Raw genomic sequence first — 56,725 nt, 5'->3', positions numbered from 1 at the left:
CGACCTCGCAACGAAATCTCAGGTCGAACCAGCGGCTTTTGGCGTAAAAGGCGGCACGACGCACCTCGAGCACGGTCCCCTTCGACAGGCGATAGGATGGAAGCAGCTGTGGTTGATGGGGTGGCGAGGCATGCCTGAGCTGCGCGTAAAGCTCGGTGCTGCACAACTGTTCCACGCGCAGGTCCCGCGGCAGATCGCCCATCGCCGTCTGCGCCACCGGATCATCGGTGACGGACGGCGAGAACAACCGCGTCGCCTCCGTCATCGGCTCCGGCGCCTCGGGTTGCCCGGCGGTATCGGCCGCATCGGCCCTCGAAGCGTCTTCTGGCATAGCCGCCTTGACGCCGCGGTCCGGCTCAGCCTCTTCCGGTGCAGCCGGCAGGCCGTCCGCGGCATCACTGTCGGGCAAGTTCAGGTCCTGTGCCGGCGCTGCCGCGGAGGTCTCTGGTTCCGGTTCCTGTTCCGCGGGGACAGGCTTTGGCTCCTCGACGGGCTTCTCGACCGGCTCATTGACGGAGGGTGCGTCCGGCTGCGCGCCCTTCCTCCTCATCAGATCGGTCATCTCGGCCGGCGACGGCCCGGCGTCTTTTTCACCGAACTCCAGCACAGGCCGCAGGACTGGAATGGGCACCCCGTCAGCCGGCTGCTCGGCAGCCTGCGCTTCTTGCGGCTCGGGCGGCGGCGGCGGCTCCGGAGGCGCTGCCGACTTTTCCTCTTCTATCGGCTTTTCCTCGGGCGGCGGCTCCTCCGCGGCCTTCTCCTCAGGCGGTGGTACGAGTTCGACGCTGACGCTTTCCTCGGCCGGTGGCGTCATGTCCGGCAAGGGAAGGCGGATGAACAGGATCGCGGCGATCAGCAGGTGGAACGCGATCGAGGCGATCGCGCCCCATCCGAGGCGCTGCCGTAACCTTTCTGCCATCCGCCGCATCATCGAGAGCAATTGCCGTAAGCCGTCTTCATCGTCCGAATTCAAGCGAGGCCAGTTTTGGCTGACCGGGCCAGGTTTTCAATAGCGCCCAATGCCGTGGGCTGTCGAGGAAAGCCGGCGGTTGTAAGATGATTTCGATGGTGCACCAGAAACAAGGTAAAGATGCGCCGGCGGGCAGAAAGTCCGCCGGCGCAGCCGCAGCGCGGCACCGTTGTGGCAAGCGGCTGGCGAGCAGCCCTGCCGAATCTGTGTCCTGCGGTCAGGCCTTCCGCACCGGCGGTATCACCCATGAACCATCGAGAATCGAAGGCGGGCTGTCGTCCGGCCAGTAAAGCCGCATCATCAGGAGGAACTTGTCCTTCGGTGCCGGCAGCCAGTTCGATTCCTTGTCCGCTCCCGGCGACTCGTGCTGGATGTAGATGTCGGTAGAGCCATCGGGGTTGGACTTGAGATCCTGACGCGCGCTGATCGAATAGCGATTGATCGGGTTATCGACGAAGAAGTATTTGTCGTTGTACATCGTGATTGACCAGAACCCGCGCACCGGCGGCATCTGCCCCCTAGGGAAAGTCAGGACGTATTTGTTCGCGCCATCATAAGCGCGCCCCAAAAGGCCCTCCTTCATCTTAAGCGAGGTTGGGTAGACCGCATCCTGAGGTCGGTTGGCGCCGAGGCCGATGGCGGTGATCAAAGCCCGCTGCAGGTAGTCGGTTCCGTATACACCAGTCTTGGTCGTGTAGCCCCAGCCATTGATATCCTTGACGTCACCATCGCTGAACTTGAAATGCAGCATGGTACGGCCAAAGGCAATCTCGGGAATGCGCTTGGCAAAGCGGGTGTCAAGCTTGCTCTTGTCGAAATCCTTGCCGGGGACGATGCCGATCTGGGCCAGCTTCTCGACCATTTCGGTATCGGCTGCGGTCGGCGGGTTCGTCTTCAGCAACTCGGCAAGCAGCGTAAAATATTCCACCGCATCCATGCGGTTGACCTGCTCCCGAACGGCCGTGTTCATGTCGATGCTCGGATCGACCTTACCGGGCGGCGGTGTCCATTCCTTACCGTAGGCACTGAGCGGCACCAGCTTGCACTCGTCCTGCACCGCATGCACCGCCTTGTAGTCCTCCGGGGTGCCGGTGCAGTAGATGCGGCCGAGGATCCAGACGAGGCTCGTCGGCGACTTGTATTCGGTAACGCCATCAGGAACCTTGCCCTCCCAGCCAGGGCCGGTAATCGCATAGGTCTGCGCCCCTCCCCCGGTCGTCCGTTTCCCCGGCACCTGGAAAACGGTCGTCCATCCGTCGAGCATCGGAAACAGGAAATATCGATCCTTCATCTCCGGGATCGACAGGATCCAAGGCTCCTTGCCGACATCGACGAAGGCGGTCGTATAGAGCGTGTCTGCGTTTGGCGCCGTGACGTCGGTGAAGGAGGCGTTGGGATATTCCCTCAGCTTGATGAGATGTCCCATCGGCGCCTTGGTGCCCTCGGGCTTTTCAACGTTGGTTACGACCCGCCGAGTCACCTCCATTGTGACAAGCGGGTAGCCGTAAATATAGGCCTCGACGGCAGTCCAGAAGTCGCTTGTCCCGTCGAAGGGGTCGGCGATTGGGAGATCCATTGCCCGCGCGGGTGACAATGCGCTTGCCGCAAGCAAACCCAGTCCACCGATCGACAAGGCACGACGAGAAACATCCATGGTAACCTCCAGGTTGACTGCCAACCCCTTCGATCCGGATTGGCTTGAAGATCTGTTGAATTGCAGGGATGCGAGATGCGAAATGCGAGACGCTGTCAGCGCCACTGAGGACGCGTCATTTTCCTATGTCCGGCTGGCGGCATTAAGGCCGGTGAGCAGGTTGAGAGACTGCTCTGTTGCGCCCGCAGATGCTACCACAGGCGGTGCCGCGCGCTAACCATAGCAGAATACGGGTGGCACACAACGCTGCATGCTCTCAATTCGGCAGGCAGCGGTGCCAGCTCAAAACGGGCTAGCAAAAGCAGAAAAGCCGGACGCAAGGTTCCGGCTTTTGCAATGTGCGATATCTGTCGCTGCGCTTCGATCAGCTGTCGAGGAAGCTTCTGAGCTTGCGCGAGCGGCTCGGATGCTTGAGCTTGCGCAGCGCCTTCGCCTCGATCTGGCGGATGCGTTCGCGGGTGACCGAGAACTGCTGGCCGACCTCTTCAAGCGTGTGGTCGGTGTTCATGCCGATGCCGAAGCGCATGCGCAGGACGCGCTCCTCGCGCGGCGTCAGCGAGGCCAACACGCGGGTCGTCGTTTCGCGCAGGTTCGCCTGGATGGCGGCGTCGATCGGCAACAGCGCGTTCTTGTCCTCGATGAAATCGCCAAGGTGTGAATCTTCTTCGTCACCGACCGGCGTTTCCAGCGAGATCGGCTCCTTGGCGATTTTCAGGACCTTGCGGACCTTCTCGAGCGGCATGGCGAGCTTCTCGGCCAGTTCCTCCGGCGTCGGCTCGCGGCCGATTTCGTGCAGCATCTGCCGCGAGGTGCGGACGATCTTGTTGATCGTCTCGATCATGTGCACCGGAATACGGATCGTGCGGGCCTGGTCGGCGATCGAACGGGTGATCGCCTGCCGGATCCACCAGGTGGCATAGGTCGAGAACTTGTAACCGCGGCGGTACTCGAACTTGTCGACGGCCTTCATCAGGCCGATGTTGCCTTCCTGAATCAGGTCCAGGAACTGCAGGCCGCGGTTGGTGTACTTCTTGGCGATCGAGATCACCAGACGGAGGTTGGCTTCCACCATCTCCTTCTTGGCGATACGCGCCTCGCGCTCGCCCTTCTGCACCATCGAAACGATGCGGCGGAACTCGGCGATCGAGATGCCGGTTTCGGTCGCGAGATTCTGGATCTCCTGGCGAATGTCGCGGATCGTCGCGTTCTCGGCCTTGGCGAACTCCTTCCAGCCCTTGGCGGCAAGGTTGCCGATCGACTTCATCCAGTTCGGATCGAGTTCGGCGCCGGAATACTGCTCCAGGAACGAGTCGCGCTTGACGCCGTAGCTTTCAGCAAGACGCAGCAGGCGCCCTTCGTTCTGCATCAGCCGCTTGGAGATGTCGTAAAGCTGCTCGACGAGGCTGTCGACGCGGTTCTGGTTGAGCGACAGCGACTTCACCGCCGTGATCAGTTCGTCCTTCAGCTCCTTGTAGCGGCGCTCCTGGGCCGGCGACAGCGTGCCGGTGGCAGCAAGGCGGGCTTCCACCTGCTGGTCCTGCAGCTTGCGCAGCTTCTTGTAGGTCTCGGCAATCGTGTCGAGCGTCTCCATCACCTGCGGACGGAGCTCGGCTTCCATGGCGGCGAGCGAGAGGTTCGACTCGTCGTCGTCCTCTTCCTCTTCCTCCGGCGCCGGCATGTCGCCACCGACATTGGTGATGTCATCGTCGCTGCCGGCGCGGCTCTTCTTGGCCTTTTCCTTCTCTTCCGCCGCCTTGCGGTCGGCTTCGATCTTTTCCGGGCTCTGGAACTGCGGCGCGGCCTTGGCTTCCGGTCCGGAATAGGTCGTTTCGAGATCGATGATCTCGCGCAGCAGCGTCTGGCCCTCGTTCAGTTCGTCGCGCCAGATGATCAGCGCCTGGAAGGTCAGCGGGCTCTCGCAGAGACCGGCGATCATCGTCTCGCGGCCTGCCTCGATGCGCTTGGCGATGGCGATTTCGCCCTCGCGCGACAGAAGCTCGACCGAGCCCATTTCGCGCAGGTACATGCGAACCGGGTCGTCCGTGCGGTCGGTCGGCTCCTTCTTCTTGGCGGTCGCAAGCGCGGTGCCGCCCGAAGACGTGATTTCGCCGCCCTCGCTCTCGCTGTCGTCGTCGCTGTCGTCGTCGCCGCCCTGCGCTTCCTCGGCGTCCTCGTCCTCGATGACGTTGATGCCCATTTCGGACAGCATCGCCATGGTGTCCTCGATCTGCTCGGAGGTGACCTCCTCCGAGGGCATCACCGAGTTCAGTTCGTCCATGGTGACGTAGCCGCGCTTCTTGGCGGCCTTGATCATCTTCTTGACGGCATCATCGGAAAGATCCAGAAGCGGGCCGTCCGGAGCACCTTCGCGTTCGGTTTCGGCTTCTTCGTTTTCTTTGACCTTGGTTGCCATCTATTCTTCGCTTTCCTGGAGTATCTGGTTCGTACCGTTGGGAACTGCGCAGGCGCCAGCCCACATGCCGGCGCCGTGCCAACCAGTTTCACTGACCTAACGGAATGAAACTTAAATCCTGATTAACCACGCCTTGCCTTCGAAGGTCGCGGACATGCTGCCTCGGCAACACGATTGACATGAACTCCCGATCCGCCGTACCCATCTCACCTGTGCCAGAAATGGTGATTCCCAGAATTTTCGGTTCCGTCAAGCTCTTCCGCCAAAAAACCTTGAAAACCCTTTGATTCGGGTCTTCAAGGCCAAAGGCGTCGGTTGCGATTGCTGCACAACATGTAGGGATGGTCGCGGAAAAGACAAGGGCCCGCGCTCGACCGCTCCCGAGATCGGCGATTCGCACGCCCTCATAACGTCAGAACGACCGCCCGTCGACCTTGGTGATCGATAGTGCATCGAGGTCGATTGCCGGGATGCAGCGCAGGTTGACCGCCGCCATCTCGTTGCCCTTTCCATCCGTTCCCTCGCCATAGGGCGCGATGCCGCACACGGCACAGAAGTGATGACGGATGACATGTCGGTTGAACTGGTAGGTCGACACGTTCGCTTCGGGAACAGTCAGCACCAGCTTGTCCCGCGGCACGAAGGCGAGAAGGCCGCCCCGCCGGCGGCACATGGAGCAGTTGCAGTCCATCGCCGTGTCGAATTCGCCTTCGACCTCGAAGGCGACGTTGCCGCAGTGGCAGCTTCCTTCATACTTCATTTGCGTCATCTCCCTTTCTAGTGCCAATCCAGCACCACCTTGCCGGAGTTTCCGGAGCGCATCGCCTCGAAGCCGTCGCGGAATTCATCGATCCTGATGCGGTGGGTGATGATCGGCGACAGGTCCAGCCCACCCTGAACGAAGGCAATCATCTTGTACCAGGTCTCGAACATCTCGCGGCCGTAGATGCCCTTCAGCGTCAGCATCTTGAAGATCACCTTGTTCCAGTCGATGCCGAACCCGTCCGGCGCGATGCCGAGGATGGCGATCTTGCCGCCGTTGTTCATCGCATCGATCATCGAGCGGAAGGCGGGCGGCGCGCCCGACATTTCCAGCCCGACGTCAAAACCCTCGGTCATGCCGATCTTGGCCATCACTTCATTCAGGTCTTCTTTCGAGGCATCGACGACGTAATCGATGCCGACCTTGCGAGCGAGTTCGAGCCGCACCGGGTTGATGTCGGTGATGACGACCTTGCGCGCCCCGGAGCGCTTGGCGACCATTGCCCCCATGATGCCGATCGGCCCGGCGCCGGTGACGAGCACGTCCTCGCCGACGAGATCAAAGGAGAGTGCGGTGTGGACGGCATTGCCGAACGGATCAAAGATCGCCGCCACCTCGTCCGGAACATCGTCGGGGATCGGCACGACGTTGTGCTCGGGGATGCAGACGAACTCGGCGAAGGAGCCGGGCCGGTTGACACCGACGCCCTGCGTGTAGTGACAGAGGTGGCCGCGTCCGGCGCGGCAGTTGCGACACTTGCCGCAGACGATGTGGCCCTCGCCGGAGACCCGTTCGCCGACGTGGTACTTGGTAACGGCCGAACCGATCTCGGCAATCTCGCCGACGAACTCGTGGCCGACCACCATCGGCACCGGAATAGTCTTCTGCGCCCAGTGGTCCCAGTTCCAGATGTGCACGTCGGTGCCGCAGATGGCCGACTTCTTCACGCGGATCAGCACGTCGTTCGGGCCGGGTTCCGGCACCGGCACATTCTCCATCCACAAGCCGGCCTCGGGTTTCGATTTGACCAGCGCACGCATCATGTTCGACATGACGAAATCTCCGCAAAGGATTCAGAAGACTCTTCAAATGACGCCGAGTTCACGTCCGACTTCAGCGAAGACGGATATCGCTTTCCTGACGTCAGCCTCGCTGTGTGCCGCCGACATCTGGGTGCGGATGCGGGCCTGGCCCTTCGGCACGACGGGGAAGGAAAAGCCGATCACGTAAACGCCCTTCTCCAGCATTTTTGCCGCCATCGCCTGCGCCAGCGCCGCATCGCCCAGCATCACCGGAATGATCGGATGCCCCTCGCCGGCCAGCGTGAAGCCGAGCTTCGTCATCTCGGCGCGGAAGAGATCGGCGTTCGCATAGAGGCGGGCACGCAGGGCATCGCCGTTTTCGATGAGGTTGAAAACCTTAAGCGATGCGGCGGCGATGACCGGCGCCAGCGTGTTGGAAAACAGATAGGGGCGCGAGCGCTGGCGCAGCCACTCGACCACTTCGGCTTTTGCGGACGTGTAGCCGCCAGAGGCGCCGCCGAGCGCCTTGCCCAGCGTGCCGGTGATGATGTCGATGCGGCCCTCGACGCCGCAATGCTCGGCCGATCCGCGACCATGCTTGCCGACGAAGCCGACGGCGTGGCTGTCGTCGACCATGACCATCGCGCCGTATTTTTCGGCGAGGTCGCAGACGCCCTGCAGGTTGGCGATGATACCGTCCATGGAGAAGACGCCGTCGGTGGCGATCAGCTTGAAGCGGCTACCCTCGGCCTTCCTCAGTTCCTCCTCGAGCGCCGCCATGTCGTTGTTGGCGTAGCGGAAGCGCTTCGCCTTGGAGAGGCGCACGCCGTCGATGATCGAGGCATGGTTCAGTGCGTCCGAGATGATCGCGTCCTCTTCGGACAGCAGCGTCTCGAACAGCCCGCCGTTGGCGTCGAAGCAGGAGGAATAGAGGATCGTGTCCTCCATCCCGAGGAAAGACGAGATCTTCGCCTCAAGTTGCTTGTGCTCCTCCTGCGTGCCGCAGATGAAGCGCACCGAGGCCATGCCGTAGCCATAGCGGTCGAGCGCCTTCTTCGCGGCGTCCGCCAGTTCCTCGCTGTCGGCAAGACCGAGATAGTTGTTGGCGCAGAAGTTCAGCACGCGCGCCCCGGAGGCGACCTCGATCGTTCCCGCCTGCTTGGAGGTGATGACCCGCTCGGACTTGTAGAGGCCGCCGGCCTTTAGCCCTTCGAGTTCAGCGCGCAGGTGAGAGAGGAACGCGGTGGTCATCGGCCAAGTCTCCTAGAGAACGCAGGATCATGGCGTTCTAGCACGCCGGCCATCCGGATACAGCCCGGCAAGCGTGTAGTTTTGCCGCAAATCCCCGGGGCAGCCCCACCACGTTTCTCCCGTGGGGCGCCCGTGCGGGGCGAAGTCCGCTTTGGGCCAAAAGCGGTCGCCGCCTTTCATGCAGGTGAGCGGGCAGGCGCGACCCGAACCGAGCTCCTTAGACCCAGGTAACGTTCGGTAACGATCGCGCTACCATTCCAAGCGGCAAATTGCATATTGAAGTAGTAAAGCCTAAAGTAAGGAGCGTGGAGGCGGGCTCGAAAATGAGCGGCATCGCCAATCCCAAGCTGCAGATGATTCCACGAATGCGAGAACTGCGGCTCGCCAAGCGTAGTCAGTCACCGATAGCTGCCTCCCGTCGAGTCAACATCGAGGAGAGACTGACATGTTGCGCAACGCTCTTTTCGCACTTGTCGCTTCTGTCGCCCTAGGCGCGGGCGTCGCGCCCGGGATGGCGGCAATGCACGGCGGCAGCGGATTCCAAGGCGGAGGCCCTCGCGACTTCCACGGTGGTGGTGGCGAACGGTTCCGAGGCGGGGATTTCGGACGGTTCCACGACAGAGATTTCCATCGTCACTTCCATGATCACGACGACGAAGATTTCTTCGACTACGGCTTCGCCCCTTACGCCTACCTGCCATACGGTTCCTGCTGGCAGCCCCATCAGGTGCTGACGTATTATGGATGGCGCTGGAGAGAAGTCTGGGTCTGCGGCTAGAATGGGCCAACGTTGGTTTAGCTACATAATTCCGCAATTGTCCCCAAACATGCGGCGACCCTCGGCCCCCTCAAGGAAGCGGTGAGTCGACATAATCTTCGATCACCCGCAAAAACGCCTCCCCAAAGCGCTCGCGCTTGCTCTGACCGATGCCGGGAATGTCGAGCAGTTCGTCCCAGTCGCGCGGCCGCTCCTTGGCGAGCGCGATCAGCGTGGCGTCGGGAAAAACGACATAGGGCGGCACGTCGAGCTCCTTCGCGATCGACAGGCGCTCCGCGCGCAGCTTTTCGAACAGTTCGAGATCGGAGCCAGCGAGGTCGGCGCGTTCGCGGGCGGAGGCCGATTTCTGCCCCCTCGCCGCCTTGGCCGAAACCGGCCGGTCCTTGCGGAACCGCACCTCGCGCTCGCGGCGGAAGACGGCACGCGCGTCGGGCTCCAGCTTCATCGCGCCGAATGCCGTGTGGTCGACGCGGATCAGACCCATGGCCAGCAACTGGCGGAACACCGACTGCCAGGTGCGGGCCGGACGATCCTTGCCGGCCCCGAACACGGGAATGTCGACGTGACCGAAGCGCTCGGTCTTCTCGTTGACGGTGCCCATCAGCACGTCGATGACGTGGCCGGTGCCGAAGCGCTCGCCGGTGCGGTAGACGGCGGCGAGCGCCGTGATCGCTGCCTCCATGCCGTCCCAGGTCTCGACCGGATTGCGGCAGGTGTCGCAGTTGCCACAGCCGCCGCCATGGGCCTCGCCGAAATGGGCCAGGATCGCCTGCCTTCGGCAAGAGGCGGTCTCGCAGATGGCGAGCAGCGCGTTCAGCTTGGCGCGCTCGACGCGCTTGATCTCCTCGGCAGCGTCCCCTTCATCGATCATCCGGCGGCGCTGCATCACGTCGGCCATGCCGTAGGCCATCCAGACCTCCGACGGCTGGCCATCGCGGCCGGCGCGGCCGGTCTCCTGGTAGTAGGCTTCGACCGAGCCCGGCAGGTCGAGGTGGGCGACATAGCGCACGTCCGGCTTGTCGATGCCCATGCCGAAGGCGACCGTGGCGACGAGACAGAGGTTTTCCTCCTTCAGGAACGCATCCTGATGCGCGTCGCGAACGGCACGGTCGAGACCGGCGTGATAGGGCAGCGCCCGGATCCCCTGCTTGTCCAGCCATTCCGCCGTGTCTTCCACCTTGGCGCGCGACAGGCAGTAGACGATGCCGCTGGCATCCTTGTGGCGGGAGAGGAAGCGCAGCAGTTGCTGGCGCGGCTGGTCGCGCTCGACGATGTCATAGGAAATGTTCGGCCGGTCGAAGGAGGTGGTGAAGACCTCGGCACCCTCAAGCGACAGCCGTTCGATGATATCCTCGCGCGTGTGCGGATCGGCGGTGGCTGTCAGCGCGATGCGCGGCACACCGGGGTAGCGCTCGGCGAGGCAGTCGAGTGCACGGTACTCGGGGCGGAAATCGTGACCCCATTGCGAGACGCAATGCGCCTCGTCGATGGCGAAAAGCGCGATGCGGGTCTGGCCGATCAGATCGGTAAAGCCCTCGGTGACGATGCGCTCGGGTGTGACGTACAAAAGGTCGAGCTCGCCGGTGCGAACCGCGCGCATGACGGCGACCGCCTCCTCGCGCGACAGCGAGGAATTGAGTGCCGCGGCGCGCACGCCAAGCTGCTTCAGCGCCTCTACCTGGTCGCGCATCAGTGCGATCAGCGGCGAGACGACGATGCCGATCCCGTCGCGGCATAGCGCCGGAATCTGGAAGCACAGCGACTTGCCCGCTCCGGTCGGGAAGAGCACGACGGCATCGCCGCCGGCCGTCACATGCTCGATGACCGCCTGCTGCTTGCCGCGAAAAGCGTCGTAGCCATAGACGCGCTTGAGCACGTCGAGCGGCGTGCGGGCGGCGGCAAAGAGCCGGTCGGTGGAGAATGGCGGGTCGGGTCTGTCGTGCGGCATCGGTCTCTTTCGGGGAATCGCCCGCGCATCATCGTCAGACGGCGCAGTGGCGCAAGAGGTGATGACCGAACTCGGAAGCGTCATAGACTACCCGATCCGGTCAAAAAACCGCTCGGGCAGCAATTTAGGCTCAGGACCTAGCTCGCAAGACGCGATGGCGCGTCAACCGCGCCGCGCCGCCTCGATCGCCGCAACGTCGATTTTCCCCATCGTCATCATGGCATCAAAGGCGCGCTTTGCTTCGGCGCCGCCGATCGCCAGCGCGTCAGTCAAGACGCGCGGCGTGATCTGCCAGGAAATCCCCCACTTGTCTTTGCACCAACCGCACGCGCTCTCCTGGCCGCCGTTGCCGACGATGGCATGCCAGTAGCGGTCGGTTTCCTCCTGATCGTCGGTGGCGATCTGGAACGAGAAAGCTTCGTTGTGCGTGAATGCGGGCCCTCCGTTCAGGCCGAGACAGGGAATGCCAGCGACGGTGAATTCGACCGTCAGCGCGTCGCCCTCCTTGCCGGATGGGTAATCGCTGGGCGCGCGGAACACGGCCCCCATCCGGCTGTCAGGAAAGATCCCGCAGTAGAAGCGAGCGGCAGCCTCGGCGTCCTTATCGAACCAAAGGCAAATCGTGTTCTTCGCCATTGCCTGTTCCTTTCGGTAAACCTCGTTCTGAAACTGTTCGTCCTGTTCCCAGCACGTATGACTCAGTAATCGAAGACTTGCCTTTTCACTCGGAAACAGAAACCAGACTCTTCCCTAGCGCGAGGAATGTCGGAGGCACCATGGGCGTCCGAGTCTACACGCAACCAGCCGACGGGTCACCCTGCCCTTCCACCTCAAGGCGCGCACCTCCAGCTTGAAGGCTCAGGACCCGTCGCCGAACTCGCGCACGCCATTTGCACGGTATTGTTGTACAACCTTCTACCATGACGCGCTTACCCTTGTGCGCGGATGAGTTTAGAATTTCGTTCCCCGCGGCTGGTGCGAGGCCGATGGGAAGAGACCTAAAGCGCATCGCGATTCAGAAATTCGCTCTTTGCGCTGCAATTCTTCTATTCACGCATGTCTCTCTCCCGAATTTGGTTTCCACTTTCGGGAAACATGCTCTAGCGAGGGAGGAAGCCATGACGCAGGTCCATCCCAACACATCGCATGCGTGGCATAAACCAGTTTTCGGCGCGGCCGTGCTCACCATGAGTGTGCTGCTGACGGGAACGAGCGCCGGAGCCGGTTCCGTGGACAAGACCACATTCGGAAACACCCAGGACGGCAAGGCCGTCGAACTCTACACGCTCACCAACGACAAGGGCGCATCCGTCAAGTTCATCACCTATGGCGGCATCATCACGGAAATCAACGTGCCCGACCGGTGGGGAAGGCTTGGCAACGTCGTGCTCGGCTTCAAGGACCTGGCCGACTACGAAGCCAAGAACCCCTATTTCGGCGCCTTGATCGGGCGCTACGGCAACCGCGTCGGCAGCGCGAGATTCACGCTCGACGGCACGGAGCACCAGCTCGCCGCCAACAACGGGCCCAACAGCCTGCATGGCGGCAAGAAAGGCTTCGACAAGGTCGTCTGGACGGTCGAGCCGCAGACCGACGCGAGCGGGGCCGCGGCAAAGCTCAGCTACACGAGCAAGGATGGCGAGGAAGGCTACCCCGGCACGCTCAAGGTGCAGGTCGTCTATACCCTCACCAACGACAACGAGCTGCGGATCGACTACGAGGCGACGACGGACAAGCCGACCGTCGCCAATCTCACCAGCCACTCCTACTTCAATCTCGCCGGCGAAGGCACGGGCGGGATCGGCGACCACATCCTGACGATCAACGCCGATCGCTACACGCCGGTCGATGCGACCTTGATCCCGACGGGGGAACTTGCCTCCGTCGCCGGGACGCCGTTCGACTTCCGCCAGGGGGCACCGATCGGCGCACGCATCCGCTCAAGCGCCCCGCAGATGGTCTATGGCCGCGGATATGACCACAACTTCGTGCTGAACCGGTCGGGGGACGGGCTTTCGCTCGCCGCCCGCGTCTACGAACCACGCTCAGGCCGGATCATGGAGATTTCGACCACCGAGCCGGGCGTCCAGTTCTACAGCGGCAATTTCCTCGATTCGACGCTTGTCGGCCCGACCGGCCAGCAATACCGCCAGACCGACGGCTTCTGCCTGGAGACGCAGCACTTCCCGGATTCGCCGAACAAGCCGGACTTTCCGACGACCGTGCTGAAACCGGGCGAGACGCTGAAGTCGACGACGGTACACAAGTTCACCACCGACGCGTCCTAACGCTGCGGGCAGGCTTGCGGATCGGGCGGTGATGGACTGCGGAGGCCGTGATTGTGATGTCGGTGGTACGGACGCGTATCACCGGCTTGGAGAACCGGTAATTGTCAGGTCGTTCCCTATATCGCCCCCGGAATGTCATCCGGGGGCGGGTGGCGATGGAGATCGACAATGACGTTTTCAGCTCTTCATTGTGCTGCTGACATCTCTCGGGAAAGAGAATGAGATCCGGTCATTGCCCGTTTGAGCCACGATAGTGACATTAGCGAAGACGGTGCCTCGCAGCTTGCGTTACATCTTGGCAATCGCCTCTATCGCATCTGCCAAGGTGGTATCGGGCTTTTCCTTGCAGTAGGCGACGACCTTCTCCGCGTTGGCATGCGCCTTGTCACCGTCAATCATGGGATTGCCGGCTTTACCGTGAACATAGCCGTTCACCCACATGGCGACGCCAAGAGTCTTGGCGGGAGCCATTGCACCGACCTCCTTGCAGGTGAGCTTTGACATGTCCATTTCCGCCGCCAGCAACTGGCCAGAAAGACCGATACCTGCAACTGCGAGTGCGATTGAAAAAAGGCGTTTCATGGTCGTCCTCCATAAAAGAACTCGCCCCTGCTGGGGCAAGTGGTTGCGCTTATTGGAGTTCGCTGTGGAGAGTGCAACATAAGTGACAAGAACAGCTCTTGCCACAATTAACGCAGTTTCGAAGCCAAAATAGTAGCACGATACCGTTGCACAAGCTCGCGAAAACACTCGTGTTACGACAGATGTGATGCGTCAGGATTGAGTTGCGCCGTAGTGTGCCCATTTTTGCACGGAATGAGCGCTGTCTGGGCTCGCAGCGGTCGTTTGGATGGCGAGCGAGCAACTGAATATAGCGACAGATGGTAGTTGTACGCTGGGATCTGGCTTGCGGCAGTGGCGGCTTGCTTAGCGGCGCTGCCGGAAATTCCTTTGGCGCCACGCGGCTGCCGTCAGCCCTACCCTTTCGCCGGCCCCTTCACGCGGCCGGACATGACGCCGAAGCCGTCGATGATGGCTTCCTGGTTTTCCAGGCGCTTGGTTTCCATCTGCACCTCCTGCAGTGCGCGCAGGATCTGCGGCACGCGCTCGCCGTCCCCCTCTTCGGTGGCCTCCGCCAGTTCGCGCTCCAGCTCGCGGCGCTGCCAGAGCAGCGCGCGCGTTCGCTTGTGCAATGCCAGCGCCTGAAGGTAGCCCTCGCGGGCGTCGGTGGCCGCGGCCTCCTCCGTCGCCGTCCACAGGCGGGAATTGCGGATCTGCTGGTCGAGCGCCTTCAGCATCGAGCCGAAGTCCGAAGCCTCCAGTTCCTCGACCAGTCGGTCGCGCGTCAGGCGGTCGCCCGCCGAGGCGGCGATGCCGAGCACCTCAGACCAGCACCGCTGCAGATCGCGATTGTCGAATTCGATCGCTGCGACCTCGTCATATTCCTCGAACAGCAGTTGAGGATGGTTGACGATCGTCAGCGCCAGAACGCTTTCCCGCAAGGCAGGAAGCTCCTGGGCGCCGCGCACCAGCGTCGAGCGCGCCAGCCGGTCGGAGATCGTCGCGGGCGTGGAGGATTGCGTTCCGACCGCACCGCGTCCGCCCTCGCGGCGCTGCTGGCGGCCACCAAAGCCGCGCCGCTCGCCGCCCTGGCGCATTGCGGGCTGGAAGAAGGCATTCAGCCGGTCGCGCATGTCCTGCTGGTAGTGGCGGCGGACGTTCTCGTCGGCGATCACCGAGACGAGCTGCTTCAGTCGCGCCTCCAACTCAGCGCGGCTTTCCGGCGTCTCATAGCTTCCGCCGCCAGCCTCGCGGGTCCAGATCATCTCGGCCAGCGGCCGGGCGGAGGCCAGGACCGCGTCGAAGGGCTCGCGCCCCTCGTGACGCACGAGGTCGTCGGGATCCTTGCCTTCGGGTAGAAGGGCGAAGCGCACGGTGCGGCCAGGCTTGATGTGTGGCAATGCCAGTTCGGCGGCACGGTTGGCAGCGCGGACCCCTGCCCCGTCGCCGTCGAAACAGAGCACCGGCTGCGGCGTCATCTTCCAGAGCAATTCCAGCTGGTTCTCGGTCAGCGCGGTGCCGAGCGGCGCCACCGCATTTTCGATGCCGGCCTGATGCAGGGCGATCACGTCCATATAGCCCTCGACGGCGATGATCGTCCCTGTTCCTTGCGCCGCCCTGCGGGCGCGGGCGAAGTTGTAGAGCACGTTGCCCTTGTGGAAGAGTTCGGTCTCATTCGAGTTCAGGTACTTCGCCGGGGCATCCGGCGACATGGCGCGGCCGCCGAACGCGATCACCTTTTCGCGCGACGACAGGATCGGAAACATGATGCGGTCGCGGAAGCGGTCGTAGGAAACCGGAATCTCCGGACCGTGAACGACGAGACCACAGGCCTCGATCTGTTCCTTCGGTACGCCCCTGCCGGCCAGATGCTCCTTCAGCGCGTTGCGGCCGTCGGTCGCGTAACCGAGCCGGAAGGTCTCGATTGTCCGCCCGCTCAAGCCGCGGTCGCGCAAGTAGGCGCGGGCACGCGCGCCGGCAGCCGACTGCAACTGCTCCTGGAAATAGACCGTCGCCATCTCCATGACGTCGAGAAGCGAGGTGCGCTCCCGTTCGCGCCGCTCAGACTGCGCATCGGGCTGGGGCATCGACACGCCGGCCAGGTCGGCGATCTGCTGCACTGCTTCCGGAAAGCTCAGGCCATCTAGCTCGGAGAGGAAGCGGAAGTGATCGCCGGACACGCCGCAGCCAAAGCAGTGGTAGCGCCCCTTGCGATCCTCGCAGTGAAAGCTCGGCGACTTCTCACCGTGGAACGGGCAGCAGGCCCAGTAATCGCCGCGCGAGACATTGGTCTTCTTCCGGTCCCAGGTGACGCGCCGACCAACCACGGCCGATATCGGCACGCGATCGCGAAGCTCGTCGAGGAAGGAAGGGGAAAAGCGCATGATGAAACGTAGTCTCCGTCGCCGCCGGGTGGGAGCCAGCCTCTACAGTGGGAAGAATGCGGAGGCAACAATAGGACAAGTTCCCGGCGCGAAACAGTGCGCGACAGAAGATGTGCAGAGGCAATCTGCCGTCAGCCGAATTGACAGAGGCGCCACAACCGGGCGATGAGGAAGACAGCCTTCCAGTTCAGGACCGCTATGCCGATCCCTCCTCCGGCTCTCGTCGCCGATCCACGTTTTTTCCTTGCCGTGCAGCAAGGGGCGCAGGCACTCCTGCGGCTCCATGACGACGACCCGCGCGTCGGTGCCCTGTTCTCTTCGCAGCAGCGCTGGCTGATGTGCCACGCAGGCTACGCCCTCGCCTGCACGAGCGACGGGCACCAGCCTGCAAACAGTCTCTATGCGGCACGCTTCATCGATCTGCTCACCGAAAACAACGTAGCAAGCCGCAACACGGCGGCCGATTTCATCAAAGAGATCGTCGACATCGGCTTCGCGCGCGCCGTCGAGCCGCATGGCGATCGCCGCAAGCGGTTGCTGCAACTGACCGAGGTTACGCATCGATCGATGTCGCACTGGCTCGAGTTGCACCTGTCGCTGCTCGACGGGCTCGACGGGGGAAATCGCGCCGAAAGCTTCCGCTCCGATCCGGCTATGATCCGCCGCCTGCAGCCGAGGGTGGCTGGGCAACTGCTGCTAGCACGCGGAGTCCGCAGCCAGGGCCCCGCCTTCGACCTGTTCACCTGGACCAACGCCGGCGGGATGGTGATGGACCAGTTGATCGCATCGATCGAGACCGGCGGCAAGGTCGACGGATCCGCGGCGGAACGCCTCCCCGCCGGCACCGTCTCGCTCAACGATGTTTCGCGCCGTTTCAACATTTCCCGGACCCATGTGAAGCGACTGTTCGACAAGGCCGCCGAAATGGGCGACTTCGGCTGGAACGTGGGGCGCGGGCAAAGTGCCGTCTGGGTGTCGCGGCGACTGTTGCTGGAGTATCTGCGGTATCAAGCGGAAAAGTACGCGATCGTCGACATGGCTTTCCATGAGGTCATCGACGGAGTCGAGATCCCACCGTCGCGGGCGTGAGCGGCGCAGCCAAAAAAGCCGGCCGCCCATGGAGAGCGGCCGGCCGAAGATTAGCCTGTTCTGACAACGCCACGCAGGACTTGGCTCAGGTGGAGGGGGGAAGCTGCTACTTCAGCAGGTCCTTCACCACACCCGAAGCCTTGGCGAAATCCATCTGCCCGGGATAGCGCTCTTTCAAGACGCCCATGCACTTGCCCATGTCGCGCAAGCCCTGTGCGCCGGTCTCGCTGATGACCTGTGCGCAGAGTTCCTTCACCTTCTCCTCCGAGATCTGCTCGGGCAGGAAACCGTTGATGACGGCGATTTCTTCCCGCTCCTGAGCGGCGAGTTCCGGGCGGCCGTTGTCTTCATAGATCTTCGCAGACTCCTCGCGCTGCTTGATCATCTTCGACAGGATCTGCTTGATCCCGTCATCGTCGACCGGATCCTTGCCGGCGCCGCGGTTGGCGATGTCCCGGTCCTTGATCGCCGCCTGGATCAGGCGCACCGTCGAAACGCGGCGCGTTTCCTTGGCTTTCAGCGCATCCTTAAGGCATTCTGCGAATTGCTCGCGCATTTTTTTCTCCGCTGGACGTCCGCGCCCGCAGCCGGTCATGGCGGGTCGGAATCCGTCCTGTTGGTCTTGTCATTCGTGCGCTCTCATAGACCAGCAATGCCTAGACAATCAAACCCGTTGCCTAAGACATTGAATTTGATGGATTTATATTTCCAACCAATTCACAGGGAGCGGTTGACCCCGCCGCCCGCTTTGTCTATTTTCCGGCACCTGCACGAAATTTGCATGTGGTGGCCCTTCCGCGGAACTTCCGCGCGCCCACGCTTGCGACATTAAATGGCGGCTGACCCAACGCCTTTCAAGGCAGACCGGTCCGTCCGCCCGAAAAGGGATGACCATGACCTCAACCGCCCCCTGGACCACCGAAAAGCCGACAGCCCTGCTCGTTCTCGCCGATGGTACCGTGATCGAAGGCAAGGGCATCGGCGCGACCGGCAAGGTCCAGGCCGAGGTCTGCTTCAACACGGCGCTGACCGGCTACGAGGAGATCCTCACCGATCCCTCCTATCTCGGCCAGATAGTCACCTTCACCTTCCCCCACATCGGCAATGTCGGAACCAACGACGAGGACATCGAAGACCTGACGCCTGCGGCGCGCCACGGCGCGGTCGGCGTGATCTTCAAGGCCGACATCACCGATCCCTCGAACTACCGGGCCGTGAAGCACCTCGACGCCTGGCTGAAGGCGCGCGGCATCATCGGCCTTTGTGGCATCGACACGCGCGCGCTGACCGCCTGGATCCGTGAAAACGGCGCACCGAACGCCGTCATCGCCCACGACCCGGCCGGCGTCTTCGACATCGAGACCCTGAAGGCCGAAGCGAAGGCCTGGAGCGGACTCGTTGGCCTCGACCTCGCCAAGGTCGCCTCCTCCGGCCAGTCCTCACGCTGGAGCGAGCAGCCCTGGGTCTGGAACGAAGGCCACGACGACCTTGCAGAGGGTGATGCCAGTTACAACATCGTCGCCCTCGACTTCGGCGTGAAGCGCAACATTCTGCGCCTCTTTGCCGGCCTCGGCTGCAGGGTCACGGTGATGCCGGCGACCTCGAGCGCCGAGGCGGTGCTGGCGCAGAAGCCGGACGGCGTCTTCCTCTCCAACGGCCCGGGCGACCCGGCGGCCACCGGCGAATACGCGGTGCCGGTGATCCAGGACCTGATCAAGACCGGCATTCCGATGTTTGGCATCTGCCTCGGTCACCAGATGCTTGGCCTCGCCGTCGGCGCCAAGACCGAGAAGATGCACCAGGGCCACCACGGCGCCAATCATCCGGTCAAGGACCACACCACCGGCAAGGTCGAGATCGTGTCGATGAACCACGGCTTTGCGGTTTCCTCCGACTCGCTGCCTGAGGGCGTCGAGGAAACACACGTGTCGCTATTCGACGGCACCAACTGCGGCCTGCGGCTGAGCGGAAAGCCGGTCTTCTCGGTGCAGCATCACCCGGAAGCCTCGCCCGGCCCGCAGGACAGCCATTACCTGTTCCGCCGCTTCCTCAACCTAGTGCGCGAGAAGAAGGGTGAAGAGGCGATCCCTGAGCGGGCGTAAGCGCCAGCAACGCAGGAAATTTAAAGGCCCGGAAGCGTTTGCGCTTCCGGGCCTTTCTCGTTCTTGGCAGCAATGCGACGTGGGTAGAAGCTTGCCTTTCGACACCGGCTCTCCGCCGTCATGCGGGGCGAGCCCGTCAGCCCTGCCGCGCCAGCATGCGGAAGTAGCGCCAGTTGAGCAGGATGGCGGCGGCCGCGAGGCCACAGAGGAAGCCGAGCCAGACGCCGATGCCGCCGAGACCGAGCGGGAAGGCGAAGGTCCAGGCGCAGGCGAAGCCGATCGGCCAGTAGGCGATCAGCGCCAGAATCATCGGCACCCGTGTGTCCTTCAATCCGCGCAGCAGGCCGGAGGCGATCGCCTGCAGGCCGTCGACGAGCTGGAATATGCCGGCGATGACGACGAGCGGTCCGGCATAGGCGAGCACCTGCGCGGCCTCGGTCGAGTGGCGATCGAGGAAGATGCCGGCAAGTGCCGTCGGCGCGAGCGCGAAGAGGATCCCGCCCGACAGCGCGATCAGCGAGGCGACGACGATCACTGCCACCGAGGCCCGCTTGACGCTTTGATGGTCGCCCTTGCCGTGCGCCACGCCGACGCGAACCGTCGCCGCCTGGGCGAGGCCATAGGGGAACATGAAGGCGATCGAGGTGAGTTGCATGGCGATTCCGTGGGCGGCCAGTTCGATCGTGCCGATCGATCCCATCAGCAGCGAGGCGACGGTGAACAGGCTCACCTCGGCCAGGATGGTGAGACCGATCGGCAAGCCGAGATGCAGCACCTCGAAGAAGGCCGGCCAGTCGGGACGCCAGAACCGGACAAACAGCTCGTAACGGCGCATCTCCGGGCGGCTCTGGACGTAGACCAGGATCAGCACGAACGACAGCAGGTTCACGCCGAAGGAGACGATTGCCGCCCCCTCCATGCCCAGCGCCGGCAGACCGAAATGACCGAGCACCAGTGCATAGGCGAAGATGGCGTTGACGACGAGGACAAGGATCGTGATCCATAGGATGATCCCCGCCTTGCCGTGCGCGCTGACCAGCCCGCGCAAGGTCATGAAAAGCAACGCCGGCGGCAGGCCCCAATGGACGATCGCGAGGTACCGGTGTGCAAGGGCCGCGACCTCGGGCTTCTGGTCGGCGTAGAGCAGAATCTGTTCGGCATACGAGAAGATCGGCACCGTCACCAGTGAGTAGAGCAGCACGACCCACATGCCCATGCGCACCGATCGGCGCACCGAGACGAGGTCGCCGCGCCCATAGGCCTGCGCAACCATCGGAATCACGGCGGTCGCAAAGCCCGAACCGAAGATGAAGATGGTGAAGTAGAACTGCCCTGCGAGCACGATCGCCGCCAGGTGGGCAGCACCCAACCGCCCGAGAATGACGACGTCGGTCGTGTGGATACCGAGCTGCGCCAACTGCGCACCGATCAACGGGATACCGAGGGCGAGCGTCGCGCGAATATGGGCCGCCCAGCCATTGTCTTCGCGTTTTGCGATAGTATGCATGATTCTGCTACCTTTCGGTCGCTTCCGATCACATCGGCGGGGCCCGATCAATCGAATAGCGTTTATTCATCGATCAAAAATGTGAAAGCGGGCGCGAAAGCGCACTCCTTCGAGATCGAATTCAGTAGATTCAAGCGGAACTCACCAAGCCTGCTCCAATGTTCGGAGAAGAACAGGCTGCGCCGGAAACGGCTCAAGTGGTTACTTCAGCGGCTTTCGCCCCTTCGCTCGGCTGCCCCCGGACCTTCAGCACGAACACCGCGACGCCCGAAAGCAGAATGACCGCGGCAAGCGCATAGGGTGCTCCAGCAAAGCTGACCGGAGCGTCAGGTCCCGTGAAATAGCCGAAAGTCTGGGTGAAGATCAACGCCCCTGCGATCGTGGTGATGCTCGAGAGGCTCGAGAGCGCCCCCTGCAGTTCGCCCTGGGCCGACGGTGGAACCTTCGCCGCGGCGATCGAACGCAGTGGCGGGTCGGCCAAGTTCTCGATCGTTGTCAGCAGGATCACCGCATAAACCATCCAGCCCTGCCAAGCGGTGGCGTATCCGGCGAGCCCCAGCACCGAGAACGAAAGGCCAAGCACTGCTGTGCGCCACTCGCCGAGCACCGGCACGACGCGCGGCAGCACGAATGCCATGACGAGTGCGGCACCGATGCCGAAAATGCCGAGCGAAAGACCGATCTGCCCCTCCGACCAGCCGTAACGATAGGCCCCTACGAAGGCCCATACGGCGGGATAGACAGAATGGGCGAGCCAGTAGAGGAAGAAGACCAGCAGCACCCCGAGAATGCCGGGATAGCTGCGCATCTGCTGCAGGGCGCCGAGCGGATTGGCGCGCGCGAACTCGAAGCGGCGGCGGTGCTTCGCTTCCAGGCTTTCCGGCAGCAAAGCCCAGGCGATTGCAAAGTTGAGGAAGGCGAGCGCGGCGGCACCGTAAAAGGGCACGCGCGGGCCGAACTCGCCAAGGAAGCCACCGATGACCGGACCGAGCGCGAAGCCGGTGCCGAAGGCGATGCCGATCAGGCCGAAATTCTTGGCCCGCGTCTCGTCGGTGCTGACGTCGGCGATGTAGGCCGCGCCGGTGCCGAAGCTCGCGCCGCTGATGCCGGCCAGCACGCGGCCGACGAACAGCATCCAGAAGCTGGTGGCGAGCGCGCAGATGAGGTTGTCGATGGCGAAGGTGAATACCGATACGAGCAAGACCGGCCGTCGCCCGAATCGGTCGGAGAGGTTGCCGATCAAAGGCGCGAACAGGAACTGCATGGCCGAATAGACAAGCAGCAACCAGCCGCCGTCGACCGCCGCCGTGCCGATGTCGTCGCCGGTCAGTTGCTCCAGATAGGTCGGCAGCACCGGCACGATGATGGCAATGCCGATCACATCGAGGAACATGATCATGAAAACGAGGGCGAGGCCTCGTCGGACGGATTTTTCATCGTTCATCGGAGGTATCCCGGCGGAAAAGCGCGCGAAGAAATGGACGTCTGCGTTTTAAAACAGAAGCCTGTATGAACCAATACGTGAATATTGCGAATTGACGATGACGAGGACGGCACCTCACGTCGCCCGCTCGCCCACGCCACAAACCATCAAAGCGTCGGACTAGGGGTTTGCAGCCTGGAATGTGTCGCAGTCCTGCACGCGGCCGGTGTCGAAACCGCGTTTGAACCAGCGCTGGCGCTGCTCGGAGGTGCCGTGGTTGAAGCTTTCCGGCACCACGTAGCCCTGCGTGCGCTTCTGGATGGTGTCGTCGCCGATCTGGACGGCAGCGTTCAGAGCCTCCTCGAGATCACCGGTATCGAGCAGCCCCTTCTGTTCGGTGTATTTGCCCCAGATACCGGCATAGCAATCGGCCTGCAGTTCGACCCGGATCGACATCTGGTTGGCGTCGGCCTCGCTCATCTGCTGGCGCGCGCGGTTGAACTTCGGCAGCACGCCGGTGAGGTTCTGGACGTGATGACCGACCTCATGGGCGACGACATAGGCCTGGGCGAAGTCGCCGGCGGCATCAAAGCGTTTCGCCAGTTCATCGAAGAAGGCCATATCGAGATAGACCTTGTGATCGCCCGGGCAATAGAACGGTCCGGTCGCAGCCGATGCAAAGCCACAGGCCGACTGGATCGAATTCGAAAAGAGCACGAGTTTCGGCTCCTCGTACTGTGCGCCGCTCGCCTGGAAGATGCCGTTCCAGACATCCTCGGTCTCGGCGAGCACGGTCGCCATGAACTGCTTCGTTTCCTCCTGCGCGGGCGAGTTGGCGCGGCTGGCGCTCTCGGTCTGCTCGAAGCCCGGCAGGTTCACCTGCCCGCCGCCCCCCTCGCCCAGCACCTGCAGGAGATCCACTCCCATCATCCGGAGAAGGAAATACAGCGCGACGAGGAAGATGATGGTGCCGAAGCTGAGCCCCCCACCGGCGCGGCCCGGCCCGCCGCCCATCGGGATGCGAAAGCCTCCGCCTCGCCCGAAGGGACTGTTGCCGAGGCCGCCCTGCCCCTCGGCACCGCGCTGATCCTCGACGTTGCTGGACTGACGGCGGCCCTTCCACTCCATGATAAGCTCCCTTGCCGCGACGGCATCCGCAATGTCGGAAATGCATATTATAGGGTCTTTGCAGAACGCAAAAGTGCTCCGTTGGTTGCGTGGAGCGCATTGTTCCGATCAGCCAGCACCTTCGCCAATGACAACAGGAACCGTATCTGTCCCGCTGCCTACCGAGAACAGGTTCCGGTAACGGGGCAGCGAAGACAGAACACCGACGATAGCCAGTGCGATCGCCGCCCCCGCAAACAGATCGACGAAATAATGACCGCCAAAAACGGGCGTCGAGGCGATCATCACGACGCTATAAATAGCAATGGGCCAGAGCAGCCACGTCCGCCAGAAACCCGCCATCAGGATAATGCCGGCAGCCGTATGGAAGGACGGAAATGTCACCAGACCAGGCATGTTCGCGAGATCCAGTGCATGAACGGCATTGCCACGCAGAGCCTCCATATGCGCCAGATGGTACAATCCGGGCGGCTCATTGAAATCCGAAAAGACCGCGTTCTCGCCAAGGTAGGTTGCGACCGCCGCCTTGGCGGGGAAGAACATTCCGATCACCGTGCATATGACGGCAGTAAAGAAGAAACCTTCGAGAAAGAAGCCTGCTCTCCGCGTGTCGCGATACAACATGAGAGCCAGAAAGGAGACAAAGCTAAGCAAACTCAGGGACGTGTAGCTGTGGTCCATCAACGTACGAAGAAGAGGGGACCCTCGGACGAACTCGAAATAGGAGGGCCAGTCCAGCCCGAGCGTCGTATCCCAGCCCGCGAGCTTAGCATCAGCATGTTCGATGCTGGTGCGCATGCTTGCATGGTTGAGAACGCGAACCGCTATCCACCCTAGCAACAAAAAAATCATCCCCTGCATCAGGCAGGACGTGCGGTGGAACAGCCTTTCGGCCCGTTCTGACGACGGCGAAACCCGCCCGATCCAGGCTACGCATGCAGCGAACAGCAACACCGTCAAGCCGGAGCGGAGGAACTGGTCGAGGGAAAGCCTGAGGCCTGTTACCCAAAGGAGGCAGACATCCGCAAGAATGATCAGCAGCATCGTGAAGTATGTGAATTTTCCGGGAAAGATGGACATCGAACGCTCTCGCCTATGGCTTTACACAACCCTAGCGAGCTCATCCTGTGATTTCCTTAACGGAAGCGACTCAATACAAAGTTGCAAGTGAGTTTGACCGTTCTGGAAACCGACGTTTCGGCTGTAGATTCTCCGCTTTTCACAATTTTCGGGGTTTCGCTCGGGGTCGCATTTGCCTATAAGCCGCTTCTAGCCTTTAAAGACCATGCCTTTCGCGCCCCGGCCGGTGAACCTCCCACCCTGGCCGGTTTTTCGCGCAGGCGAACGAACGGATAGAGCCATGCCCAAGCGCCAAGACATCAAATCGATCCTCATCATCGGCGCGGGACCGATCGTCATCGGGCAGGCCTGCGAATTCGACTATTCCGGCACCCAGGCCTGCAAGGCGCTGAAGGAGGAAGGCTACCGCGTCATCCTCGTCAACTCCAACCCGGCGACGATCATGACCGATCCGGGACTGGCGGACGCGACCTACATCGAGCCGATCACCCCGGAAGTCGTCGCCAAGATCATCGCCAAGGAACGCCCCGACGCGCTGCTGCCGACCATGGGCGGCCAGACGGCCCTCAACACCGCGCTGTCCCTCAAGCGCATGGGCGTACTCGAGCGCTACAATGTCGAGATGATCGGCGCCAAGCCCGAAGCGATCGACAAGGCCGAGGACCGCGCCCTGTTCCGCGAGGCCATGGCGAAGATCGGGCTCGAGACGCCGAGGTCGCTTCTGGCCAACGCCACCGAGATCAAGGACGCCGACCGCAAGAAGCACGAGGCCGAGCGCGCCAAGCTCAAGGCCGAGCTTTCCGGCGATGCGCTCGACAAGGCGCTGGACGAGCTGGAGAACCAGTGGAACCTCGGCGAGACCGACCGCAAGCAGCGCTACATGAGCCATGCCATGGCGATCGGCGCGACCGCGCTCGACGAGATCGGCCTGCCCGCGATCATCCGCCCCTCCTTCACCCTCGGCGGCACCGGAGGCGGCATCGCCTACAACCGCTCGGAATTTTTCGAGATCGTCAATTCCGGCCTCGACGCCTCGCCAACCACGGAAGTCCTCATCGAGGAAAGCGTGCTCGGCTGGAAGGAGTATGAGATGGAGGTCGTCCGCGACAAGGCGGACAACTGCATCATCATCTGCTCGATCGAGAACATCGACCCGATGGGCGTGCACACGGGCGATTCGATCACGGTGGCCCCTGCCCTCACCCTGACCGACAAGGAATACCAGATCATGCGCAACGCCTCGATCGCGGTGCTGCGCGAGATCGGGGTCGAGACCGGCGGCTCGAACGTGCAGTTCGCCGTCAATCCCGCCAATGGCCGCCTCGTCGTCATCGAGATGAACCCACGCGTCTCGCGCTCGTCTGCTCTGGCCTCCAAGGCCACAGGCTTCCCGATCGCCAAGATCGCCGCGAAGCTCGCGATCGGCTACACGCTGGACGAACTGGAAAACGACATCACCGGCGGCGCGACGCCGGCCTCGTTCGAGCCGTCGATCGACTACGTCGTCACCAAGATCCCGCGCTTCGCCTTCGAAAAGTTCCCTGGTGCCGAGCCGACGCTGACCACCGCCATGAAGTCGGTCGGCGAGGTCATGGCGATCGGCCGCACCTTTGCCGAATCGCTGCAGAAGGCGCTACGCGGCCTCGAGACCGGACTGACCGGCCTCGACGAGATCGAGATCCCCGGCTACGAGGACGGCGACGGCAAGAACGCCGTGCGTGCGGCAATCTCCACGCCGACGCCGGATCGCCTGCGCATGGTCGCCCAGGCGCTGCGCATGGGCTTCACCCCGGAAGAGGTGCACGAAGGCTCGAAGATCGACCCGTGGTTCATCGCCCAGTTCAAGGCGATCGTCGACATGGAAGCGCGCATCCGCCTGCACGGCCTGCCGGAAGACGCGCAGAACCTGCGCATGCTGAAGGCGATGGGCTTCTCCGACGCGCGCCTCGCCACGCTTTCCGGCAAGCGGCCGAAGGAAGTGGCGGAGCTGCGCAACAGCCTCGACGTCCGCCCGGTCTTCAAACGCATCGACACCTGCGCGGCCGAATTCGCCTCGCCGACCGCCTACATGTACTCGACCTACGAGCAGCCCTTCGCAGGCCAGACGCGCTCGGAAGCCGGCATTTCCGACAAGAAGAAGGTCGTCATCCTCGGCGGCGGCCCGAACCGCATCGGCCAGGGCATCGAGTTCGACTACTGCTGCTGCCACGCCGCCTTCGCGCTGAAGGATGCCGGCTATGAAGCGATCATGGTCAACTGCAACCCGGAGACCGTCTCGACCGACTACGACACCTCCGACCGCCTCTACTTCGAGCCGCTGACGGCCGAGGACGTCATCGAGATCCTCAAGGCCGAGCAGACGAACGGCACGCTGGTCGGCGTCATCGTCCAGTTCGGCGGCCAGACGCCGCTGAAGCTCGCCGAAGCGCTCGAAAAGAACGGCATTCCGATCCTCGGCACGGCGCCGGACATGATCGACCTCGCCGAGGACCGCGATCGCTTCCAGAAGCTCCTGCAGAAGCTCGACCTGACCCAGCCGAACAACGGCATCGCCTATTCGGTCGAGCAGGCTCGCCTCGTCGCCGCCGAGATTGGCTTCCCGCTGGTCGTGCGCCCGTCCTACGTGCTTGGCGGCCGCGCGATGCAGATCATCCACTCCGAATCGATGCTGCAGACCTACCTGCTCGACACCGTCCCCGGCCTCGTGCCGGAAGACATAAAGCAGCGCTACCCGAACGATAAGACCGGCCAGATCAACACGCTGCTCGGCAAGAACCCACTGTTGTTCGACAGCTACCTGACCAACGCCGTCGAGGTGGACGTCGATGCGCTCTGCGACGGGGAAAGCGTGTTCGTCTCGGGCATCATGGAGCACATCGAGGAAGCCGGCATCCATTCCGGTGACTCGGCCTGCTCGCTGCCGGTTCGCACGCTGTCCGCCGAGATGGTCGAGGAACTGGAGCGCCAGACGAAGGCGCTGGCCAAGGCGCTGAACGTCGGCGGCCTGATGAACGTGCAGTACGCCATCAAGGACGGCACGATCTACGTGCTCGAAGTCAACCCGCGCGCCTCGCGCACCGTGCCCTTCGTCGCCAAGACCATCGGCGCCCCGATCGCCAAGATCGCCGCCCGCGTCATGGCAGGCGAAAAGCTGGACGTGGCAATCGCCGCCTATGGCGAGAAGCCCGATCCGCGCAAGCTGAAGCACATCGCCGTCAAGGAAGCCGTCTTCCCGTTTGCCCGCTTCCCGGGCGTCGACACGCTGCTCGGCCCGGAAATGCGCTCCACCGGCGAGGTGATGGGCCTCGACACCAGCTTCCCGCTCGCCTTCGCCAAGTCTCAGCTCGGCGCCGGCGTCGACCTGCCGCGTGACGGCGCGGTGTTCGTCTCGGTGCGCGACGAGGACAAGGAGCGGGTGCTGCCGGCGATCCGCATTCTCACCTCGATCGGCTTCAAGGTGCTCGCCACCTCCGGCACCGCGCGCTTCCTTGGCGAAAACGGCATCGAGGCGACGAAGGTCAACAAGGTGCAGGAGGGCCGTCCGCATATCGAGGACGCGATCCGCAACCGCCAGGTCCAGCTCGTCATCAACACGACGGACGGCACCAAGGCGATCTCCGACTCGAAGTCCTTGCGCCGCGCCGCCCTGATGCAGAAGGTGCCCTACTACACGACCATGGCAGGCGCCGAAGCCGCAGCCCAGGCGATCAAGGCGCTGAAGGAAGGCCAGCTCGAGGTGCATCCGCTGCAGAGCTATTTCTAAGCCGATGTAACTTTGGCGGCACCGGGCTTTGCATGTAGAAATACCGGCAACGCCTTTCGCCGCCGAGGTTCTCCGGCCTTTGCCGCAAAGTTTGCGGTCAAAAGCTGCAAAGTCCGGCGGCGGACAGCTACTGAAGCTGCGCGCTGTTCCTTGCCCAGCCCTGCCGGCCGCCGCCGAAATAAACTGGCTTTTGTTCGCCGGTTTCTGCTATAAGCGCCGTTCAAACAGTTCTGCGGGTTCCGGGGCTAACGCCCCGGAAACCGTTTTATTTTGCGTGCGTGCCTGCGATGGACGGGGCGCCGCGATTGGAAGGACAGGATAAAATGGTCGAAAAGGTTCCGATGACGCAGGGCGGGTTCGTCAAGCTGCAGGAAGAACTGCGCTGGCGCCAGCAGGAGGAGCGCCCGAGAATCATCGAGGCAATTTCCGAAGCGCGCGCCCATGGCGACCTATCCGAAAACGCCGAGTACCATGCCGCCAAGGAAGCGCAGAGCCACAACGAGGGCCGCGTCACGGAACTCGAGGATCTCGTCGCCCGCGCCGAGGTGATCGACCTGTCGAAGATGTCCGGCGACAAGGTCAAGTTCGGAGCCAAGGTGAAGCTCGTCGACGAGGACACCGAGGAAGAGAAGACCTACCAGATCGTCGGCGACCAGGAGGCCGACGTGAAGGCCGGCCGCATCTCGATCTCCTCGCCGATCGCGCGCGCGTTGATCGGCAAGGAAGTCGGCGATTCGATCGAGGTGAACGCACCGGGCGGCTCGAAGGCCTACGAAATCCTCGCCGTCACCTGGGGCTGATCCCCTTCTGATGACGGTCTCCCCGGATAAGGACGCCGCACGCGTCGACATCGCCGATGTCGACGTCGTCGCCCCAAACTTCAAGCGGCGCCTGTCCGGCGTCACCTCGACGATCATCCAGCTGGTGCCGATGCAGCAGGCCCTCGGCCAGCGCGTCGCGACGCTTGGCCCGGGTCTGCCCGCCGACCTGCCGCATATCCGCTTTTCCGACCTCTTCTCGCTGTGGCGTCCGCCGGCCGGCCGCAGCAATCGCGTCTGGCACGCCCGTCGCAACACCGAGATGCTGCCGGGGATCATCTTGCGCGACGTGCTCCGCATGCCGCTGAAGCTGCTCTTCACCTCGGCGGCCCAGCGCCGCCACAGCCGCTACACGAAGTTCCTCATCCGCCGCATGGACGCGGTGATCGCGACCAGCGCGCGCTCCGGCTCGTTCCTCGAGGTGCCGCACACGGTCATTCAACACGGGGTCGATCTCGAGCGCTTCCACCCGCCCACCGGTTCGGACGACACGATCGCGGCCACGGGCCTGCCCGGAAAATACCTCGTCGGCTGCTTCGGCCGGGTGCGCCACCAGAAGGGCACCGACCTCTTCGTCCGGGCAATGATCGAACTTCTGCCACGCTTTCCGGACTGGACGGCCGTGATTTCTGGTCGCATCACACCCGAACACAAAGCCTTCGGCGATGGATTGAAAGCCGAGATCGCCGCCGCGGGCCTCGCCGACCGCATCGTCTTCCTCGGCGAAGTGGACGACATCAAGCCGTGGTACCGGCGCCTGACGCTCTATGTCGCCCCCTCCCGCAACGAAGGCTTCGGGCTGACACCGCTGGAGGCGATGGCCTCGCAGACGGCGGTCGTCACCTCCGATGCCGGCGCCTATGGCGAGATGACCATCGAAGGACAAACCGGCTCGATCGTGCCGGGCGGCGACGGCGAGGCGCTGACGGCGGCGATCGAACGCTACATGGGCGATCCGGACGCAACAATCCACGCCGGCCGCAAGGCACTGGCGCATGTGCGGGCCTACTTTGCGCTTGAGAGGGAAGCAGTGGCAATCGGGGACGTGTATGCACGGCTGCAGTGCGAGCCATAGCCGCGCTGAAGAGCATCATCGTCTCCAAAAATCGAGGGATTGACGCTTCGCAGTCGGCACTATTGTTGCTAGGCACTACCGCACAATCGGGAAAGAACGACGAGAATGAACAAGGGCATCATCTATATCGCGTTCGGAGAACGTTATGTTTCCGAGGCCACTCATTCTGCCAAATCGGTAAAAACGCATAACCCTGGATTGTCTACCTGCATATTCACCGACACGGCGGTGGAATCACCCCATTTCGACAAGGTCGTCGTGATAAACCCTTCGCATCGACGGGCGAAAGTGGATTTCATATATCAGTCGCCCTATGAATATACTCTCTATCTCGATAGCGATACCGAGGTTCTCAGTGACATCGGAGACATATTCGAGGTTCTGGAAAAATTCGATCTGGCTGCGACGCATGACGACAAGCGTAAAGGTAGCAAGACCAGCGCCTCGATAGCGGCCTACAATGCCATTCCAGGCACATTTCCAGAGATCAACGGTGGCGTCGTTGCGTTTCGCAAGAATGCCAATACCGCGCAGTTCTTCAAATCCTGGCATGACCATTTCTACGCATACGAGAAGGAAACGCGCGGACTAGACCAGCCCTCGCTTCGCATCACGCTTTGGAACTCAGACTTGAGGTTCCACATATTGCCGCCCGAATTCAACGTCCGGAGCAGAAAACTGCGTCATAAACTGAACGAGGCGGATCGCGACCTACTCTCACCGCGTATCTTCCACTGGCACGGACTGGAACGTCCCCGCCTTTTCTCTGCGTGGCGTAAGCGTAGAAAGGCCATGAAAATCTGAACTCCGCTGTCGCTTGGAACGCAATATGCGGTAGGCACAAGCCTGGAAATTAATAGGGTTGGATAAATGCCGGGGACCGCAAACTACCCGCACAAGGACCTCAAGGCGCCCGCACGGGGAATCGCGCGACGACTGCGAACATGGTTGCGGGATATCAAAGCAAAACGATCCGCGCCGCCCATCGATCCGAAGCTGAGCTTTGTCTCGGGAATGGGAACGTCCCTTCTCGACCGCGAGATCGCCGTGGTCGTGGCAGTAAGAGACGAACGAAAATACCTTCCTTCGTTTCTGAAGCACTACCGTCAGCTTGGCGCCACACGGTTCATCGTCGTGGATGACAGGTCATCTGATGGCACAGCGGAATACCTGCGAAGCCAAGCGGATGTGGACCTGTGGGTCTCCGCGTTGCGTTTCAAGGAGGCGGAGGGTGGGTTACTCTGGCGGGAGGCCCTCATGAACCGATACGGCCTCGACCGCTGGTACCTGAACATCGATATCGACGAATACCTGACCTACGATCATGCCGGTCCCAAGAAGCTGGCGGATCTGGCGCACTTCCTTCGCTCACGCGGTTATACCCGCCTCCCCGCGCCCATGATCGACTTCTATCCAGGTTCCACGTCCAACGACGCGCTGACCGACGACGTCACGCCCTGGCACGTCGCCAGCGAATTTGACGGAAGCGGTTATGTCATCAAACAAAGCAGTTGGGGCTGGTCAGTGAAGGGGGGGCCGAGGGCGCGCAAACTCGGCCTCTCCAATCAATTGGTAAAGTACCCGCTGATATACTGGGACGAGGCTTGCTCCCTGTCTCAGAGCATCCACACGCCCCAACCATTTGCGCGAAACTTTGCACCCATTACTGGCGTCCTGCTGCACTTCAAATTCTTCGCCGACATCGGCGAGAAGGTGGCGTCCGCGATCTCGGACGGGCAGCATTTTAACGATGCCTCCGAGTATCGTGTTCTCAAAGAAGCACTGCGCGCCCACCAGCGCCTCGATTTCCACGACGACGCCGTGTCGCTGGCCTATCGCGGCCCCGACCAACTCGTCGAGTTGGGTTTCATGCCCAAGCTCTGGGACTGATGAGTCGGCAGCCGCCGATGCCGGCTGCCAGACCCGAGTACTCCATTACCCGATACAATCGATCTTGTGCTTGTCCAGGAACGCGATCATGGCGTTGTCTTCGACGGTATCGGCTTCGATGTTTTTCATGGCCGACAGGACCCGATCCTCGTATCGCTTTCTCGAGGCTGGCGACGCGGGACCGCGAGAGAGCTTCTCGCGCAACTCCTCCTCGGATTTACTGTAGTAGTGATTAAGCTGGATGCATTCGGAAGAATAGAACGCCTTATGCTTGCGTCCCTTCCTGGAGAAGAAGGATCCTACGTCGTTGGCGGAGTTTTCCCCGTGCTTGGCGGTCGAGAAGTGGTGGATGCTGACCTCCGAGACCTCACAAGGATCGACGATACACTTGAAGTTGCTCGCATTTTTTCTGGAGCTCAAAGGATCCGCCGACCTGCGGGTGAAGTTTCGCAAGATCGAACCCTTCGGCGGCGACTTGTGACCGCTTGTCCCGAACATGTGCCAGGGAAGCGAGATGTTCGGAGCCCCCTTGGCGCCGGCCAGGGCCTCTTCGATAGTGCGGCCCTTTTTTGGAAGAAGAAATTCGTCGACGTCGATAAACGCCATCCACTTATAGCGACTGCCGAAATTGAGGATGGCATGGGCGAACGCCACCGCCTGCCAGTTCAAAAGGTGCCCCAGCGAAACGTCGACCATCCCGCCGGCCCAGGGGATGATGGTAAAAGCAGACTTGTCCAACACCTCTTCGACAATCCTCATTCCGTCGTCGGTAGATCCATTGTCATAGATATAGAAGTGGACAACCCCGACGGCCTGATGGAATTTCAGCCAGTCGGCAATATAGCGCCCTTCGTTCTTGACGCACGTCACGACGGCAATGCCGGCCCGATCCGGCGCGGGTCTCGGGGGGGTGATCGCAAGCTGCTTGGTGTAGGGGATTTTCTTACGGAACAGGCGCATTGTTACTCCTTGCAGGCGAACACGGGTCAACCCGTCCGGCCGCCGGACGGGGCGGCGATCGCATAGCGTTCGTCATAGCGGATACCGCATTTCGATAGCGCGGAAACTGGCGAAAAATTGACGAGCTCGATGCCCAGTTCCTCGGCGATCGTGCGTGCAAGTGCGAACGACGCCAGGATCCGCGCCTCGGCACGGGCGATGCCGGAGAAGGCGCTTTGGCCCGGCGCCTCGTAGAAGCGCGGACTGTCCGCATTTGAAATGTCGATGCCAAAGAAGCCGATACGCCCCGGCCGGCAATGAAAAGCAAATTGCGTGGCGCTTACCGCAACCGATCCAGCCTTGAAAACACCGCGGTCGGGATCGACCGAGAACCCGGCTGAACCGTCCTGCGTCGTGCGAACATAGCCGAGGGAGTTAACCTCCGAGACGGACCGCAGCCTCCCCCTGTAGGGAGCGCGGACATCATCGATCAGAACCACCGTCCGTTCACGCAGCCACGCGGGATCCTGTTCGCAGACGGCTCGAATGACGGCAACAGACAGCAGGCAGATTGTGCCCGGCCTAACGTAACGCCGCATGACATCAAAGTGACGCCATACGAACCGTTCGTCCTCGATGGCCACGGCGAGGGGGTCCGCGACTGCGTTTCCGATCAGGTGGATGGCCCCGTTCAGCAAGATGGCACTGGAAGGCGCAATCCTGCTCAGGTCATTGCCGCTGATCGACGGCCCCGAGCCGACGACATAGATCGCATCGCCCGAACGCTGAAGCAGCACGTCGGCCGACAGCAATGGCGCAACCTGCCTTCCCCTGTAGGCGATCTGCCCGGAGGTTGTCCCGGACGGCAACGCAAGCTGCAGGCCCGGAAACCAGTCCTGCACATGAGCGCGCGAGGGCCCCAGAAGGATCCGGAACCCGAGCTTGATCAGCGACCGGGAAAACGGTCGGTTCGAGCGCGCCACCCCCTCACACCTCCACCAGCCCGAGCTTCTTGACCTGGCGGATCGTCAGCATCGTGCGGACCGTGTCGACGTGTTCGTTGGCCGTCAGCACCTCGATGACGAAGTCCTGGAAGCGGGTGAGGTTCTCGGCGACGCAGTGGAGGAGGAAATCGCTGTCGCCGGACACCATCCAGGCCTGGCGGACGAGCGGCCATTCGGCGGTGGCGCCGGCGAAAGCCTTGAGGTTGGCCTCGGACTGATGCTTCAGGCCGACCATGCAGAAGGCGACGAGGTCGAAGCCGAGCGCCGGTGCATTCAGCATCGCGTGGTATCCCTCGATGACGCCGGCCTCTTCCAGCTTGCGCACGCGGCGCAGGCATGGCGGCGCGGAGATGCCGGCCTTGGCGGCGAGGTCCACATTGGTCATGCGGCCGTCGGCCTGCAGTTCCTTCAGGATCTTGATGTCGATGGCGTCGAGTTCGGCGCGAAACACGTTGTTGCTTCCTTGATTGATTGAGGGCGCATTACCAGAAACGTCCGGGGAGCGTAAGATAATTGCATCGACATGAACAAAAATGTCGCGTCCGGTGCCAAGCCTGTTGGCAAGTGCGGTCTTGCCCTTGAATATAAGGAGGCTGCACTCATAAATGAGCGTCACAATCGTCACAGTCCGCGCCGGCCCGCCTGCCGGTAGCCCGCGCTATGCCAAGGAGAGCAGCATGTCTGCCCGTCACGTCAAGGTTCTGATCATCGGCTCCGGTCCCGCCGGCTACACCGCCGCCATCTACACGGCGCGCGCGATGCTGGAACCCGTGCTGATCGCCGGCATGGAACAGGGCGGCCAGTTGATGATCACGACCGACGTCGAGAACTATCCCGGCTATGCCGATCCGGTGCAGGGCCCCTGGATGATGGAGCAGATGCTCAAGCAGGCCCAGCACGTCGGCGCCGAGATCGTCAACGACCTCGTCACCAAGGTCGAACTCGACGTGCGTCCGTTCCGCATCTCGACCGACAGCGGGACTGAATGGACTGCCGACACGCTGATCATTGCCACCGGCGCCAAGGCCAAGTGGCTCGGCATTGAGACCGAACACAAGTTCCAAGGTTTTGGCGTTTCCGCCTGCGCCACCTGCGACGGCTTCTTCTACCGCAACAAGGACGTGATCGTCGTCGGCGGCGGCAACTCGGCCGTTGAAGAGGCCCTTTATCTCTCCAACCTCGCCAGGACCGTGACGGTCGTGCACCGTCGTGACTCGTTCCGTTCCGAAAAGATCCTGCAGGAGCGCCTGTTCGCCAAGCCGAACGTCAAGGTCATCTGGGATCACGAGGTGATCGAATATCTCGGCGCCGAGGCGAAGCCGCCGATGCCGGCTTCGGTCAACGGCGTCCGGCTCAGGAACACCAAGACCGGCGCGACCTCCGACATGGCGACCGACGGCGTCTTCGTAGCGATCGGCCATGCGCCGGCCGTCGAACTTTTCGTCGGAAAGCTGAAGCAGAAGCCGAACGGCTACCTGTGGACGGCGCCGGATTCGACGGCGACGGACGTGCCGGGCGTGTTTGCCGCCGGCGACGTGACGGACGACATCTATCGCCAGGCAGTGACCGCAGCCGGCATGGGCTGCATGGCCGCACTTGAAGCGGAAAAGTACCTGGCAGGTCATATGCCTGTCGCAATTGCGGCCGAGTAGAAGCCGCCAATACAACGCGAGGCGGGCTTCCGGCCCGCAATCGCGGGAGTGGGAACAGTAGTTCATCAGCAACCGGGCGGGAAACCATGAGTTCCCCGCCCTACAGACATGTGGGGGAAAGACAGAATGGCGCTCGACTGGGACAAGCTGCGGATATTCCATGCCGCAGCCGAGGCCGGCTCATTCACGCATGCAGCCGACAAGCTGCATCTTTCACAGTCCGCCATCAGCCGCCAGGTCAGCGCGCTGGAGCAGGACGTCGGCATCAAGCTCTTCCATCGCCACGCCCGCGGCCTGATCCTGACCGAGCAGGGCGAGATCCTCTATCGCACGGCGCATGAAGTGCTGATGAAGCTCGAAAGCGTGCGTGTGCAACTGACCGAGACGACCGAGAAGCCGAGCGGCAAGCTCCGGATCACCACCACCGTCGGCCTCGGCCAGGGCTGGCTGACCGACAAGGTGCAAGAGTTCCTCGCGCTCTATCCGGACATGCAGGTCCAGCTCCTGCTTGATAACGAGGAGCTGGATGTCAACATGCGCCACGCCGATTGCGCAATCCGCCTGCGCGAGCCGCAGCAGTCGGACCTGATCCAGCGCAAACTCTTCACCGTGCATATGCACGTCTATGCCGCGCCCTCCTACATCAACCGCTACGGCGAGCCGCAGTCGATCGATGATCTCGACCATCACAAGATCATCACTTTCGGCGAGCCGGCGCCGAACTACCTGCTCGATGTGAACTGGCTGCAGATTGCCGGGCGCGATTCCGACAATCCCCGCCCCTCCGTGCTGCAGATCAACAGCCTGACCTCGATCAAGCGTGCCTGCCTGCTCGGTATCGGCATCGCCATGCTGCCCGACTACATCGTCGGCCGCGATCCGGGACTGCTGCAGCTTGTCACGAATGCCGACGTTCCATCTTTCGATACCTATTTCTGCTATCCGAGCGAAATGAAGAACGCGGCGAAGCTGAAGGTTTTCCGCGATTTCATCGTCGCGAAGGCGCGCAACTGGAACTTCTAGATCCGCATTGCGCGCGGCTCCGCCGAAAGGCCTGCGTCCCATGCATGGCTGGCATGCACATTAAATGATTGATGTCTGCTCAGAAAACCAGCATATCGCACCCAGCTGATGCACTTTTGGTGGCTTTTCCTCCCAGTGCCACCGCAGCAGCTGTTCCCCTCTGGAGGTTTTTACCTTCATAACTATAAAGGGCCCAAGTTTATCTTGCGGCCCTCTTTTTTTGCCTTGTGAATACTTTTCACCCACTTTTCTCACTACTTTTCGCGATGCGGCATTTCGTTCCCTTGAAATGTCAGTCCGCCCGCCCCATATCGCTCTCAGTCGACGCGCTTGGCGGTTTTCTCCTCCCAGTACCGCCGCGTCGGCTGTTCCCCTCTGGAGGTTTTTACCTTCACACCTATAGGGCCCAAGCTTCGCTTGTGGCCCTCTTTTTTTGCCCGCTTGCGGACCGATGACGGCGTTCGGATTTTGCGGCCCGGATTTGCTTTTACGCAAAGAACGGAGGAGCCGGGGGGTGCAGCATACCTTCATAAGGAGGAGCACCCAATGTCGGACCACTCACTGCTGCACAACGTTATGGAAATAATGACAACCCGCTGGAAGGACTATCGCGAAGGCGCGCGAATGCATCGCAAGCTTGCTCAGCTTGGACCGGGTGAAATGCATACTTTCGCCGCCGACTGTGGGCTGACACCCGATCAGTTGCGCGATGTGGTCAGACGCGGACCCCGCGCCGCCGTTGAGCTGGGAAGTGTGATGATGGCTCTCGGCATCGACACCGAAGCAGTCCGACACCAGGACAGTACCGCTTTCAACGACATGACGCGCGTCTGCGCGGTGTGCTCCCACAAGTCGACCTGCCGGCAAAGCATCCGCAAGGGAACGATCGCAATCGACCATGTCGCCTTCTGCAACAATTCTGACGTTCTGGCGGAATTTCAGGGGGAGTCCAGCGTGGTTCGAACGCGATCGGGCGCGACAGCGGGCGTAACGCACTGATGTCCAATTCCCGCCGCAGTGCCGGCGGGTAGCACGGCAACTCCGGCATGGTCGAACAAGCGCCCCTGAGGCCCTTGCTCCACCATGCCTTTTTTCGTTGCTCTAAGGCGTTCACGCGCTTGTGACTTCCTATATCGTAAATAGTCGATATAAATATCGCTGTATCGCGATGCGACGAAGCGAGACAACGATGGACGCCGACGAAATTCTCAAAGCCCTGGCCCACCCGGCACGCACGCAGATTCTCAACTGGCTCCGCGAGCCGGAGCTGCATTTCAGCAGCCAGGAGCAACCCCTCGACATGGGCATCTGCGCCGGCCAGTTCGAACGCTGCGGGCTGTCGCAGTCGACCGTTTCGGCCCACCTCGCCGTCCTGCAGCGAGCCAACCTCGTCACCACCCGGCGCGTCGGCCAGTGGATCTTCTACAGTCGAAACGAGGAAACCATCGGCGCGTTCCTCAAGCATATCAACGCCACCCTCTGAACGCCCCTCCAGGCGTTCCATCCCTCCCAAGCATAAAAGGACTACCCATGACCAGTCTCCACGACCCCATTGCAGTCGGTGACATCCAACTTGCCAACCGCATCGTCATGGCACCGCTGACACGGAACCGTTCGCCCGAGGCGGTGCCCAATACGCTGAACGTCGCCTATTATGAGCAACGGGCCAGTGCCGGGCTCCTGATCACCGAAGGCACGGCGATCACACATCAGGGCCAGGGCTACGCAGACGTGCCGGGCCTGTACACGGCTGAGGCACTCGCCGGCTGGAAGAACGTGACGGACGCCGTCCATCGCGCCGGCGGCAAGATCGTCGTGCAGATGTGGCATGTCGGCCGTATCTCCCACACCAGCCTGCAGCCAAATGGCGGCCAGCCAGTCGGCCCGTCGGCCATCACGGCGAAATCCAAGACCTACATCCGCAATGAGGACTGCACCGGCGGCTTTGCGCCGACCTCCGAGCCCCGTGCACTCGAAGTTTCCGAAGTCGCCGGGATCGTCGAGGACTACCGAAAGGCTGCGCGCGCTGCGATCGACGCCGGCTTCGACGGCGTGGAGATCCACGCCGCCAACGGCTACTTGCTCGACCAGTTCCTGCGGTCCGGCAGCAATCATCGCACCGATGCCTATGGCGGCTCGATCGAGAACCGCGCACGCTTCCTGTTCGAGGTCGTGAACGCGATCACCAGCGAGATCGGCGCCGGTCGCACGGCCATCCGCATCTCGCCCGTAACGCCGGCAAACGACTCCTTCGATCCGGATCCCCAGCCGCTCTTCAACCATGTCGTTGCAGGCCTGCCGAACGACCTCGCCTATATCCATGTGATCGAGGGGGCGACCGGAGGGGCGCGCGACCACCAGCAGGGAACCGCGCCATTCGACTATGCCGCGCTGAAGGCGACCTACCGCGACAAGGGCGGCAAGGCCGCCTGGATGGTCAACAACGGCTACGACCGGGAACTGGCGGTGAAAGCCGTCGAGAGCGGCGATGCCGATCTGGTTGCCTTCGGCAAGCTCTTCATCGCCAACCCGGACCTTGTCGAGCGCTTGCGTGAGAATACACCTCTCAACGCCCCCGACCAGGCGACGTTCTACGGCGGCGGCGCAAAGGGCTACACCGATTATCCGGCACTGGATAACGCCGCTTGAAGCGTACAAGGCGGACGCGGTGACTGCGTCCGCCCAACTCTGACACGAAGGCCGGAGACCGACTTGCACCATTCGGTCTTCCGCCCCCGGCCCAGTCGATGTTATCAAGTTGGATAACGTCTGAGCCTCGAGGGTCGAAGCGATGTCTGCGAATGAGCGGCGACGCAGAACTTCGTGCCGGAAAACCTTGCCGCTGCGGCCTGCGGTCTGGCTGGCGACATTGCTCGCGGTCGCTCCGCTTGCTCCGCGGACTGCGGCCGGCCAGTCCGAATGGCGCGCACCACCCCCGTGCCTCTATTCCACGCGGATGGCCAATGGCTCCCGGCTCTGCGTGCGCCAGGAAACCTTCAATCGCGATATTTGCACGGCCATTGAGGGCTTTGCATCGGCCAATGCGCTGCCACCGGAGTACTTCGCCCGGCTCATCTGGCGCGAGAGCCTGTTCCGCCCGAACGCCGTCAGTCCGAAGGGAGCGGAAGGGATCGCCCAGTTCATGCCGGGCACGGCCAGGATGCGTGGGCTGAAGGACAGTTTTCATGCGCTGGATGCGCTCGGCAAATCCGCGGAGTACCTGGCCGACCTGCGCGATCGCTTCGGCAATCTCGGCCTGGCGGCCGCCGCCTACAATGCCGGCGAAGGCGGGCTGGCGAATTTTCTCGTCAACGGCAGCCTCCCCTTCGAGACGCGTGCCTATGTGATCGCGATCACGGCTCATACGGCCGAACAGTGGAAGGACAGTCCGCCGGAAAAACTGGATCTGGCGCTCGACAGCGACAAGCCCTTCCTCGAGGCCTGCATCGCGCTCGCCGCGAGCCGGCAGATGAAGGAGATCATTTCAACGGACGACGGCACCTGGGCGCCATGGGGCGTGCAGCTTGCCTCGCACTTCAACAAGCCGGCCGCCTACCGTCTTTTCATGATGGCGGTCGAACGACTGCCCTCACCGCTGAACGCGGAAAAGCCGCTCATCCAGCGCGAGCGCATGCCCGGCTTCGGCATCCGGCCTCGTTACACCGCCCGCATCGGCCGGCAGACACGGGAAGAGGCCGACGATCTCTGCGGCCGGATCCGCAACGCCGGCGGCGCCTGCGTCGTCTTCCGCAATTGAAATCGGCTATTGTCTATCCGAACTCAGCCGGCAAGCGCCTATGCTCTGGGGGCATGACGGGCGAGGCAAAAGCGGCCGTAAGGATCCTCATCGTGTCGCACCGCTCGGGAGAAAGTGGGCTTGCCGACGGCTGCTTTGCGCCAGTAGCGGACATTCAGGCCATCGCACATCTTCGACTGGCTTGGGGCCGTTAGCGGCTCGGTGGCTTAGCTAGACGGGGCGGCCCAAGCGGACGTTCCGTCCAATACAGAGTAAGTTACTGACTTTTCGTCAGCGAGCTTTGCGCGCAAGGTGACGCCGCCCTGGTCCGTGGCAACCGCGAAAAGCGCATATAGCCCGAGGGAAAGTCCAGCCAGATGTTTCGAACGCATGTCGCCCCCCTCCATCCGGATAAAACAGGATGACGGACGCCCCGAAGGGCGTCTGCTGCGACGTCGTTTTTCGCCTGCACGTCAGTCGTGACCTACCTTCATATTCCGGACCTGCTGCATCACTTGCTCCAGATTGTAGCTTGCAGGGTCCTGAAGCGGCGGGAAGTCGATGTAGGTCTCGAGATGCTTCAGCCACAACTGCTGGCCGATGGGCAGGACGTTCCAGTCATACTGATAGGCGGTGGACGGAGAGGCGATGGCGCCGCCGACACCCATGAGTGTTTTGATCTGTTGACCGACCGAGGTTTCGAACGGATCACGTTTGATGTTGACGACCTGCGTCCAGGCGTACGGCATCACCCCGACAATGAAGCCAGCCGGATCGTCGGAGACCATGGCGAAATACATCTTCCAGTTCTTGTAGCGTACCGCGGACGGCTCCTTGCCGGAATAGTACAAGAAAGAGTCGCGCGCGGATGGAGACTTCCCTTCCAGGAAGTCGCGCTGATCGATCCCGTCGAGCGTGGTCTTGACGATCCCGGGATACTTGCCCGCCTCGATCTGTTTCTTCAGCCCGTCGCCCTTGGGGCCGCCGGCGATGTCGACGAAGGTGGGCAGCCAGTCAAGCGAGGCGAAGATGTCGTTCTTGACCGTTCCGGGTTGGATATGGCCGGGCCATCGCACGACCAGCGGTGCCCGCATGCCGCCTTCCCAGGTGCTCAGCTTGCCACCCTTGAATGGGGTCGTGCCGCCATCTGGAAAAGTGATCGTCTCGGCGCCGTTGTCGGTGGTGAAGACGACAATGGTGTTGTCGAGTTCGCCCATCTCCTCGAGCTTCTTCAGGACGTAGCCGATATTGTCGTCCATCTGCTTCATGCCGGCTTCGTTGACGCCCCAGTCCTTGCCGCCGGGTTCTCCGACCATCGCCAGATACTTGTCCGGCAAGACCGTCGTGATGTGCATGCGGGCCGGATTGTACCAGACGAAGAACGGCTTGTTGGTCTTCTTCGGATCGTTGCGGTCGAGGAAGTCGATGACTTTGCCTGAAATCTCCTCGTCGATCGTCTTGGAGCGCTCGAGCGTCAGCGGCCCTTCGTCCTTGCATGTCTGATTGGCCGGCGACCCATCGGAGGATGTGCACGCGAGCACCGGACGCGGCGGCGTCAGGCACGTTGTTGTTTTGGGATCGACGGCCCCGGGATCCTGCGTAAGTCCTGGGATCGGCGTGTTTCTGCAGGGCGGCGCGATCCCCTGCTCGGTTGGGGTCTTGTTGATATCGGGGAAGCTCACCCCTTGCATGGCGTCGAGGTGATAGAGGTAGCCCCAAAATTCCTGGAACCCGTGTGCCGTCGGCAAGGATTCGGTGGTATCTCCGAGATGGTTCTTGCCGAACTCACCTGTCGAGTAGCCGAGATCATACAGGAACTTGGCGAGGTGAGGCGTGCCGGCCCGAAGGTAGGACGGGCTTCCGGGAATTTCCGGCAGGACCATGCCGACACGCACCGGCTGCATGCCGGTGATGAAGGCGGTGCGCCCGGCCGTGCAGCTCTGCTCGGCGTAGTATGTCAGGAATTTCGCACCCTCATTGCCGATGCGATCGATGTTGGGCGTTTCGCCCACCATCAGGCCCTGATGATAGATGCTGGGTTGCATCCAGCCGATGTCATCGCCCATGATGAACAGGATGTTGGGTCTGGTTTCCTGCGCTCGGACACTCGCCGTGCCAGCCAGAATACTCGTCGCGGCTAATGCTGCTGCAATGCATATCGCTCTTGTACGAGGCATTTCATGTTCCTCCTTCAGAGAAGCTTGCACAATGACGAATGACTACGTCCGAAGCGCAATGAAGCAATGACGCCGCGCTTCGTGGCACCGAAACAGCGCCAAGGCCCGTAGCTGCTGGTCGATATTTCGAGACGTGATGCCGATTGGTGCATTGAGACGCAAACTCTAGCACGGTCAAAACCATGGTGCGGAACTGGCTAGTTTCAAGATGTATTCCGCATTTTTGGAACCGCGCCGGGGTAGCGAATTTGCACACTTCCAATCGATGCCTGCGTCTTTTGGCGATGTATTTTTGCATGAGTAATGCGGATGGGTTACTCATGCGCAGCACCCAATCCGCAGCAGAGAACACGACCTACTCCCAGCCCACGGCGAGTCACCAGATGCCGTGATTGTCGGAATGCAAAATCCTTGAAGCGTGTAGTTTCGCATAGCAGCACATTTCGGATACCAGGAGTGGCCGCTTTTGGCGCTTTCCGATCACTCCCCAAGCAGACCGTCGGCTTCCAGGAGCAAGATCCGATACTCTGAATGACCGACTTGCGGGCGTGTTGCGGTCACTCGCGCCAAGGTCGCCAATCGCCAGCTTCGGGCCAAAAGCAGTCCCCCCGTTTCCCGTTGCCAATCGGTGCATCAGCATTATCTTGCGGAGGATAGATGCCAATCGCTGATCGCAGGCACGGAAACTGATCGTGACGAAACTGCGCCGCACCAACCAGGAAAAATATCTCTTGATCGCCCTGCTCGTGGCGATCGGCGCCTACGTAACGGAGCACCACATCCTGGCGGCTGGACGCGCCGTCACCCTGGTTGCGGCTTTCGCCTTCGTCGCGACGATCATCCTTGCCTCGACGCGCGTCGCCCACCACGCCGAAGTGCTGGCCGTCAAGGTCGGCGATCCCTATGGGACGATGATCCTGACCCTTTCGGCCGTCCTGGTCGAGGTGGTGGTGCTCGGGATCATGATGCAGGCCGCGATATCGCCGACGCTGGTGCGCGACACGATCTACGCGGCGGTGATGCTCGACATCAACGGCATCATCGGACTTGCCGCGCTAATGGGCGGCTTGCTCCATGGCGAGCAACCCTACAATGACGACTCCAGCCGCACCTACGGCGTGATGATCCTGACGGCCATGGGCATCTCGATGATCGTGCCGGAGTTCGTGCCGCGCGAAAGCTGGAAGCTTTACTCCGCCTTCACCATCGGCGCGATGGTGGCGCTCTATACGCTCTTCCTGCGTTTGCAGGTTGGCCGGCACAGCTATTTCTTCAGCTATGCCTATCCGCGCGCGGACCAGCGCGGGCCATTGGAGAAGCATCCCGAGGCTGACGAACCCGCCCTGCCCTCGATCCTCATCATCCTTGCCGGCGTCGTCGTCATCGGCGCGCTCGCCGAGTTGATGGCGGCGACGCTCAACACCGGCCTTGAAGGCAGCGGCGCACCGCCCGCGCTGATGGCAGTCATCGTCGCGGCAATCTCGGCGGCCCCCGAAATCCTCACCGCAATGCGCGCAGCGTTTGCCAACCGAATGCAGTCGGTCGTCAACATCGCCATGGGCGCCTCGCTCTCGACCGTTATCCTGACCGTGCCGGTAATGGAGGCCATCGCGCTCTACACCGGCCAGCCCTTCGTCATGGCGATGACGCCGGTGCAGAGCGTCATGACCGTCATTACCCTGGTCGTTGCCGCGATCAACCTCAACGACGGCATGACGAACGCGATCGAGGGCATGACCCACTTCATCCTGTTCGCCACCTTCGTGATGCTGACCGTGATCGGGCTTTAGGAAGGTATTCCAAAGCGTTGCTGAATTTTTCGGATTCACCGACAAAGGCAATTGAATCGGATTGCGAACGCGATTGCCGTCATTCTTCGTGATCGGAAATCCGCAAAAGCATTGACGTGCAGGCAGCCCGCAACGGTGGGAAATTCGTTACGATCACGGACCAGACGATGTCATCGGCAATCTTGTGATACTCGTGCCTCAGGATGTTTCCGATGCCGCGGATCTGTCGCCAAGGTATCTCCGGTTGGGCGGCAAGGAGTTCGTCCGGAATGCGCCGACTGGCTTCCGAGACGATCTCAAGGGCGCGCTGAATTGCCAACCGAAGGACCCAATCCTCCTTGAAATCGTCGAAGCTCTTGGTTCGCGTCGCCGTTTCAACGCCGTTGATCACGTCCAGGATTTCAAGCAGAACTGGCTTGATCAGCTTGGTCAAAATATGCGCACCGCCGAACGCTCAATTCGTTCGCGAAGCAGAGGGTGCAGGCTGCTTCGAGTGGTGACATCGACCGTTGTGTCCAGCCGATCCTCCAAAAACAACTTGATGCCCACGAGGTCAATCAGGGAGAAGTTCCGGACGGGGTCATAGTCGATGAAGAGATCAACATCGCTTCCAATGGCGGCCTCGTCACGTGCCGTGGAGCCAAACAGGAACAGCGCCGTAGCGCCCATAGCACGTACAGGCTCTGCGTTCCGTCGAAGCGCTTCAATGGCATCGCTACGGTTCATGGCTCTTCATAGCATGTGGCAGAAAGCCACTCCAGCGCGCAACCGCAACAAAAAACCCGCCATCGCTGGCGGGTTTGCAGTCCTTCTCCGAGGCGGTAGCTTACTTGCAGGCGGCGCAGAAGCGCTGGATGCGCTTGCAGGCTTCCTCGAGCAGCGCCTCAGAGGTGGCGTAGGAGATGCGGAAGTTCGGGCCGAGGCCGAAGGCCGAGCCGTGGACGACGGCAACGCCCTCGGTTTCGAGAAGCTCGGAGACAAAGTCCTCGTCGGTCTCGAGCACCTTGCCCGACGGCGCCGTCTTGCCGATCAGGCCCTTGCACGACGGATAGACGTAGAAGGCGCCTTCAGGGGACGGGCAGTCGATGCCCTTGGCCTGGTTGAGCATGGAGACGACGAGGTCACGGCGACCTTCGAAGATCTTCTTGTTTGCCGGGATGAAGTCCTGCGGACCGTTCAGCGCCTCGACGGCTGCCCACTGGGCGATCGAGCAGGCGCCCGACGTCTGCTGGCCCTGGATCATGTCCATCGCCTTGATCAGGTTGAGCGGCCCGGCGGCATAGCCGATCCGCCAGCCGGTCATCGCATAGGCCTTGGAGACGCCGTTCATCGTCAGCGTGCGGTCATAAAGCTTCGGCTCGACCTCGACCGGGGTGGCGAACTTGAAGTCGCCATAGGTCAGGTGCTCGTACATGTCGTCCGTCAGGACCCAGACATGCGGATGCTTCAGCAGCACGTCGGTCAGCGCCTTCAGCTCGTCATGGGTATAGGCGGCACCCGAGGGGTTGGACGGTGAGTTGAAGATGAACCATTTCGTCTTCGGCGTGATCGCCCGGTCGAGATCCTCGGGCGTCAGCTTGAATTTGTTTTCCTGCGTGGTGGCGACGAACACCGGCGTGCCGCCGCAGAGCGACACCATCTCCGGATAGGAGACCCAGTAAGGGGTTGGGATAACGACTTCATCGCCCGCGTTCATCGTCGCCATGAAGGCGTTGAAAAGAATCTGCTTTCCGCCGGTGCCGACGATCGTCTGCGCTGGGGTGTAGTCGAGATTGTTCTCGCGCTTGAACTTCCTGGCGATCGCCTCGCGCAGTTCCGGAATGCCGGAGACCGGCGTGTACTTCGTCTCGCCGCGGTTGATCGCGTCGATTGCCGCCTGCTTGATGTTGTCGGGCGTATCGAAATCCGGCTCGCCGGCTCCAAGGCCGATCACATCGCGGCCCTTGGCTTTCAGTTCGCGCGCTTTCTGCGAGACGGCGATGGTGGCGGAGGGCTTCACACGGGAAAGGGCATCGGCAAGAAAGGCCATGGTCAGTTGTCCGTTTTCGGGTTCAAAGACAGCGTGAGGCCATGGAGCGCCTCTCAAGGGCCCATGACGGTAAGGTCTATGGCCAAACTAGCCGGGCCTTGCAAGGCTCGCGCTGAAAAAACGCGCGGTCCACCGCGGTCTGAGGCGCCAGATGAACAAGTTTCATCGACGTCATCAACGGCAGGAATGGGTTGCGCGCCGGCATTCCCGCTAAAATGCATCGAATGACTGCAAATCCGGTAACAGCACGGCATTCGATCGGAAATCTTTAAGACAGATTAACAGGTGTAGCATTATCGTGTGGAAGCGCTCCGGCAGGCCGGAACGCACCGGATGACCGCAGATGATAGAACGCAGCATATTCTCCAATCTCACCAGGGACACCGACGGAAACGTTTCCGCTCTGCATGGGCCGTATCTCCTCCAGTCGGCACTGCAGCCGATCCTGCGCGAGACAAGCGAGGGCATCTTCGAGCTCGAGGCAATCGAAGGCTTGGTTCGTGCAAGCCGCGACGGCGTGCATATTCCACCGGCTGAACTTTTTTCCCTGATCGATGAGGAAGACCAGCCGCTGGTGGACAGCCTCTGCCGCAGCCTCCACATCCTCAATGCCGGCCTTCTGGGCCGGAACGACGTAACGCTGCTGATCAATTCCCAGCCTGGCCTGTTCACTTCTTCTTATGCGATCCGTCAGGAAATCGACCGGATGCGGCTTGCCGCGCATGAGGCGGGGATGGCGCCGGCGCGGATCGCCTGCGAGATTCGCGAGCGCCCCGGTGATGACCTGGAGGCGTTGGCGCGCTTTGCCGGGCAATTGCACGAGGCGGGTTTCCTCGTGGCGATCGATGAGTATTCGGCAACGGACCACGACCTTGACCGACTTTCGCGACTGCGGCCGGACTTCCTGAAATTCGATCCAGTCTGGATGCAACGGTTTGCCGGCAACTCGGCCGGGGTCGCGCTGATGCGGGTGATCGTCGCACAACTCGAACGCGAGGGAGTCCGCGCGATCGTACCGAGCGTCGAGGCGGCCGCACAGGTCGAACTGTGCCGGGAAATGGGAATGCCGCTGATGCAGGGCTACCTGCTGGGGCGGCCACAGATCGTGCCGACCTCGCTCAATGCCGACTTTCCGGCGATAGCCGGCGGCACCGTCGGCGTCTTGCCCCCTGTTTCTCGTCTCGCAACGCCGGCGAACCGAGCGCCTCGGACCGCACCGAGGTTTGGACGCCGTATCGCCTGAGGAAGGGCGCTACGTCGCAAGCAACCTTCCGCCAGTTGCCGCTACGCGCGCGTGGCGGCCTAGACGTTCAAACCGGACCGTCTATTCGCGCAAATCGGCGTATGGTCCGGCATTTTGCAACCGCCATGCTTTCACCACAACAACTGTCGGGAAGTGCCGCATTTTAGTCCCCCTGAGGCCGATTTGCGGGTGCCTTCTGCCCCTCGCAACCGGGCGCCAAGCTCGTCGGACGCGAAAGCCAGGGGACAGAGATATGTTCATCGACGACGAAAAACCGGCAAGGAATTTCAGGAAAAGAGAAGGCCGCGCGGTCTTCTACATCACCGTGACGGCGCTTGCGGCCTGCGTGCTGATGCTGTTCGGCCTGATGAACGTTGCCCAGGCCGACCTGATGGACGACGACGGCCTGGTCATCCAGGGCGAAATCGGCGACACCCACGTGCTGCTCGCCGTCAGTCTGGATGGTTCTGATCAGCCTGCAAAGCCCAACACGGTGCTCAAGGACACGGCCGCCACCCACATCGACCCGACAACAACAGCAAGCACGATCCCGGATGCGCACGCAGCGTCGACGATCGACCACCGGCTGACGGTCGCGCTCGTCCTTGCGGGCTTTATCGTCGTGGCGGGTATCGGCCAGTTGATGAACCGAGGCACCCGGCACAGACCGCCAGCACCTTGGCGCAGTGAGGCCTGAAGCCGGTCCGCGAATGTTTGCCCGCACGGCGCAGGCATCTTGAAAACGCAAGCCTCCCGCTTCAGTTATTATGAAAAGGGAGATGTCATGCTGGACCTGTTGACCGGCAAGTGGCTGGGCGAAGCTTTAAAATGTGCAGGGCGGCTCGCGGCTACCACGCTCACCCTGCATGCCCTGGCGCTCGCTCCCGCCGCTGCCGAGCCACAGGAATTCACCAGCAAGAAGGCGAGCTTGCTGGTCGAGACGCTGGCCACCGGTCTCGACCATCCGTGGTCCGTCGAGGTGCTTCGGGATGGCGCCTACATTGTTACCGAGCGGCCCGGCGCCTTGCGCATCATCCGCGACGGGAAGGTGTCCGCGCCGATCCGGGGGATCCCGCCCGTCTTCGCACGTGGCCAGGGCGGGTTGCTCGACCTGGCTCTTTCGCCCGACTTCGCCACCGACCGCACCCTGTTCCTGACCTACAGTGCTTCTGGACCTGGCGGCGGAGGAACGGCTGTCGCACGCGCGCGGTTGTCGCACGACGAAAAGAGCCTTGAAGACGTCACGCGCATCTTCGCCATGAACCGGTTCAGCCGCACGGGGATGCATTTTGGATCCCGCATCGCAATCGCAGGCGACGGCAGCCTTTTCTTCGGCATCGGCGACCGCGGCGAGCGGGATCGCGCCCAGAACCCGCGCGACCACGCCGGATCGATCCTGCACATCAATGCCGATGGCAGCATTCCGGCCAACAACCCCTTTGCCGGCCACAGCGGCGGACTGCCGGAGATCTGGTCGAAAGGGCACCGCAACCCTCAAGGCATCGACATCGACCCGAAGGACGGCCGGCTTGTCACCGTCGAACACGGCGCGCGCGGCGGCGACGAAGTCAATTATCCGTTGCCGGGCAAGAACTATGGCTGGCCGGTCATCACCTACGGCAAGGATTATTCCGGGGCGGAGATCGGCGAAGGAACGGCCAAGGACGGCTACGAGCAGCCCGCCTACTACTGGGATCCCTCCATCGCGCCGGGGGCGATCGCCGTTTATCGGGGTGCGATGTTCCCGGAGTGGGACGGCAATCTCCTTGTCGCTGCTCTGAAATACCAGATGCTCGTACGCTTGGAGCGCGACGAGACGGGCGCCATTGTCGGAGAGGAGCGGATGTTCGACGGCAGCTTCGGGCGGCTGCGCGATGTCAAGGTCGCGCCCGATGGGGCGGTGTTGATGCTGACGGACGAGGACAACGGACAACTGCTTCGGATTTATCGCGCCCCCTCCTCTCAGTAGGCCAAACGCGCCTCCCACCAGCGTAACGGGGCTGCCCGGCCGGACAGCCAATCACCCCGGCGCCCCGGCGCCCCCGCACCGGCATGCCCGGGACTTGCTCGCGCTTTGGCCGTCTGCTAACGGAACGGCCACTCCGTTTCTCGTAAAAGTCAAGTATCGTTCAGCAACAAGCACCCTCCCTACCCACTCAATCCGAAACTCAGGATCATCATGTCGCGCGTCCAGGCGAACCTCCTCCTTTTGATTGCTGGTGCCATCTGGGGTGCGGGGTTCATCGCGCAGTCGACGGCGATGGAGACGCTCGGGCCGATATGGTTCATCGGTTTGCGGTTCGCGATTGCAACGCTAGTCGCCGTGCCCTTCGCCCTGGTTGAGAAGAAGCGCGCTGCGACACCGGTGCGGTCGGGGGACCGCATAGGCTTCCTGTTCACCGGGTTTGCGCTTTTCCTGGCCGCCATATCGCAGCAGGTGGGGCTTCTCACCACCTCGGTCACCAATTCCGGCTTTCTCACCGGACTCTACGTGGTGTTCACCCCGATCCTGACCGTGTTCGTTCTGCGCAAGCGGCCGCATTGGATCATCTGGCCGGCCGCGGCCCTGTCGACCGCAGGCATCTTCCTGCTGAGCGGCGGCGCCTTTTCGGCCCTGACGACGGGCGATCTGTTGACGATCCTGAGCGCGCTGCTGTGGTCCGTCCAGATGGTCAGCGTCGGTGCATTCGCCGGTCGCTCGGGCAGGCCCATGGCCTTGTCCGTGGTGCAGTTTGCGGTCTGCGCGCTGCTCGGCTGCGCTGTCGCCGCCGTACTGGAGCCGATCAGCCTCTCTGCGGTAAAGGGAGCCCTGCCGGAAATCCTATATTCCGGCCTCTTCTCGAGCGGGCTTGCCTTCATCTGCCAGAACGTCGCGCAGCGCTACACCACTGCGCCGCAGGCCGCGATCTTCCTGTCGAGCGAAGCGCTGTTTGCCGCGCTCTTCGGCGTGCTCCTGCTGGGCGAGAGCATCAGCCCGGCCGGCTATGCGGGATGCGCCATCATCTTCGTGGCGATGCTTGCGACGGAACTCGTTCCCGAGTTTCTGAAGGACAAGAAACGCGCCGCCGCCGCGGCATAGTCCCGCCGCAAATTACTGAACATGCGAACGAAATACGCTGGGCGCTATGCTGTTCGGCGCGCAGGCTGTGGCGTAACCTAATCAATATAGTTTGCAAGAAACGCCGCAGACTATACCGGAATGGCTGCGGCCTTTTTGTGCAACAGCCTGAAAAATGGTCGAATTGAGACCGCATATCAGAAGATTGAAACTTTTGCTTGCCAATTCCGAATAAACACAGCACTCTTTCGCTGTTCGGGCAATTTGCGAACATGGGAAGACCTTGAATAATAGCGCGCCGGAGACGCGACAAAAATTCCGGGCGGCCGTGCTGATGTGTTCCTCCGGAACAGCAGATGGCTGGCTGCGGTTAAAACAGGACCCTTTCCTCACATCGAAACTGCCTGCCTCACGCCCCTTGGGGCAAACTGGAAATGCTGCCCGCCGCCAAACTTATGGGCAGAGAGAAAAGGACCTGACGCATGGCCGAAACTGGCACTGTAAAATTCTTCAACACTGAAAAGGGCTTTGGTTTCATCAAGCCTGACAACGGTGGCGCCGATATCTTCGTACACATTTCCGCCGTGCAGGCTTCCGGCCTGAACGGCCTCGCCGAAAACCAGAAGGTGAGCTACGAGACGGAACCCGATCGCCGCGGCAAAGGCCCGAAGGCGGTCAACCTGCAGATCGCCGGCTGAGGCGATCTTCATTTTCAATGACGTTCAGGCCCGGCATTCTTGCCGGGCTCTTTTTTGTTCAGCAGGCATTCATCCGGTCCCTCCTAGACTCCTGAACATTGAACGGTTCGGCCTTGCCGACCAAATCGGGACCACACGATGAACAAATTCTTCAAGACGGCAGTGCTTGCCGCAGCAGTCACCGGAGCCACGCTGACCACCTCCGGACTGGCCGAGGCGCGCGACCGCCATCATCACCACAACAACAACGACGCAGCATGGGCGGCGGGCGCTGCCGGCCTCGTTACCGGCGTCATCGTCGGCGGCGCGATCGCCAATTCCGGGCCCACCTACTACGACGACGGCTACTACGCGCCTCGTCGGGTTTATGTCGAGCCGGAATACCGTCCGGTGCGCCGCGTCTATCGCGCTCGTCCGGCCTATGTGGGCGCCTACGAGCCCTGGAGCGCGGGCTGGTATCGCTACTGCGGCGACACCTATCGCTCCTTCAACCCGAACACCGGCACCTTCCGCGGCTACGACGGTCTGGAGCACTTCTGCGTCGCTGGCTGAGGCGAAAGCTGACTGCATCGGCATCAAAGGCGGATGGCCACCCATCCGCCTTTTGCATTTTTCCAGATAGAATTGGCTGCCTGCCGATCAAATCCCGCGCAGGAACGGGTTCGTGAGGCGCTCCTCGCCGATCTTGCCGCCCGGGCCGTGACCGCAGATGAAGCCGACGTCGTCGCCCAGGGGCAGAACCTTGTCGCGGATCGAATCGAGCAGCACCCGCTCGTTGCCGCCGGGAAGGTCGGTGCGGCCGACCGATCCGCGAAACAGCACATCGCCGAGATGGGCGAACCTTTGGGCGCGGTTGAAATAGATCACGTGGCCCGGCGCATGACCCGGCGTGTGGTAGACTTCGAACTCGTGCTCGCCGAAGGCGACACGGTCGCCGTCCTCGAGCCAGCGGTCGGGCACGACGTTCTGCACCTTCGTGGCGATGCCGAATTTCTCCGCCTGGGTCTCAATGCGCTGCAACAGCGGCAGATCGTCCTTATGTGGGCCGATGATCTCGAGGCCGAGCGCTTCCTTCAGCTCCTTCGCCCCGCCGGCGTGATCGATGTGGCCATGGGTGAGCCAGATCGCCTTCAGCATGATGCCGTTCTGCTTGACGACGTCGAGGATCGTCTCGACGTCGCCGCCCGGATCGACGATCACGCCCTCCTTCGTATCCATGTCGAAAAGGATGGTGCAGTTCTGCTGGAAGGGGGTTACGGGAATGATGCCCGCCTGAAGCATGCCCATGGTGTCCTCGCTGGGAAATGATCTCGCCCCGCATATAGAGGCTCGATGAGCCCGATGCCATGGTTCCTTGCAGGTCCGGCAGAATACTTCAATCCCAACCGAAAAGGCTCTAGCGCTGCGCGACCTCGTGATGGCCGGCTGACCAGCCGGCATGCGCGGAGGGTGTCGGGGTGACGGTCGACAGTAGGAGGGTAGCAACGGCGATGTTGGCTGCGACATAGGCGTAGACCACTGCGCGCAGGCGGGCGGCCACGTGTGCTTCGGCAGGCTTCCGATCGTCCATCGTAACGTCCTTTCGGCTCGTTGGTGTTATCGATTGCAGGCCTGCAACCTATAATGTCACCACGCGCCATTCTGTTCCGCGGGGAACTCGGGCGGACAATTCGCCTGACCAGCATCTAGACCGGGAGGGTCGTCGTCTCCTTCAAGGTATCCAGAACGATCGCCGTCTTCACGTGCGCGACGGACTCGTGCGGCAGAAGCACGTCGTTGACGAAGGCGGAGAGCGCCTTCAGGTTCGGCACCACCACCTTGATGATGTAGTCCATTTCCCCGGTCAGCGAGAACGCCTCCAGCACCTCCGGCAAGTTCGTGATCAGCCGGGCAAAGCGCTGGGCATTATCGCGATTGTGCGTGGCAAGCGTCACGGTGACGATGATGACGATGCCGAGGTCGAGCTTCTCGCGATCGAGCTCGGCCCGGTAGGCACGGATGATCCCCTCCTCCTCCAGCCGCGCACGGCGCCTCGAGCATTGCGACGGCGACAGGTTGATGCGCTCCGAAAGCTCGTTGTTCGTCAGGCGCGCATCCTGTTGCAGAAGCGCCAGCAATTTACGGTCGAACGCATCAAGATGCACGAATCCACCCCCAAAACAGCAAATGATGCAAGGATACGTCATCAAGACGCCCATGGCCATGCACTTTGCAAACATCATGCAGCGGCTCCGGTGCATACTTGCCTTCTGTCAAGACGCACGAGGAGGAGAACGCCATGGGACCTTTCCCGCATGATGCCCCACCGGCCGAGATCAACGCCGAAAATCCGGCCGGAACCGATGGGTTCGAGTTCGTGGAATTCGCCCATCCCGAGCCGGAGAAGCTTCAGGAACTGTTTGCCCGCATGGGCTACACGAAGGTCGCCAGGCACCGCACGAAGGACATTTCCCTCTGGCGTCAGGGCGACATCAATTACATCCTGAACGCGGAAAAGGGCTCGTTTGCCGACCGCTTCGTCGAGAAGCATGGCCCTTGCGCCCCGTCGATGGCCTGGCGGGTGGTCGATGCGCCGCACGCGCTGAAGCACGCCGTCGGCATGGGCGCCGAAGAATACAAGGGCAGCGACAAGTGTATCGACGCGCCGGCGATCGTCGGCATCGGCGGGTCTCTGCTCTACTTCATCGACCGATACGGCGCGAAGGGCTCGGCCTATGACGCCGAATTCGAGTGGCTCGGCGACCGCGACCCGAAACCGGCCGGCGTCGGCTTCTACTATCTCGACCACCTGACCCACAACGTCTTCCGCGGCAACATGGACAAGTGGTGGGCATTCTACCGGGAACTCTTCAATTTCCGGCAGATCCATTTCTTCGACATCGCCGGCAAGATGAGCGGCCTCGTTTCCCGTGCCATCACCTCGCCCTGCGGCAAGATCCGCATTCCGCTGAACGAATCGACCGACGACAAGAGCCAGATCGAGGAATATCTGCGCAAGTACAATGGCGAAGGCATCCAGCACATCGCCGTCGGCACGGAGGCGATCTTCGACGCCACCGACCGGTTGGCGGAGAACGGACTGAAGTTCATGCCCGGGCCGCCGGAGACCTATTACGCGAAATCGCACGAGCGGGTCCATGGCCACGAGGAGCCGATCGAGCGGCTGAAACAGCACGGCATCCTGATCGACGGCGAAGGCGTGGTGGACGGCGGCACGACGAAGATCCTGCTGCAGATCTTCTCCAAGACCGTGATCGGACCGATCTTTTTCGAGTTCATCCAGCGCAAGGGCGACGAGGGCTTCGGCGAGGGCAACTTCAAGGCCCTGTTCGAATCGATCGAGGAAGACCAGATCCGCCGCGGTGTCTTCAACGACGCGGCGGAATAGCGTGCATACCTAGCCGCCTTCCAGCGGCCAGAGACCCTGCGAAGCGGCCCGAAACTGGGCCGCTCTTGCGTTGAATCAACTGTTCCGGTGGGCAACTTCCCGGTCAAATTGACAGTTGCCACATTTACAACCACCTTGAGCGCGCCGAGGGATTCGGCGCTGGTGAGTCGCCCGCGCTTCTGCCGGCCACGCCAGCTTCACGTGTCATCGCCGGAAGGCTCAAGGCGCGCTTCCGGCACGACCATACGGGGGAGTGTACATGGAAGCATTGACGCCACTCATCACTCAACTCATCAGCGGCGCGATCGGCGGCAACGCGGTCGGCGCCATGCTCAAGCAGCAGGCCACCAGCATGATTGTCCGCACGATCGTCGGCGCGATCGGCGGCGTCGGCGGTGGCCTTCTTCTGCAAGCGTTCGGCGGCGAGGCAGGCCTCTCCAATCTCGTTGCCAACGGTCTCGGCGGCCTGATCGGCGGCGGCGTGCTGCAGGCGATCGCCGGCATGGTGCTGGGTCGCAAGCAGGCTTAACACTTGGAAAATGCAGAGAAGGCGGCAAACGATCTCGCCGCCTTCTCATTTGGTCAGGGGTCGATCACTCCGCAGCTGCAGCGACCGGATAAACCTCTTTCATGTAGTCGTTCATCAGCGTCTCGCAGACGGTCGACGGCGTGAAGCGGTACGGGCCGATCTCGGAAACCGGCGTGACCTCCGCCGCCGAACCGGTCAGGAAGCACTCGCTGAAGGTGGAAAGCTCCTCCGGCATGATCGCCCGCTCGATGACCTGATAGCCGCGCCGCTTGGCGAGCTCGATCACGGTCTGGCGGGTGATGCCGTTGAGGAAGCAGTCGGGTGTGGGCGTATGAATGACGCCATCCTTGACGAAGAAGATGTTCGCGCCGGTCGCCTCGGCCACCTGGCCGCGATAGTCGAGCATCATCGCGTCGGCATAGCCCTTCGCCTCTGCGGCATGCTTGGAGATCGTGCAGATCATGTAGAGGCCGGCGGCCTTCGATTCGCACGGTGCCGTCTTCGGGTCCGGCCGGCGATATTCGGCGATGTCGAGTCGGATGCCCTTCAGCTTTTCGGCCGGGTTGAAGTAGCTGCCCCACTGCCAGATGGCGATGGCGACATTGATGCGGTTGTTCTGCGCCGAAACGCCCATCATTTCCGACCCTCGCCAGGCGATCGGCCGGACGTAGGCTTCGGAGAAGCCCTGGCGTTTCAGAAGCTCGATGCTGGCGGCATCGAGTTCCTCGACGCTGTAGGGGATCTTGAAGCCAAGGACCTCGGCGGAGCGATGCAGACGGCGGTTGTGCTCGGTCAGCTTGAAAATCTGCCCGCCATAGGCGCGTTCGCCCTCGAATACAGCGCTTGCATAGTGAAGGCCATGGGTCAGAACGTGGATCTTGGCGTCCTTCCAATCCACAAACTCGCCGTTGAACCAGATCTGGCCTTCCATTTGGTCAAAGGGAACCGCCATGGTGTTTTCCTCCTGCGCGCAGCGCCGTTCTTGATGTTGCTTGTTGCGCCCGATACGGTCTAACCAGAAACAGACGTGAGACTGCCTTGCGCCGGTTGCGAAGGAACAGGCTACGTATACCGCCGCACAGCCTCCACTCGCGGCGACAAGGTGTGGACACACGGGTAACAAGGGCGTAAAAATATGTCAACAACACTGACTTATTTTTACCGATGTTGCGCGAAGCGCCCGCGCCAGGAAAGGAAATGACCGCGTGGGACGACAAACGCCCGAACGGAAGAACACGATCGAGTTCCATGACCAGCCGTTGACCGACGAGGGTGGGATCGACTTCGCGGTCATCGAGGGCTTCTTCTTTGCCTATCGCGACTTCATCTCCGATCCCGATGCGATCCTGGAGAAGAGCGGCTTCGGCCGAGCGCACCACCGGGTCGTGCACTTCGTCAACCGCGAGCCGGGCATGACGGTGGCCGATCTGCTGGATACACTGAAGATTACCAAGCAAAGTCTGGCTCGGGTTTTGAAACAGCTGATCGACTCGGGCTATATTTGCCAGGTGGCAGGCCCCGAGGATCGCCGTCAGCGCCGGCTCTACCCGAC

At 62.0% G+C, this 56,725-nt stretch carries 51 protein-coding genes (2 of these 51 running past the window's edge); 25 read left to right on the top strand and 26 right to left on the bottom strand.

Annotation, left to right across the window (positions count from 1 at the left end; genetic code table 11):
* The 6 genes from AC1DDS_RS16550 to AC1DDS_RS16525 form a co-directional block, all read right to left on the bottom strand.
* On the bottom strand, positions 1-919 hold the 5' portion of the coding sequence (locus AC1DDS_RS16550) for a DUF930 domain-containing protein (protein WP_477479887.1). The gene continues 95 nt to the left of window position 1, outside the view; 919 of the gene's 1,014 nt are visible here — the first part of the coding sequence; its start codon is at positions 917-919; the stop codon falls past the left edge of the window.
* Positions 920-1,187: 268 nt separating this feature from the next.
* Entirely contained in the window at positions 1,188-2,624 is a 1,437-nt protein-coding gene (locus tag AC1DDS_RS16545) for a DUF1254 domain-containing protein (protein WP_477479886.1), read from the bottom strand.
* Between the two features lie 364 nt (positions 2,625-2,988).
* The gene (rpoD, locus tag AC1DDS_RS16540) at positions 2,989-5,037 is read right to left on the bottom strand and encodes an RNA polymerase sigma factor RpoD (RefSeq protein WP_477479885.1); all 2,049 of its coding nucleotides are present in this window, start codon (positions 5,035-5,037) and stop codon (positions 2,989-2,991) included.
* Between the two features lie 412 nt (positions 5,038-5,449).
* Positions 5,450-5,797, bottom strand: coding sequence for a GFA family protein (locus AC1DDS_RS16535; RefSeq protein ID WP_310419621.1), 348 nt, complete (start codon positions 5,795-5,797; stop codon positions 5,450-5,452).
* A 17-nt stretch (positions 5,798-5,814) separates the two neighbouring features.
* A complete protein-coding gene (tdh, locus tag AC1DDS_RS16530) occupies positions 5,815-6,852 on the bottom strand; it encodes an L-threonine 3-dehydrogenase (RefSeq protein ID WP_477479884.1) in 1,038 nt (345 codons plus the stop codon).
* Between the two features lie 33 nt (positions 6,853-6,885).
* Positions 6,886-8,073 carry a glycine C-acetyltransferase gene (locus AC1DDS_RS16525; RefSeq protein WP_477479883.1) on the bottom strand — a complete coding sequence of 396 codons (1,188 nt, stop codon included), beginning with the start codon at positions 8,071-8,073 and terminating at the stop codon, positions 6,886-6,888.
* 445 nt (positions 8,074-8,518) lie between these two features.
* On the opposite strand from AC1DDS_RS16525, the gene AC1DDS_RS16520 reads away from it, so the two are divergent.
* Positions 8,519-8,851, top strand: a complete 333-nt coding sequence (locus AC1DDS_RS16520) for a hypothetical protein (protein WP_477479882.1) — start codon at positions 8,519-8,521, stop codon at positions 8,849-8,851.
* Between the two features lie 70 nt (positions 8,852-8,921).
* On the opposite strand, the gene recQ is transcribed toward AC1DDS_RS16520, so the two are convergent.
* Both recQ and AC1DDS_RS16510 read right to left on the bottom strand, forming a co-directional pair.
* Positions 8,922-10,883, bottom strand: a complete 1,962-nt coding sequence (gene recQ, locus AC1DDS_RS16515; RefSeq protein ID WP_477479881.1) for a DNA helicase RecQ — start codon at positions 10,881-10,883, stop codon at positions 8,922-8,924.
* Between the two features lie 78 nt (positions 10,884-10,961).
* Entirely contained in the window at positions 10,962-11,435 is a 474-nt protein-coding gene (locus tag AC1DDS_RS16510) for a VOC family protein (protein ID WP_477479880.1), read from the bottom strand.
* A 482-nt stretch (positions 11,436-11,917) separates the two neighbouring features.
* On the opposite strand from AC1DDS_RS16510, the gene AC1DDS_RS16505 reads away from it, so the two are divergent.
* A complete protein-coding gene (locus tag AC1DDS_RS16505; RefSeq protein WP_477479879.1) occupies positions 11,918-13,087 on the top strand; it encodes an aldose epimerase family protein in 1,170 nt (389 codons plus the stop codon).
* A 288-nt stretch (positions 13,088-13,375) separates the two neighbouring features.
* On the opposite strand, the gene AC1DDS_RS16500 is transcribed toward AC1DDS_RS16505, so the two are convergent.
* Together AC1DDS_RS16500 and dnaG are read right to left on the bottom strand one after the other, a co-directional pair.
* Positions 13,376-13,669, bottom strand: coding sequence for an HdeA/HdeB family chaperone (locus AC1DDS_RS16500; protein ID WP_477479878.1), 294 nt, complete (start codon positions 13,667-13,669; stop codon positions 13,376-13,378).
* Between the two features lie 395 nt (positions 13,670-14,064).
* Positions 14,065-16,032 (bottom strand): DNA primase, encoded by a 1,968-nt coding sequence (gene dnaG, locus AC1DDS_RS16495; protein ID WP_477479877.1) that lies wholly within the window; start codon positions 16,030-16,032, stop codon positions 14,065-14,067.
* Positions 16,033-16,197: 165 nt separating this feature from the next.
* On the opposite strand from dnaG, the gene AC1DDS_RS16490 reads away from it, so the two are divergent.
* Positions 16,198-17,121: a hypothetical protein gene (locus tag AC1DDS_RS16490; RefSeq protein WP_477479876.1), complete on the top strand. Its 924-nt coding sequence runs from the start codon at positions 16,198-16,200 to the stop codon at positions 17,119-17,121.
* A gap of 106 nt (positions 17,122-17,227) precedes the next feature.
* Here the strand turns inward: AC1DDS_RS16490 and AC1DDS_RS16485 are convergent, their stop codons facing one another.
* Entirely contained in the window at positions 17,228-17,677 is a 450-nt protein-coding gene (locus AC1DDS_RS16485; RefSeq protein WP_477479875.1) for a GatB/YqeY domain-containing protein, read from the bottom strand.
* 337 nt (positions 17,678-18,014) lie between these two features.
* Between AC1DDS_RS16485 and carA the strand changes: the two genes are divergently transcribed.
* Positions 18,015-19,223, top strand: a complete 1,209-nt coding sequence (carA, locus tag AC1DDS_RS16480) for a glutamine-hydrolyzing carbamoyl-phosphate synthase small subunit (protein ID WP_477479874.1) — start codon at positions 18,015-18,017, stop codon at positions 19,221-19,223.
* A 136-nt stretch (positions 19,224-19,359) separates the two neighbouring features.
* On the opposite strand, the gene AC1DDS_RS16475 is transcribed toward carA, so the two are convergent.
* The 4 genes from AC1DDS_RS16475 to AC1DDS_RS16460 form a co-directional block, all read right to left on the bottom strand.
* Positions 19,360-20,730: an MATE family efflux transporter gene (locus tag AC1DDS_RS16475; protein WP_477479873.1), complete on the bottom strand. Its 1,371-nt coding sequence runs from the start codon at positions 20,728-20,730 to the stop codon at positions 19,360-19,362.
* A 193-nt stretch (positions 20,731-20,923) separates the two neighbouring features.
* Entirely contained in the window at positions 20,924-22,174 is a 1,251-nt protein-coding gene (locus tag AC1DDS_RS16470; protein WP_477479872.1) for a TCR/Tet family MFS transporter, read from the bottom strand.
* 159 nt (positions 22,175-22,333) lie between these two features.
* Positions 22,334-23,281: a KPN_02809 family neutral zinc metallopeptidase gene (gene ypfJ, locus AC1DDS_RS16465; protein ID WP_477479871.1), complete on the bottom strand. Its 948-nt coding sequence runs from the start codon at positions 23,279-23,281 to the stop codon at positions 22,334-22,336.
* A gap of 108 nt (positions 23,282-23,389) precedes the next feature.
* Positions 23,390-24,361 (bottom strand): phosphatase PAP2 family protein, encoded by a 972-nt coding sequence (locus tag AC1DDS_RS16460; protein WP_477479870.1) that lies wholly within the window; start codon positions 24,359-24,361, stop codon positions 23,390-23,392.
* 280 nt (positions 24,362-24,641) lie between these two features.
* Between AC1DDS_RS16460 and carB the strand changes: the two genes are divergently transcribed.
* The 5 genes from carB (at position 24,642) to AC1DDS_RS16435 (ending at position 31,907) form a co-directional block, all read left to right on the top strand.
* Positions 24,642-28,124, top strand: coding sequence for a carbamoyl-phosphate synthase large subunit (gene carB, locus AC1DDS_RS16455; RefSeq protein ID WP_477479869.1), 3,483 nt, complete (start codon positions 24,642-24,644; stop codon positions 28,122-28,124).
* 323 nt (positions 28,125-28,447) lie between these two features.
* The gene (gene greA / locus AC1DDS_RS16450; RefSeq protein ID WP_310419573.1) at positions 28,448-28,924 is read left to right on the top strand and encodes a transcription elongation factor GreA; all 477 of its coding nucleotides are present in this window, start codon (positions 28,448-28,450) and stop codon (positions 28,922-28,924) included.
* A gap of 10 nt (positions 28,925-28,934) precedes the next feature.
* The gene (locus AC1DDS_RS16445; RefSeq protein WP_477479868.1) at positions 28,935-30,017 is read left to right on the top strand and encodes a glycosyltransferase family 4 protein; all 1,083 of its coding nucleotides are present in this window, start codon (positions 28,935-28,937) and stop codon (positions 30,015-30,017) included.
* A gap of 105 nt (positions 30,018-30,122) precedes the next feature.
* A complete protein-coding gene (locus tag AC1DDS_RS16440) occupies positions 30,123-30,821 on the top strand; it encodes a putative nucleotide-diphospho-sugar transferase (protein WP_477479867.1) in 699 nt (232 codons plus the stop codon).
* A gap of 66 nt (positions 30,822-30,887) precedes the next feature.
* On the top strand, positions 30,888-31,907 hold the full coding sequence (locus AC1DDS_RS16435) for a glycosyltransferase family 2 protein (protein WP_477479866.1): 1,020 nt from the start codon (positions 30,888-30,890) through the stop codon (positions 31,905-31,907).
* Positions 31,908-31,952: 45 nt separating this feature from the next.
* Here AC1DDS_RS16435 and AC1DDS_RS16430 read toward each other — a convergent pair whose 3' ends face one another.
* From AC1DDS_RS16430 to AC1DDS_RS16420, 3 genes are read right to left on the bottom strand one after another with little or no spacing between them, the layout of a single operon-like run.
* Entirely contained in the window at positions 31,953-32,867 is a 915-nt protein-coding gene (locus AC1DDS_RS16430; protein WP_477479865.1) for a glycosyltransferase family 92 protein, read from the bottom strand.
* A 26-nt stretch (positions 32,868-32,893) separates the two neighbouring features.
* Positions 32,894-33,829, bottom strand: a complete 936-nt coding sequence (locus AC1DDS_RS16425) for a glycosyl transferase (RefSeq protein WP_477479864.1) — start codon at positions 33,827-33,829, stop codon at positions 32,894-32,896.
* Between the two features lie 4 nt (positions 33,830-33,833).
* Positions 33,834-34,301, bottom strand: coding sequence for an Lrp/AsnC family transcriptional regulator (locus AC1DDS_RS16420; RefSeq protein ID WP_310419553.1), 468 nt, complete (start codon positions 34,299-34,301; stop codon positions 33,834-33,836).
* A gap of 226 nt (positions 34,302-34,527) precedes the next feature.
* Here AC1DDS_RS16420 and trxB point away from each other — a divergent pair, with 226 nt between their 5' ends.
* The 6 genes from trxB (at position 34,528) to AC1DDS_RS16390 (ending at position 40,282) form a co-directional block, all read left to right on the top strand.
* The gene (gene trxB, locus AC1DDS_RS16415) at positions 34,528-35,502 is read left to right on the top strand and encodes a thioredoxin-disulfide reductase (protein WP_477479924.1); all 975 of its coding nucleotides are present in this window, start codon (positions 34,528-34,530) and stop codon (positions 35,500-35,502) included.
* A gap of 126 nt (positions 35,503-35,628) precedes the next feature.
* Positions 35,629-36,525: a LysR family transcriptional regulator VtlR gene (locus tag AC1DDS_RS16410; RefSeq protein ID WP_310419550.1), complete on the top strand. Its 897-nt coding sequence runs from the start codon at positions 35,629-35,631 to the stop codon at positions 36,523-36,525.
* 624 nt (positions 36,526-37,149) lie between these two features.
* Entirely contained in the window at positions 37,150-37,524 is a 375-nt protein-coding gene (locus tag AC1DDS_RS16405; protein ID WP_477479863.1) for a DUF6455 family protein, read from the top strand.
* 190 nt (positions 37,525-37,714) lie between these two features.
* Positions 37,715-38,008: an ArsR/SmtB family transcription factor gene (locus AC1DDS_RS16400; RefSeq protein ID WP_310419543.1), complete on the top strand. Its 294-nt coding sequence runs from the start codon at positions 37,715-37,717 to the stop codon at positions 38,006-38,008.
* Positions 38,009-38,055: 47 nt separating this feature from the next.
* Positions 38,056-39,174 carry an alkene reductase gene (locus tag AC1DDS_RS16395; RefSeq protein WP_477479862.1) on the top strand — a complete coding sequence of 373 codons (1,119 nt, stop codon included), beginning with the start codon at positions 38,056-38,058 and terminating at the stop codon, positions 39,172-39,174.
* Between the two features lie 142 nt (positions 39,175-39,316).
* Complete coding sequence (locus AC1DDS_RS16390; protein WP_477479861.1) at positions 39,317-40,282, top strand: lytic transglycosylase domain-containing protein; 966 nt, start codon at positions 39,317-39,319, stop codon at positions 40,280-40,282.
* Positions 40,283-40,734: 452 nt separating this feature from the next.
* Here the strand turns inward: AC1DDS_RS16390 and AC1DDS_RS16385 are convergent, their stop codons facing one another.
* Positions 40,735-42,438, bottom strand: a complete 1,704-nt coding sequence (locus AC1DDS_RS16385) for an arylsulfatase (protein ID WP_477479860.1) — start codon at positions 42,436-42,438, stop codon at positions 40,735-40,737.
* Positions 42,439-43,172: 734 nt separating this feature from the next.
* Here AC1DDS_RS16385 and AC1DDS_RS16380 point away from each other — a divergent pair.
* A complete protein-coding gene (locus tag AC1DDS_RS16380) occupies positions 43,173-44,228 on the top strand; it encodes a calcium:cation antiporter (protein WP_477479923.1) in 1,056 nt (351 codons plus the stop codon).
* Between the two features lie 79 nt (positions 44,229-44,307).
* Here the strand turns inward: AC1DDS_RS16380 and AC1DDS_RS16375 are convergent, their stop codons facing one another.
* The 3 genes from AC1DDS_RS16375 to AC1DDS_RS16365 all read right to left on the bottom strand — a co-directional run bounded on the left by AC1DDS_RS16375 (position 44,308) and on the right by AC1DDS_RS16365 (position 46,257).
* Positions 44,308-44,661: a HepT-like ribonuclease domain-containing protein gene (locus AC1DDS_RS16375; protein ID WP_477479859.1), complete on the bottom strand. Its 354-nt coding sequence runs from the start codon at positions 44,659-44,661 to the stop codon at positions 44,308-44,310.
* Positions 44,658-44,954 carry a nucleotidyltransferase family protein gene (locus AC1DDS_RS16370; protein WP_477479858.1) on the bottom strand — a complete coding sequence of 99 codons (297 nt, stop codon included), beginning with the start codon at positions 44,952-44,954 and terminating at the stop codon, positions 44,658-44,660. Before AC1DDS_RS16370 ends, AC1DDS_RS16375 begins: the two co-directional genes overlap by 4 nt.
* A gap of 100 nt (positions 44,955-45,054) precedes the next feature.
* Positions 45,055-46,257, bottom strand: coding sequence for a pyridoxal phosphate-dependent aminotransferase (locus AC1DDS_RS16365; RefSeq protein ID WP_477479857.1), 1,203 nt, complete (start codon positions 46,255-46,257; stop codon positions 45,055-45,057).
* 343 nt (positions 46,258-46,600) lie between these two features.
* Here AC1DDS_RS16365 and AC1DDS_RS16360 point away from each other — a divergent pair, with 343 nt between their 5' ends.
* The 6 genes from AC1DDS_RS16360 to AC1DDS_RS16335 all read left to right on the top strand — a co-directional run bounded on the left by AC1DDS_RS16360 (position 46,601) and on the right by AC1DDS_RS16335 (position 51,808).
* Positions 46,601-47,500 carry an EAL domain-containing protein gene (locus AC1DDS_RS16360; RefSeq protein WP_477479856.1) on the top strand — a complete coding sequence of 300 codons (900 nt, stop codon included), beginning with the start codon at positions 46,601-46,603 and terminating at the stop codon, positions 47,498-47,500.
* 253 nt (positions 47,501-47,753) lie between these two features.
* Positions 47,754-48,197, top strand: coding sequence for a hypothetical protein (locus AC1DDS_RS16355; RefSeq protein WP_477479855.1), 444 nt, complete (start codon positions 47,754-47,756; stop codon positions 48,195-48,197).
* 87 nt (positions 48,198-48,284) lie between these two features.
* Positions 48,285-49,469: a PQQ-dependent sugar dehydrogenase gene (locus tag AC1DDS_RS16350; RefSeq protein ID WP_477479854.1), complete on the top strand. Its 1,185-nt coding sequence runs from the start codon at positions 48,285-48,287 to the stop codon at positions 49,467-49,469.
* Positions 49,470-49,679: 210 nt separating this feature from the next.
* A complete protein-coding gene (locus AC1DDS_RS16345) occupies positions 49,680-50,579 on the top strand; it encodes a DMT family transporter (RefSeq protein WP_477479853.1) in 900 nt (299 codons plus the stop codon).
* A 461-nt stretch (positions 50,580-51,040) separates the two neighbouring features.
* Entirely contained in the window at positions 51,041-51,256 is a 216-nt protein-coding gene (locus AC1DDS_RS16340; RefSeq protein ID WP_192246342.1) for a cold-shock protein, read from the top strand.
* A gap of 138 nt (positions 51,257-51,394) precedes the next feature.
* On the top strand, positions 51,395-51,808 hold the full coding sequence (locus AC1DDS_RS16335; protein ID WP_477479852.1) for a BA14K family protein: 414 nt from the start codon (positions 51,395-51,397) through the stop codon (positions 51,806-51,808).
* An 87-nt stretch (positions 51,809-51,895) separates the two neighbouring features.
* Here AC1DDS_RS16335 and AC1DDS_RS16330 read toward each other — a convergent pair whose 3' ends face one another.
* The 3 genes from AC1DDS_RS16330 to AC1DDS_RS16320 form a co-directional block, all read right to left on the bottom strand.
* The gene (locus AC1DDS_RS16330) at positions 51,896-52,537 is read right to left on the bottom strand and encodes an MBL fold metallo-hydrolase (protein ID WP_477479922.1); all 642 of its coding nucleotides are present in this window, start codon (positions 52,535-52,537) and stop codon (positions 51,896-51,898) included.
* 115 nt (positions 52,538-52,652) lie between these two features.
* Complete coding sequence (locus AC1DDS_RS16325; protein WP_477479851.1) at positions 52,653-52,826, bottom strand: hypothetical protein; 174 nt, start codon at positions 52,824-52,826, stop codon at positions 52,653-52,655.
* Between the two features lie 115 nt (positions 52,827-52,941).
* Positions 52,942-53,442: an Lrp/AsnC family transcriptional regulator gene (locus AC1DDS_RS16320; RefSeq protein ID WP_477479921.1), complete on the bottom strand. Its 501-nt coding sequence runs from the start codon at positions 53,440-53,442 to the stop codon at positions 52,942-52,944.
* Between the two features lie 92 nt (positions 53,443-53,534).
* On the opposite strand from AC1DDS_RS16320, the gene hppD reads away from it, so the two are divergent.
* The gene (gene hppD / locus AC1DDS_RS16315) at positions 53,535-54,644 is read left to right on the top strand and encodes a 4-hydroxyphenylpyruvate dioxygenase (protein WP_477479850.1); all 1,110 of its coding nucleotides are present in this window, start codon (positions 53,535-53,537) and stop codon (positions 54,642-54,644) included.
* Positions 54,645-54,903: 259 nt separating this feature from the next.
* On the top strand, positions 54,904-55,173 hold the full coding sequence (locus tag AC1DDS_RS16310) for a hypothetical protein (protein ID WP_477479849.1): 270 nt from the start codon (positions 54,904-54,906) through the stop codon (positions 55,171-55,173).
* Positions 55,174-55,237: 64 nt separating this feature from the next.
* Here AC1DDS_RS16310 and AC1DDS_RS16305 read toward each other — a convergent pair whose 3' ends face one another.
* Positions 55,238-56,125, bottom strand: a complete 888-nt coding sequence (locus tag AC1DDS_RS16305; RefSeq protein WP_477479848.1) for a branched-chain amino acid aminotransferase — start codon at positions 56,123-56,125, stop codon at positions 55,238-55,240.
* 307 nt (positions 56,126-56,432) lie between these two features.
* Here AC1DDS_RS16305 and AC1DDS_RS16300 point away from each other — a divergent pair, with 307 nt between their 5' ends.
* Positions 56,433-56,725, top strand: partial view of a MarR family winged helix-turn-helix transcriptional regulator gene (locus AC1DDS_RS16300; RefSeq protein WP_477479847.1) — the 5' portion only. It continues 142 nt past the right edge of the window; only the first 293 of its 435 coding nucleotides appear in the window; the start codon lies at positions 56,433-56,435; its stop codon lies off the right edge, out of view.

It is taken from the genome of Mycoplana sp. 10N416, assembly GCF_056394765.1.
Note: the sequence above shows the minus strand (reverse complement) of the source record. Positions and strands in the feature narration are given on the sequence as shown.

Bases quoted from the DNA above. Each gene is read 5' to 3' on its own strand.
- AC1DDS_RS16545 (WP_477479886.1), bottom strand. From the start codon at position 2,624: ATGGATGTTTCTCGTCGTGCCTTGTCGATCGGTGGACTGGGTTTGCTT.
- rpoD (WP_477479885.1), bottom strand. From the start codon at position 5,037: ATGGCAACCAAGGTCAAAGAAAACGAAGAAGCCGAAACCGAACGCGAA.
- AC1DDS_RS16535 (WP_310419621.1), bottom strand. From the start codon at position 5,797: ATGAAGTATGAAGGAAGCTGCCACTGCGGCAACGTCGCCTTCGAGGTC.
- tdh (WP_477479884.1), bottom strand. From the start codon at position 6,852: ATGTCGAACATGATGCGTGCGCTGGTCAAATCGAAACCCGAGGCCGGC.
- AC1DDS_RS16525 (WP_477479883.1), bottom strand. From the start codon at position 8,073: ATGACCACCGCGTTCCTCTCTCACCTGCGCGCTGAACTCGAAGGGCTA.
- AC1DDS_RS16520 (WP_477479882.1), top strand. From the start codon at position 8,519: ATGTTGCGCAACGCTCTTTTCGCACTTGTCGCTTCTGTCGCCCTAGGC.
- recQ (WP_477479881.1), bottom strand. From the start codon at position 10,883: ATGACGCTTCCGAGTTCGGTCATCACCTCTTGCGCCACTGCGCCGTCT.
- AC1DDS_RS16510 (WP_477479880.1), bottom strand. From the start codon at position 11,435: ATGGCGAAGAACACGATTTGCCTTTGGTTCGATAAGGACGCCGAGGCT.
- AC1DDS_RS16505 (WP_477479879.1), top strand. From the start codon at position 11,918: ATGACGCAGGTCCATCCCAACACATCGCATGCGTGGCATAAACCAGTT.
- AC1DDS_RS16500 (WP_477479878.1), bottom strand. From the start codon at position 13,669: ATGAAACGCCTTTTTTCAATCGCACTCGCAGTTGCAGGTATCGGTCTT.
- dnaG (WP_477479877.1), bottom strand. From the start codon at position 16,032: ATGCGCTTTTCCCCTTCCTTCCTCGACGAGCTTCGCGATCGCGTGCCG.
- AC1DDS_RS16490 (WP_477479876.1), top strand. From the start codon at position 16,198: ATGAGGAAGACAGCCTTCCAGTTCAGGACCGCTATGCCGATCCCTCCT.
- AC1DDS_RS16485 (WP_477479875.1), bottom strand. From the start codon at position 17,677: ATGCGCGAGCAATTCGCAGAATGCCTTAAGGATGCGCTGAAAGCCAAG.
- carA (WP_477479874.1), top strand. From the start codon at position 18,015: ATGACCTCAACCGCCCCCTGGACCACCGAAAAGCCGACAGCCCTGCTC.
- AC1DDS_RS16475 (WP_477479873.1), bottom strand. From the start codon at position 20,730: ATGCATACTATCGCAAAACGCGAAGACAATGGCTGGGCGGCCCATATT.
- AC1DDS_RS16470 (WP_477479872.1), bottom strand. From the start codon at position 22,174: ATGAACGATGAAAAATCCGTCCGACGAGGCCTCGCCCTCGTTTTCATG.
- ypfJ (WP_477479871.1), bottom strand. From the start codon at position 23,281: ATGGAGTGGAAGGGCCGCCGTCAGTCCAGCAACGTCGAGGATCAGCGC.
- AC1DDS_RS16460 (WP_477479870.1), bottom strand. From the start codon at position 24,361: ATGTCCATCTTTCCCGGAAAATTCACATACTTCACGATGCTGCTGATC.
- carB (WP_477479869.1), top strand. From the start codon at position 24,642: ATGCCCAAGCGCCAAGACATCAAATCGATCCTCATCATCGGCGCGGGA.
- greA (WP_310419573.1), top strand. From the start codon at position 28,448: ATGGTCGAAAAGGTTCCGATGACGCAGGGCGGGTTCGTCAAGCTGCAG.
- AC1DDS_RS16445 (WP_477479868.1), top strand. From the start codon at position 28,935: ATGACGGTCTCCCCGGATAAGGACGCCGCACGCGTCGACATCGCCGAT.
- AC1DDS_RS16440 (WP_477479867.1), top strand. From the start codon at position 30,123: ATGAACAAGGGCATCATCTATATCGCGTTCGGAGAACGTTATGTTTCC.
- AC1DDS_RS16435 (WP_477479866.1), top strand. From the start codon at position 30,888: ATGCCGGGGACCGCAAACTACCCGCACAAGGACCTCAAGGCGCCCGCA.
- AC1DDS_RS16430 (WP_477479865.1), bottom strand. From the start codon at position 32,867: ATGCGCCTGTTCCGTAAGAAAATCCCCTACACCAAGCAGCTTGCGATC.
- trxB (WP_477479924.1), top strand. From the start codon at position 34,528: ATGTCTGCCCGTCACGTCAAGGTTCTGATCATCGGCTCCGGTCCCGCC.
- AC1DDS_RS16410 (WP_310419550.1), top strand. From the start codon at position 35,629: ATGGCGCTCGACTGGGACAAGCTGCGGATATTCCATGCCGCAGCCGAG.
- AC1DDS_RS16405 (WP_477479863.1), top strand. From the start codon at position 37,150: ATGCATCGCAAGCTTGCTCAGCTTGGACCGGGTGAAATGCATACTTTC.
- AC1DDS_RS16400 (WP_310419543.1), top strand. From the start codon at position 37,715: ATGGACGCCGACGAAATTCTCAAAGCCCTGGCCCACCCGGCACGCACG.
- AC1DDS_RS16395 (WP_477479862.1), top strand. From the start codon at position 38,056: ATGACCAGTCTCCACGACCCCATTGCAGTCGGTGACATCCAACTTGCC.
- AC1DDS_RS16390 (WP_477479861.1), top strand. From the start codon at position 39,317: ATGTCTGCGAATGAGCGGCGACGCAGAACTTCGTGCCGGAAAACCTTG.
- AC1DDS_RS16385 (WP_477479860.1), bottom strand. From the start codon at position 42,438: ATGCCTCGTACAAGAGCGATATGCATTGCAGCAGCATTAGCCGCGACG.
- AC1DDS_RS16370 (WP_477479858.1), bottom strand. From the start codon at position 44,954: ATGAACCGTAGCGATGCCATTGAAGCGCTTCGACGGAACGCAGAGCCT.
- AC1DDS_RS16365 (WP_477479857.1), bottom strand. From the start codon at position 46,257: ATGGCCTTTCTTGCCGATGCCCTTTCCCGTGTGAAGCCCTCCGCCACC.
- AC1DDS_RS16360 (WP_477479856.1), top strand. From the start codon at position 46,601: ATGATAGAACGCAGCATATTCTCCAATCTCACCAGGGACACCGACGGA.
- AC1DDS_RS16355 (WP_477479855.1), top strand. From the start codon at position 47,754: ATGTTCATCGACGACGAAAAACCGGCAAGGAATTTCAGGAAAAGAGAA.
- AC1DDS_RS16350 (WP_477479854.1), top strand. From the start codon at position 48,285: ATGCTGGACCTGTTGACCGGCAAGTGGCTGGGCGAAGCTTTAAAATGT.
- AC1DDS_RS16345 (WP_477479853.1), top strand. From the start codon at position 49,680: ATGTCGCGCGTCCAGGCGAACCTCCTCCTTTTGATTGCTGGTGCCATC.
- AC1DDS_RS16340 (WP_192246342.1), top strand. From the start codon at position 51,041: ATGGCCGAAACTGGCACTGTAAAATTCTTCAACACTGAAAAGGGCTTT.
- AC1DDS_RS16335 (WP_477479852.1), top strand. From the start codon at position 51,395: ATGAACAAATTCTTCAAGACGGCAGTGCTTGCCGCAGCAGTCACCGGA.
- AC1DDS_RS16330 (WP_477479922.1), bottom strand. From the start codon at position 52,537: ATGCTTCAGGCGGGCATCATTCCCGTAACCCCCTTCCAGCAGAACTGC.
- AC1DDS_RS16325 (WP_477479851.1), bottom strand. From the start codon at position 52,826: ATGGACGATCGGAAGCCTGCCGAAGCACACGTGGCCGCCCGCCTGCGC.
- AC1DDS_RS16320 (WP_477479921.1), bottom strand. From the start codon at position 53,442: ATGACGTATCCTTGCATCATTTGCTGTTTTGGGGGTGGATTCGTGCAT.
- hppD (WP_477479850.1), top strand. From the start codon at position 53,535: ATGGGACCTTTCCCGCATGATGCCCCACCGGCCGAGATCAACGCCGAA.
- AC1DDS_RS16310 (WP_477479849.1), top strand. From the start codon at position 54,904: ATGGAAGCATTGACGCCACTCATCACTCAACTCATCAGCGGCGCGATC.
- AC1DDS_RS16305 (WP_477479848.1), bottom strand. From the start codon at position 56,125: ATGGCGGTTCCCTTTGACCAAATGGAAGGCCAGATCTGGTTCAACGGC.